This is a genomic window from Cognatundibacterium rivi, from assembly GCF_018139565.1.
Classification (GTDB): Bacteria; Pseudomonadota; Gammaproteobacteria; order Burkholderiales; family Burkholderiaceae_D; genus Undibacterium; species Undibacterium rivi.
This window is the reverse complement of the sequence record NZ_JAGSPK010000008.1, coordinates 1-57,671: the sequence shown is the minus strand read 5'-3', so window position 1 is coordinate 57,671 and position 57,671 is coordinate 1. Positions and strand designations below refer to the sequence as shown.

At 50.1% G+C, this 57,671-nt stretch carries 56 protein-coding genes and 1 tRNA gene (1 of these 57 running past the window's edge); 16 read left to right on the top strand and 41 right to left on the bottom strand.

Annotation, left to right across the window (positions count from 1 at the left end; genetic code table 11):
- The 5 genes from hemA to KDM87_RS17350 all read left to right on the top strand — a co-directional run.
- A protein-coding gene (hemA, locus tag KDM87_RS17370; protein WP_212680381.1) for a glutamyl-tRNA reductase crosses the window boundary here: on the top strand, window positions 1-973 show its 3' portion. Its footprint begins 314 nt before the window's first position; only the last 973 of its 1,287 coding nucleotides appear in the window; its start codon lies off the left edge, out of view; its stop codon occupies window positions 971-973.
- Between the two features lie 107 nt (window positions 974-1,080).
- The gene (gene prfA / locus KDM87_RS17365) at window positions 1,081-2,160 is read left to right on the top strand and encodes a peptide chain release factor 1 (protein WP_186897836.1); all 1,080 of its coding nucleotides are present in this window, start codon (window positions 1,081-1,083) and stop codon (window positions 2,158-2,160) included.
- 135 nt (window positions 2,161-2,295) lie between these two features.
- Window positions 2,296-2,796, top strand: coding sequence for a disulfide bond formation protein B (locus KDM87_RS17360; RefSeq protein WP_212680380.1), 501 nt, complete (start codon window positions 2,296-2,298; stop codon window positions 2,794-2,796).
- Window positions 2,796-3,623: a peptide chain release factor N(5)-glutamine methyltransferase gene (gene prmC / locus KDM87_RS17355; RefSeq protein WP_212680379.1), complete on the top strand. Its 828-nt coding sequence runs from the start codon at window positions 2,796-2,798 to the stop codon at window positions 3,621-3,623. Before KDM87_RS17360 ends, prmC begins: the two co-directional genes overlap by 1 nt.
- 17 nt (window positions 3,624-3,640) lie before the next feature.
- A complete protein-coding gene (locus KDM87_RS17350) occupies window positions 3,641-4,054 on the top strand; it encodes a GNAT family N-acetyltransferase (protein WP_212680378.1) in 414 nt (137 codons plus the stop codon).
- Between the two features lie 179 nt (window positions 4,055-4,233).
- On the opposite strand, the gene KDM87_RS17345 is transcribed toward KDM87_RS17350, so the two are convergent.
- From KDM87_RS17345 to KDM87_RS17325, 5 genes are all read right to left on the bottom strand, one after another.
- On the bottom strand, window positions 4,234-5,064 hold the full coding sequence (locus KDM87_RS17345) for a hypothetical protein (RefSeq protein ID WP_212680377.1): 831 nt from the start codon (window positions 5,062-5,064) through the stop codon (window positions 4,234-4,236).
- Between the two features lie 53 nt (window positions 5,065-5,117).
- Window positions 5,118-5,732: a penicillin-binding protein activator LpoB gene (gene lpoB, locus KDM87_RS17340; protein WP_186897780.1), complete on the bottom strand. Its 615-nt coding sequence runs from the start codon at window positions 5,730-5,732 to the stop codon at window positions 5,118-5,120.
- Window positions 5,733-5,777: 45 nt separating this feature from the next.
- Complete coding sequence (locus KDM87_RS17335; protein WP_186884536.1) at window positions 5,778-6,173, bottom strand: YcfL family putative periplasmic lipoprotein; 396 nt, start codon at window positions 6,171-6,173, stop codon at window positions 5,778-5,780.
- 70 nt (window positions 6,174-6,243) lie between these two features.
- A complete protein-coding gene (locus KDM87_RS17330) occupies window positions 6,244-7,734 on the bottom strand; it encodes a COG3014 family protein (protein ID WP_212680376.1) in 1,491 nt (496 codons plus the stop codon).
- A 251-nt stretch (window positions 7,735-7,985) separates the two neighbouring features.
- Window positions 7,986-9,086 carry a dienelactone hydrolase family protein gene (locus KDM87_RS17325; RefSeq protein ID WP_212680375.1) on the bottom strand — a complete coding sequence of 367 codons (1,101 nt, stop codon included), beginning with the start codon at window positions 9,084-9,086 and terminating at the stop codon, window positions 7,986-7,988.
- Between the two features lie 269 nt (window positions 9,087-9,355).
- Between KDM87_RS17325 and KDM87_RS17320 the strand changes: the two genes are divergently transcribed.
- The 7 genes from KDM87_RS17320 to KDM87_RS17290 all read left to right on the top strand — a co-directional run bounded on the left by KDM87_RS17320 (window position 9,356) and on the right by KDM87_RS17290 (window position 20,956).
- A complete protein-coding gene (locus KDM87_RS17320) occupies window positions 9,356-11,707 on the top strand; it encodes a Tex family protein (RefSeq protein WP_212680374.1) in 2,352 nt (783 codons plus the stop codon).
- 363 nt (window positions 11,708-12,070) lie between these two features.
- Complete coding sequence (locus tag KDM87_RS17315; protein ID WP_212680373.1) at window positions 12,071-13,435, top strand: hypothetical protein; 1,365 nt, start codon at window positions 12,071-12,073, stop codon at window positions 13,433-13,435.
- Between the two features lie 277 nt (window positions 13,436-13,712).
- Entirely contained in the window at window positions 13,713-14,216 is a 504-nt protein-coding gene (locus KDM87_RS17310) for a nuclear transport factor 2 family protein (protein WP_212680372.1), read from the top strand.
- 274 nt (window positions 14,217-14,490) lie between these two features.
- Window positions 14,491-14,802, top strand: a complete 312-nt coding sequence (gene grxD / locus KDM87_RS17305; RefSeq protein ID WP_186884528.1) for a Grx4 family monothiol glutaredoxin — start codon at window positions 14,491-14,493, stop codon at window positions 14,800-14,802.
- Between the two features lie 11 nt (window positions 14,803-14,813).
- Window positions 14,814-15,404 carry a UbiX family flavin prenyltransferase gene (locus KDM87_RS17300; protein ID WP_212680371.1) on the top strand — a complete coding sequence of 197 codons (591 nt, stop codon included), beginning with the start codon at window positions 14,814-14,816 and terminating at the stop codon, window positions 15,402-15,404.
- 229 nt (window positions 15,405-15,633) lie between these two features.
- Window positions 15,634-18,249, top strand: coding sequence for a BACON domain-containing protein (locus tag KDM87_RS17295; protein ID WP_212680370.1), 2,616 nt, complete (start codon window positions 15,634-15,636; stop codon window positions 18,247-18,249).
- Window positions 18,250-18,877: 628 nt separating this feature from the next.
- Window positions 18,878-20,956, top strand: a complete 2,079-nt coding sequence (locus KDM87_RS17290; RefSeq protein ID WP_212680369.1) for an esterase-like activity of phytase family protein — start codon at window positions 18,878-18,880, stop codon at window positions 20,954-20,956.
- Window positions 20,957-20,976: 20 nt separating this feature from the next.
- Here KDM87_RS17290 and KDM87_RS17285 read toward each other — a convergent pair whose 3' ends face one another.
- The 8 genes from KDM87_RS17285 to petA form a co-directional block, all read right to left on the bottom strand.
- A complete protein-coding gene (locus KDM87_RS17285; protein ID WP_212680368.1) occupies window positions 20,977-21,402 on the bottom strand; it encodes a hypothetical protein in 426 nt (141 codons plus the stop codon).
- Window positions 21,375-23,561 carry a S9 family peptidase gene (locus KDM87_RS17280; RefSeq protein WP_212680367.1) on the bottom strand — a complete coding sequence of 729 codons (2,187 nt, stop codon included), beginning with the start codon at window positions 23,559-23,561 and terminating at the stop codon, window positions 21,375-21,377. Before KDM87_RS17280 ends, KDM87_RS17285 begins: the two co-directional genes overlap by 28 nt.
- 197 nt (window positions 23,562-23,758) lie before the next feature.
- Window positions 23,759-23,834 (bottom strand) — tRNA-Thr (locus KDM87_RS17275).
- A 57-nt stretch (window positions 23,835-23,891) separates the two neighbouring features.
- Window positions 23,892-24,401, bottom strand: a complete 510-nt coding sequence (locus KDM87_RS17270) for a ClpXP protease specificity-enhancing factor (RefSeq protein WP_212680366.1) — start codon at window positions 24,399-24,401, stop codon at window positions 23,892-23,894.
- Window positions 24,402-24,525: 124 nt separating this feature from the next.
- Window positions 24,526-25,137, bottom strand: coding sequence for a glutathione S-transferase N-terminal domain-containing protein (locus tag KDM87_RS17265; protein ID WP_186884523.1), 612 nt, complete (start codon window positions 25,135-25,137; stop codon window positions 24,526-24,528).
- Between the two features lie 157 nt (window positions 25,138-25,294).
- Window positions 25,295-26,059, bottom strand: coding sequence for a cytochrome c1 (locus KDM87_RS17260; protein WP_212680365.1), 765 nt, complete (start codon window positions 26,057-26,059; stop codon window positions 25,295-25,297).
- 25 nt (window positions 26,060-26,084) lie between these two features.
- A complete protein-coding gene (locus tag KDM87_RS17255; RefSeq protein ID WP_212680426.1) occupies window positions 26,085-27,497 on the bottom strand; it encodes a cytochrome b in 1,413 nt (470 codons plus the stop codon).
- A complete protein-coding gene (petA, locus tag KDM87_RS17250; RefSeq protein WP_212680364.1) occupies window positions 27,497-28,111 on the bottom strand; it encodes a ubiquinol-cytochrome c reductase iron-sulfur subunit in 615 nt (204 codons plus the stop codon). The genes KDM87_RS17255 and petA overlap by 1 nt, the downstream gene beginning before the upstream one ends.
- Window positions 28,112-28,432: 321 nt before the next feature.
- On the opposite strand from petA, the gene mscL reads away from it, so the two are divergent.
- Entirely contained in the window at window positions 28,433-28,852 is a 420-nt protein-coding gene (mscL, locus tag KDM87_RS17245; protein WP_329604950.1) for a large conductance mechanosensitive channel protein MscL, read from the top strand.
- A gap of 54 nt (window positions 28,853-28,906) precedes the next feature.
- On the opposite strand, the gene KDM87_RS17240 is transcribed toward mscL, so the two are convergent.
- A complete protein-coding gene (locus KDM87_RS17240; protein WP_408058760.1) occupies window positions 28,907-29,659 on the bottom strand; it encodes a Nif3-like dinuclear metal center hexameric protein in 753 nt (250 codons plus the stop codon).
- Between the two features lie 25 nt (window positions 29,660-29,684).
- Here KDM87_RS17240 and KDM87_RS17235 point away from each other — a divergent pair, with 25 nt between their 5' ends.
- Together KDM87_RS17235 and KDM87_RS17230 are read left to right on the top strand one after the other, a co-directional pair.
- Complete coding sequence (locus KDM87_RS17235) at window positions 29,685-30,851, top strand: Do family serine endopeptidase (protein ID WP_212680363.1); 1,167 nt, start codon at window positions 29,685-29,687, stop codon at window positions 30,849-30,851.
- 21 nt (window positions 30,852-30,872) lie between these two features.
- Complete coding sequence (locus KDM87_RS17230; RefSeq protein WP_212680362.1) at window positions 30,873-31,541, top strand: DUF2461 domain-containing protein; 669 nt, start codon at window positions 30,873-30,875, stop codon at window positions 31,539-31,541.
- 30 nt (window positions 31,542-31,571) lie between these two features.
- Here the strand turns inward: KDM87_RS17230 and tatC are convergent, their stop codons facing one another.
- From tatC to KDM87_RS17095, 27 genes are all read right to left on the bottom strand, one after another.
- A complete protein-coding gene (tatC, locus tag KDM87_RS17225) occupies window positions 31,572-32,333 on the bottom strand; it encodes a twin-arginine translocase subunit TatC (RefSeq protein ID WP_212680361.1) in 762 nt (253 codons plus the stop codon).
- A 45-nt stretch (window positions 32,334-32,378) separates the two neighbouring features.
- Window positions 32,379-32,870, bottom strand: coding sequence for a Sec-independent protein translocase protein TatB (gene tatB / locus KDM87_RS17220; RefSeq protein WP_212680360.1), 492 nt, complete (start codon window positions 32,868-32,870; stop codon window positions 32,379-32,381).
- Between the two features lie 33 nt (window positions 32,871-32,903).
- Window positions 32,904-33,125 carry a Sec-independent protein translocase subunit TatA gene (tatA, locus tag KDM87_RS17215; RefSeq protein WP_212680359.1) on the bottom strand — a complete coding sequence of 74 codons (222 nt, stop codon included), beginning with the start codon at window positions 33,123-33,125 and terminating at the stop codon, window positions 32,904-32,906.
- Window positions 33,126-33,161: 36 nt separating this feature from the next.
- Window positions 33,162-33,533, bottom strand: a complete 372-nt coding sequence (locus KDM87_RS17210; protein WP_186884515.1) for a histidine triad nucleotide-binding protein — start codon at window positions 33,531-33,533, stop codon at window positions 33,162-33,164.
- 56 nt (window positions 33,534-33,589) lie between these two features.
- Window positions 33,590-33,937 carry a phosphoribosyl-ATP diphosphatase gene (locus KDM87_RS17205; protein WP_186884514.1) on the bottom strand — a complete coding sequence of 116 codons (348 nt, stop codon included), beginning with the start codon at window positions 33,935-33,937 and terminating at the stop codon, window positions 33,590-33,592.
- Window positions 33,934-34,335 (bottom strand): phosphoribosyl-AMP cyclohydrolase, encoded by a 402-nt coding sequence (hisI, locus tag KDM87_RS17200; RefSeq protein WP_186884513.1) that lies wholly within the window; start codon window positions 34,333-34,335, stop codon window positions 33,934-33,936. The genes KDM87_RS17205 and hisI overlap by 4 nt, the downstream gene beginning before the upstream one ends.
- On the bottom strand, window positions 34,332-35,096 hold the full coding sequence (gene hisF / locus KDM87_RS17195) for an imidazole glycerol phosphate synthase subunit HisF (protein WP_186884512.1): 765 nt from the start codon (window positions 35,094-35,096) through the stop codon (window positions 34,332-34,334). Before hisF ends, hisI begins: the two co-directional genes overlap by 4 nt.
- Window positions 35,093-35,887 (bottom strand): 1-(5-phosphoribosyl)-5-[(5-phosphoribosylamino)methylideneamino]imidazole-4-carboxamide isomerase, encoded by a 795-nt coding sequence (hisA, locus tag KDM87_RS17190; RefSeq protein ID WP_212680358.1) that lies wholly within the window; start codon window positions 35,885-35,887, stop codon window positions 35,093-35,095. Before hisA ends, hisF begins: the two co-directional genes overlap by 4 nt.
- A 125-nt stretch (window positions 35,888-36,012) precedes the next feature.
- Entirely contained in the window at window positions 36,013-36,651 is a 639-nt protein-coding gene (hisH, locus tag KDM87_RS17185) for an imidazole glycerol phosphate synthase subunit HisH (RefSeq protein ID WP_212680357.1), read from the bottom strand.
- A gap of 45 nt (window positions 36,652-36,696) precedes the next feature.
- Window positions 36,697-37,308, bottom strand: coding sequence for an imidazoleglycerol-phosphate dehydratase HisB (hisB, locus tag KDM87_RS17180; protein ID WP_212680356.1), 612 nt, complete (start codon window positions 37,306-37,308; stop codon window positions 36,697-36,699).
- A gap of 2 nt (window positions 37,309-37,310) precedes the next feature.
- Window positions 37,311-38,390 carry a histidinol-phosphate transaminase gene (hisC, locus tag KDM87_RS17175; RefSeq protein WP_212680423.1) on the bottom strand — a complete coding sequence of 360 codons (1,080 nt, stop codon included), beginning with the start codon at window positions 38,388-38,390 and terminating at the stop codon, window positions 37,311-37,313.
- A gap of 102 nt (window positions 38,391-38,492) precedes the next feature.
- On the bottom strand, window positions 38,493-39,257 hold the full coding sequence (locus KDM87_RS17170) for a DNA-methyltransferase (RefSeq protein ID WP_212680355.1): 765 nt from the start codon (window positions 39,255-39,257) through the stop codon (window positions 38,493-38,495).
- 21 nt (window positions 39,258-39,278) lie between these two features.
- A complete protein-coding gene (hisD, locus tag KDM87_RS17165) occupies window positions 39,279-40,601 on the bottom strand; it encodes a histidinol dehydrogenase (protein WP_408058758.1) in 1,323 nt (440 codons plus the stop codon).
- A 15-nt stretch (window positions 40,602-40,616) separates the two neighbouring features.
- Complete coding sequence (hisG, locus tag KDM87_RS17160) at window positions 40,617-41,270, bottom strand: ATP phosphoribosyltransferase (RefSeq protein WP_186884506.1); 654 nt, start codon at window positions 41,268-41,270, stop codon at window positions 40,617-40,619.
- On the bottom strand, window positions 41,270-42,520 hold the full coding sequence (murA, locus tag KDM87_RS17155; RefSeq protein WP_212680353.1) for a UDP-N-acetylglucosamine 1-carboxyvinyltransferase: 1,251 nt from the start codon (window positions 42,518-42,520) through the stop codon (window positions 41,270-41,272). The genes hisG and murA overlap by 1 nt, the downstream gene beginning before the upstream one ends.
- On the bottom strand, window positions 42,520-42,756 hold the full coding sequence (locus KDM87_RS17150) for a BolA family protein (RefSeq protein WP_186884504.1): 237 nt from the start codon (window positions 42,754-42,756) through the stop codon (window positions 42,520-42,522). The genes murA and KDM87_RS17150 overlap by 1 nt, the downstream gene beginning before the upstream one ends.
- A gap of 60 nt (window positions 42,757-42,816) precedes the next feature.
- Entirely contained in the window at window positions 42,817-43,572 is a 756-nt protein-coding gene (locus tag KDM87_RS17145; RefSeq protein WP_212680422.1) for an ABC transporter permease, read from the bottom strand.
- 5 nt (window positions 43,573-43,577) lie between these two features.
- Complete coding sequence (locus KDM87_RS17140; RefSeq protein WP_212680352.1) at window positions 43,578-44,498, bottom strand: ABC transporter ATP-binding protein; 921 nt, start codon at window positions 44,496-44,498, stop codon at window positions 43,578-43,580.
- A gap of 149 nt (window positions 44,499-44,647) precedes the next feature.
- The gene (locus KDM87_RS17135; protein WP_268977606.1) at window positions 44,648-44,995 is read right to left on the bottom strand and encodes an STAS domain-containing protein; all 348 of its coding nucleotides are present in this window, start codon (window positions 44,993-44,995) and stop codon (window positions 44,648-44,650) included.
- Window positions 44,943-45,593 carry an MlaC/ttg2D family ABC transporter substrate-binding protein gene (locus KDM87_RS17130; RefSeq protein ID WP_212680350.1) on the bottom strand — a complete coding sequence of 217 codons (651 nt, stop codon included), beginning with the start codon at window positions 45,591-45,593 and terminating at the stop codon, window positions 44,943-44,945. Before KDM87_RS17130 ends, KDM87_RS17135 begins: the two co-directional genes overlap by 53 nt.
- A 122-nt stretch (window positions 45,594-45,715) precedes the next feature.
- On the bottom strand, window positions 45,716-46,486 hold the full coding sequence (locus KDM87_RS17125) for an MlaA family lipoprotein (RefSeq protein ID WP_212680349.1): 771 nt from the start codon (window positions 46,484-46,486) through the stop codon (window positions 45,716-45,718).
- Window positions 46,483-46,959: an outer membrane lipid asymmetry maintenance protein MlaD gene (gene mlaD / locus KDM87_RS17120; RefSeq protein WP_212680421.1), complete on the bottom strand. Its 477-nt coding sequence runs from the start codon at window positions 46,957-46,959 to the stop codon at window positions 46,483-46,485. The genes KDM87_RS17125 and mlaD overlap by 4 nt, the downstream gene beginning before the upstream one ends.
- A 132-nt stretch (window positions 46,960-47,091) precedes the next feature.
- On the bottom strand, window positions 47,092-47,862 hold the full coding sequence (gene mlaE, locus KDM87_RS17115) for a lipid asymmetry maintenance ABC transporter permease subunit MlaE (protein WP_230407856.1): 771 nt from the start codon (window positions 47,860-47,862) through the stop codon (window positions 47,092-47,094).
- Window positions 47,859-48,662 (bottom strand): ABC transporter ATP-binding protein, encoded by an 804-nt coding sequence (locus KDM87_RS17110; RefSeq protein ID WP_212680348.1) that lies wholly within the window; start codon window positions 48,660-48,662, stop codon window positions 47,859-47,861. Before KDM87_RS17110 ends, mlaE begins: the two co-directional genes overlap by 4 nt.
- 285 nt (window positions 48,663-48,947) lie before the next feature.
- Window positions 48,948-50,411 (bottom strand): glutamate synthase subunit beta, encoded by a 1,464-nt coding sequence (locus tag KDM87_RS17105; RefSeq protein WP_212680347.1) that lies wholly within the window; start codon window positions 50,409-50,411, stop codon window positions 48,948-48,950.
- Window positions 50,412-50,501: 90 nt separating this feature from the next.
- Window positions 50,502-55,190, bottom strand: a complete 4,689-nt coding sequence (locus KDM87_RS17100) for a glutamate synthase-related protein (protein ID WP_212680346.1) — start codon at window positions 55,188-55,190, stop codon at window positions 50,502-50,504.
- Between the two features lie 184 nt (window positions 55,191-55,374).
- The gene (locus KDM87_RS17095; RefSeq protein ID WP_212680345.1) at window positions 55,375-56,079 is read right to left on the bottom strand and encodes a transposase; all 705 of its coding nucleotides are present in this window, start codon (window positions 56,077-56,079) and stop codon (window positions 55,375-55,377) included.
- A gap of 304 nt (window positions 56,080-56,383) precedes the next feature.
- Between KDM87_RS17095 and KDM87_RS17980 the strand changes: the two genes are divergently transcribed.
- The coding region (locus KDM87_RS17980; RefSeq protein WP_212680344.1) for a methyl-accepting chemotaxis protein at window positions 56,384-57,671 on the top strand (1,288 nt) is incomplete at its 3' end.

Here is a 57,671-nt window from a genome sequence, read left to right as displayed (position 1 = left end):
TGTCCGTCATGCGTTCCGCGTTGCTTCCGGCCTGGATTCCATGGTGCTCGGCGAGCCGCAGATTCTGGGGCAAATGAAAGATGCAGTGCGTCAGGCAGAAGCGGCCGGTGGTCTTGGCACCTATCTGCATCAGATGTTTCAACGCACTTTTGCGGTCGCCAAAGAAGTCCGCAGCAACACGGAAATCGGTGCACACAGCGTGTCTATGGCAGCCGCTGCGGTACGTTTATCGCAACGTATTTTCGACAAAATTTCTGATCAGCATGTGCTGTTTATCGGTGCCGGTGAAATGATAGAACTTTGTGCCACGCATTTTGCGGCGCAAAATCCAAAATCCCTGACCATTGCCAACCGTACACTCGAACGTGGCGAAGCACTGGCACATCGCTTCAATGGTAAGGCAATCCGTCTTGCCGATTTACCGCAACAGTTGGCACAGTTCGACATCATCGTCTCGTGTACTGCATCGTCATTGCCGATCATAGGATTGGGTCTGGTCGAGCGTGTCGTCAAAGCACGCAAACATCGTCCTGTCTTCATGGTTGATCTGGCGGTGCCACGCGATATTGAACCGGAAGTCGGCAAACTCGATGACGTGTTTTTATACACCGTAGATGATCTCGGCAGTGTGGTGCAGACCGGCATAGAAAGCCGCCAGGCAGCCGTTGCGCAGGCCGAGGCCATTATCGAAACCCGGGTGCAATCGTTTATGCACTGGATTGATGGTCGTGCCGTGGTTCCCGTTATTCAGGACTTGCATGAAAGCAGCGAACAACTCCGCCTGATGGAACTCGAACGTGCTCGTAAAATGCTGGCGCGCGGCGAAGATATCGACGCTGTGCTGGAAGCGCTTTCCAAAGGCATCACTGCCAAATTCCTGCATGGCCCGCAACAAGCATTGCATCAGGCCAGCGGCGATGAACGGGCACGTCTGGCGAGCCTGTTGCCGCAATTATTCCGCACCAAGCGTTAGCGAATTCTGCTTTTCTTTCTGATGCAGCGTCTCTGCGTCATCTTCTCGGTTACTGCGTTTCAAGCCTGACAGCAGTTCCCTCCGGATTCACCTACTATTCTTCCCGTATGAAACCATCAATGCTCTCCAAGCTGGATCAGCTGGCTGAACGCCTCGACGAAGTTGGTCACCTGCTGATGCAGGAAGGCGCCACCAATGACATGGACAATTACCGCAAACTCAACCGTGAGCATGCAGAATTAGATCCACTCGTCGCTCTCTACAAAAATTATCAGCAAGCGCAGGCCGATCTGGACGAAGCACAGGAAATGCTCAACGATCCCGACATGAAAGCCTTTGCACAGGATGAGATAGAAGCGGCAAAAGAAAAAATGCAAACATTAGAAGCCGATTTGCAAAAAATGCTGCTGCCCAAAGACCCCAACGACGAACGTAATATTCTGCTGGAAATCCGTGCCGGTACGGGCGGCGATGAAGCAGCCTTGTTTGCTGGCGATTTGTTGCGCATGTACACCCGCTTCGCTGAACGTAACCGCTGGCAGGTCGAAATGATGTCAGAGTCGGCTTCTGAGCTTGGCGGCTACAAAGAAGTGATCGTGCGGATTGCTGGCCTTGGCGCGTATTCCAAACTGAAATTCGAATCCGGCGGACATCGTGTGCAGCGGGTTCCGGCGACAGAAACACAAGGTCGCATCCATACTTCCGCCTGCACCGTCGCTGTGATGCCAGAAGCCGATGAACTCGCCGATGTGATCATCAACAATGCCGACCTGCGTATCGACACTTTCCGCGCCAGTGGTGCCGGTGGGCAGCATATTAATAAAACCGATTCCGCTGTGCGCCTGACGCATATTCCTACCGGCATCGTGGTCGAATGTCAGGATGGTCGCAGCCAGCATCAGAACAAGGCACAGGCAATGCGCGTGCTGGCCACCAGAATCATGGATGGTCAATTAAGAGAAAAGCAGGCGAAAGAAGCAGCAACCCGTAAGAGCCTGATCGGATCCGGTGATCGCAGTGAGCGCATACGCACTTACAACTATCCACAGGGCCGTATGACCGATCACCGTATCAATCTGACCTTGTATAAACTCGATTTCATCATGGATGGCGATCTGACCGAACTGAGTAATGCCCTGATCGCAGAACATCAGGCTGAACTCCTGGCGGAACTTGGCGACGATTAATCTATCCAAGCCACAGTACCAACAGCGCCAGCAATATCAGTAACACCGGTATTTCATACTATTTAGTTTCTTATAAACATGAGGCTTTAAATAGCGTGTAAGCTGGCATCCGCTTTCATTTTACGAATGACCTACATGCGTTCATCTAAATTCGTCTTACTCGGCATCTCTGCCACCTGCCTGTTACTGATAGCAGTTGCGCTCTATCTGCAGATCGTTGAACTGATGCTGCCTTGCCCCTTATGCGTCTTCCAGCGTTATGCATTTCTTGCCATCGCCCTGTTCAGCCTGATCGCTGCTTTGCTTCCTGCCGATGCGCGCCGTTACGGCATAGCCCTCGCAGGTTTATCCGCATTCGGCGGTATTGGCATTGCGGGCAAACACCTGTATGTGTTGTCAAATCCTACGCTCTCCTGTGGTATCGATCCGCTGGAAACCGGGCTCAATAAAATCTTCTTGTCGGAATGGTTTCCTATCCTGTTCCGTGCGGATGGCTTGTGTGAAACACCTTACCCACCAATCTTCGGTCTGACGATTCCGACCTGGGCCATGATCTGGTTTGTTATTTTCAGTCTCACGCTGATCGTGCTGTTTTTTCAAAAACAAAAAACCGGCATGTTCGGAAAGCGTCACTGATGACAGAAGGCCAGCCGCTCAGCATTGCCGATCATGAGCGCTTGTCGCCACTGGATAAGCTGGAAACACGCATGTTGCTGATGCATGTGACTGGCTTGAGTCGCATACAGTTGATTACACGTTCGGACTATCCGCTCAGCACATCGCAAACGCAGCAGTTTGTCGAATTGCAGCAACGGCGCTTAGCTGGCGAACCCATCGCCTATCTGACCGGTGAACGTGAATTTTTTGGCCTGCCTTTTTACACCTCTCCGGCGGTCTTGATTCCGCGCGCAGATACAGAATTACTGGTGGAACTCGGTTTGCAATTCGCCCCGCAAAACTCCACCTTACTCGACCTCGGTACAGGTTCCGGAGCGATTGCGATTGCGCTTGCTCACGAACGCCAGGATCTGGATGTCTGTGCTGTCGACATCAGCACAGAAGCACTCGCCATCGCAAAAAAGAATGCCGCACGTATACTGCCGCCAGATCACCTGCAACTATTGCACAGTGACTGGTACAGCGCACTGGCTGGCCGGGTATTTCAAACCATCGTCAGCAATCCGCCCTACATCGTCAAAGATGACCCACATCTGAGTCAGGGCGATCTGCGCTTTGAACCCATCAATGCCCTCACCGATCATGCCGATGGGCTCAGCGCTTACCGGCACATCATCCAAGGTGCGCATACGCATCTTGCGCAACAAGGCTGGCTGTTGATGGAACATGGTTATCATCAGGCGGAAGAAGTCCGTGCCTTGTTGATCGCAGCAGGCTACACGCAAGTACAAAGCTGGCGCGACCTCGCTGGTATAGAGCGCGTTTCAGGCGGACAACGCCGCTGATTGGCAAAGGATTTTTTATGCAGATTACGACAGACAAAGCCGCGCTCAACATCGCATTGATACACAATTTTTTATCCACGCTATCCCCCTGGGCACAAGGAATCTCCCTCGAAACGGTACAACGTTCAATTGAGCATTCGCTGTGCTTTGGCGGATTTATCGATGGTCAACAAATCGCCTTTGCGCGAGTAGTCACAGACCGTGCGACATTTGCGTATCTGATGGATGTGTTTGTCTTGCCGGATTATCGCGGCCAGGGATACAGCCGCCGTCTGCTGGAAGTGATACAAGATCATCCCGATCTGCAAAACATACGCCGCTTTATATTGGTCAGCAGCTCGGCTCGCGGTCTGTATGAAAAATTTGGTTTCCACTCACCGGCAAAACCAGAAACGTTCATGGAAATCCACCGTCCCGATCTATACCGCTGATAAACCAATTGATGCAGTTCAACGCATCAATTGTTTAGGGCTAAATCAGGCTATCCGGAATACCCAGCTCATTGTCATGCGAAGTGCAGCAGCAATCTCAGCAAAATATCTATGCATGAAAAATTAAAAAGCCAGCATGTCTGCTGGCTTTTTCAGTAGTGGAAGACAGTGATCAGCGATTAACGATACACCGTCACTGGTTCCGTATTTTGCACAGGTACTGCAGGTACCACGGGCTGACCATTCACATTCGAGTTCGCCGGACGATTCGCACCGCGTGGCAAACCAAACTGCACCATCAGTTCGTTATAGGCCGCATCTGCCAGACTGCGCGAGGTTTCCTGTATGACCTTGCCGCGATTGAAGACAACGCGATCACCGGCACGGCTGATGATCTTGGTATCAACACCGGAACCACTCGCGCTGAATGCCGCTTTGACTTCATAGGTTTTGGTGTTGATCAGACTGAAATCGGCGACCAGATCAAGTGACAAACTGGCTGTCATCGAATTCCCGTATTGCAGTTGATTACTTTCCTGACGGAACTGGATATTGCTGACTGTGCCGAACAATACATAATCCGCGCCGGGATACATGCCTTGTTTGATGCGACCGATGATGTCGTAAATTTTTTCCATCGGCTTGCCAACATACGGACGCGCCTGAATCAGATGCACACCACCGCCTTTGATCATCGCGCCTTTCAAATCGGCCGTGTAGGTTTTTAATTCACCACGGTCGATATAGGTGTAAAAACCTTCCGCTTCGTAGTAATTGCTTTCGCTCTTGGCGTCAATTTTGCCGCGTTGTGAGTAGCTGCGATCGGTTTCGCGTTCGCTGTAGCTGCCTTTCACACTGCTTTTACTGCTGGCAGAAACGACATGGAAATACTCGCTGACTTTTTCTTCGTAAGTCAGATCAGTCACGGCAATTTTCGGTTCTGCTGCCAGCGCGCTGCATGCTGCTGCGGAGCAGAAAACGCCTGCCAGAATTTTTTTCATATTCAACATCTTACGTCCTTCAGGAGCCGGTTAAAAACCGGTTAAAGATTGATCAGGGCTGATTATTTTTTAGATGTTTTACGGATTTCTTTTTCATCCTGCCATTCGATAGAACCATCTTCGATGTCATACAGTTTCAATGTCATCTTGTAGAACACATCTTTGGTCGTGGAATTTTGTTTGACGATAGAAACGATTTCACCTTCGAGGGAATATTTCGCTGCCGTCATGTTGCCGACCTTCGCTTTACCCTGAGATTTATACAAACCGCTTTGATTCTGACGTTGCAACTCGTCCACGCCTTGCTGCATTTCATCAGCGCTACGTGTGAATTTTACTTTTTTACTTTTCACCAACGCAGTCTGAATACTGTTCATGATCGATTTAGTGTCGATGTATTCGCTGGTTTTATTGCGCACACCAGCCAGTGTCAGTGTCGGGCGATTTGCCAGTGCCGGATCTTCGAGCAAAGAGCCAACCATTTTTTCTGCAATCATCTGCAAATCAGTCGAACCGAATTCATTCGTCACTGTTTCTACCGCTTTGTTGTCGCCATAATTCACCTGACGTGCGAGGCTGACTGTTGGCTGCGATAATTTTGTCTGGCAGGCAGACAGCGAAGTCACGGCCAGAATCATCAGGCACAAAGTGGTGGATAAAGAGGAAATGCGTTTCATAATAACTCCGTAGTTCTGTACAATTTTTTTTAAACAAATCTGTGATTAACGTGGTTCAGCGCTCATTTCGATTTTGAAATCTGTCGCTTGCGGGCCATAGGCTGTGCCTTTGACGAGCTGGCTTTGCTTACCCAGTATCATCAATGGTTTCCAGACTTCGCCATCGCCGACCTGCATACCGGCTGCATCTGTCCAGCGGAAACGGTAATAGACGCGTACATCTTTCGCTGTGGTGTTATACATTTCGGCCTGCACAACCAGCACATCGTTACGACGCTGACCGCGCAGATCAGTCACCTGCACACCTTCGAGCGTGCCACGCACCATTAATTTCGCCGCAATGCCAGGAGAAACTGCATTTGGCACATCTTCGGCCATGACCGGTGCGGCAAAGCAAGCTGCGATGACAGCCGCACAAACGGCAATTTTTTTAGACATCATGGATGATTCTTCCTTAATAACTTTGTACATCAATTAAATCGACTGGTTTTTGTCGTCTTGCCAGTTTTACTTAGTTCGCACCTGCCGCTGCAGCCGCAGCTGGTTTCTGCTTCTGCGCCGCTTTTCTCGCTGGCTTTGTCGGCGCTGCTTTTACCGCAGGCGTTTCTGCCGCGATCTGCGCTGCCGGTGTCACAGTACCGAATTTTGCCAGATCGCCGACATAAGTTTTGTTCGGATACAAACGCACTGGCACCACCATGTAGCGACCGTCAATATTGAGCTTGGTGCTTTCGCCGGGACGACCCGAAAAATTCACATCATATTCGCCCGGTGGTAAAAACGCACGCGCAATAAAGACGCGCTCTGGCAGGCTACGCCACATACGATCATCTGCCGGGCCTTCCGTCGCGACCACGGCAATATTAGCAGCCAGACCAGCAAGTGCGCCGAAGTTTTTATTGACCTGATCCTGCACCACGCCTTTAGTAATCGCACGGATCGCAGCGCGGGTGTAAATACCTGGCATTTCATCTTTCAATGCACGACGCGCCATCACGTTGAAATCAGTGATCAATGCGGTTGGCAAAGATTGATTCGCGATATTCACCGAGCGGATCACCGCCGCTTCTTTATCCGGCTGGATCACAGGGAAAGTCAGCGACACAGTCACCAGACCGCGTGAGGTTGGCAATGGCAGCGCAAATTTCTGTGACTGGCGGGCTGGTGCATTGCCGGTTTCGACCACGAACAGAACATCTGTCACGCCTTTTTTGCGGCGGAAACTGGTGCGTTGATCGAGGCCTTTCAAGCCATCTTCCAGCACCGGTAAATCAGGACGCAATTCGATCGCCTTGCGATAACCTGGCGCCGCCAGACCTGGCTCATTCAGCGCTTCATACACAAAACCGGCAAGGTAATGACTCAATGCATTCTGATAACCGTTTTTCAGCTTCAGCACTTCCGGGTCATTCAGGGTTTCAACCGGATAGCCGTTAATTTCCTTGTTACTGCTTGTTACACCTTTTTCTTTCGCTTCCTTTTCGGCGGCCTCGGTTTCCTTGGAACGGAATTCAGCAATCACCGCTTCACGCTCATGCGTACGTTTGATATCGACGCGGGCAGTATCCAGATCACCCAGATTGATACGATCCATCGCCATACGCACAGTCAGCATCACTTTTTCGTAATCCTGGCCTTCGTAATCGCGGCTGGCATCGCCCATGATGGTGGCGCCGATCTGGCTCATCAATTTCTGTGGATTGCTTTTAGCGTTTTCTTCCCACTCTTTCACCTTGGTGTCGGCAATCGTCAACGCATTCAAGCTGTCCTGATAACGCTTACCAATACGCATCAGTTCGCCTTTTTCCAGATTCAGCAATAAATCATTCTGATTGGCACCTTTAGTCTGTTCTTCAACCTGACGGATCGCATCCTCGATCTGCCCGGTTTTAACAACTGCCAGTGAGTTAGAGACTTTGCTGTCGTGGGTTTGCGTCGTAACGCAACCAGTGAGAACCAGAGCAGCAACCAGAGGGGTGAGCGAGAAGGAAGAGAGGCGCATTTAGCTTATATATTTGAGTGTTGAAAAAGGCGACCGGACTAGCAACATCATTTTTGTAACGATCAGGTACACATCGTACAAAGTGATAAATACTGCCCTGAAAAATAAGGTATTACCGGCGTTGAACGGGAAATTATAAAGAGCACCTTTGTTTTTGTAATGCTTAAAATTGTTAGCAAAACATACAAAACAACACTTTTTCGAAATTATTATTTTTGCAGCAAATAAACTTTGCTTTTCATCAAACTTCATCACCGGAAGCTGGGCTCCGGAACGCAATCCTCCAGCAACCACTGATCCAGTTGCCACATAAAATCCGGCAAATAATTTTTATCAGGGCTACGCAAACCATGATCTGCAGCGGGATAAATGCGCAATTGAAAATCGCTGCGCCCAGCGTCGCTGAATGCTTTTCTCAAGGCGTTGGCCGCGCCCGGCGGGATTAAAGTATCCGCCTCTCCGATCCCTGCAAAAACCGGCAAGCGCGCTGCGAGCAGATTGCGTGTCTGATCTATCGCGATTTCCGACCAGTAGCGCCAGCCGCGCCCGTGTATGCGCGCCTGCTCAGGGTCGGCCGGGGAACTTGCCAGTGCGCGGGATAAAACATCCCAGCCTTGCTGCATGTGCGGATAAATTGCTGCCAGCGCGCGGTAAGTCGGAATCGCGCTGTTTCCTGCATTCGCCAGCAAGGCCAGATGCGTGATTTGCGGCAGATCGCGCGCCAGCAAAGGCACCAGTTCAGCACCCTCGGAAATGCCCAACAAAATCACGCGGCGTGGTTGCATGCCTTGTTGTTTGAATTGGCGCAACTGGGCTTGTATGAATGCCAGTTGATCTGCGCGCCATTGGCTCAGATGATCGGCGCGGATAAATGCCTCGCTACAGGTTTCACCGTTTGCCTGCGCGCTGATATGGCGTTTGAGCAAAACACGGATACGGGTCAGCCCAGATTCGCCTTCCCATCCGGTGAAATATTGCGGCAAATATCGCCCCATGCTGCCGCAACCGGCACCGGCCACCACGAACAGCAGATTCACCGGGGAAGCCATTGCGGCAGTATCGCTCTGCCACGGCTGTTTATCCCATTGATAAAACAGGGCGTTGCCACCGTCGGCAAAAGTGAACGTGGCGGGCTGTAATTTCATATTCGCATTTACTGCCGGAGTCACAGCATCGGCTGATGCAGGTCCCGCAGTTTCAGCAGTGGCAGCAGCAGTAGCAATTGCAGGTGCCGCCAGCGCGAAGCACATCAGGAACGGCAGCAATACTGCCGCAGCCAGCCGCGCCGCGGCGTGTCTGCTCTGCCTGCAGAGATAACCACGGCTGCGAAGGCTGCAATACTCGAATTTCATCCTAAAAATACTCCCCCCAGTATATGTAAACACCCTTTATTTCATTGAGAGAATAAGCGTAAATCGCCACATACTCCCCATTTTTTCCTTTTTTGAGCGGGATTTCTGCACCGCTGCAGGCCTGTATTTTCTACAGATCGCCGTCATTACACCGCGCCACCCGGCCGACTATTAACCGCAGTCAGAAAGACTGTCAAGACTGGCGCAACGCTGCAAATTGCGTATCATCTGCGCCTTCATTGCTTTTTTAATGTCTGGATTCTGGATTTATGCTGCCTTCGATTGAACAAAGACTCGCCGTAGAACTCGCCGCCAAACCGATACAGGTAGCGGCTGCTGTTGCCTTGCTGGATGAAGGCGCGACCGTACCGTTTATCGCCCGTTACCGTAAAGAAGTTACCGGCGGCCTCGATGATACGCAATTGCGTCTGCTCGAAGAACGTCTGCGTTATCTGCGTGAACTCGAAGACCGCCGCGCCGCGATCATCGCCTCGATTGATGAACAAGGCAAGATGACGCCGGCCTTGCTTGATGCGATTACCCACGCCGAAGACAAAACCCGGCTCGAAGATTTATATCTGCCGTATAAACCGAAACGCCGCACCAAAGCGCAGATCGCCGTCGAAGCAGGTTTGCTGCCGCTGGCCGATGCCTTGCTGGCCGACCCGATGCTGACGCCAGAAACCGAAGCCGCCAATTATCTGAAACCCGCGTTCAGCACCGACAACGGCGACAACCCAGGCGTGCCTGACACCAAAGCGGCACTCGATGGCGCACGTCAGATTCTGATGGAACGCTTTGCCGAAGATGCGAGCCTGTTGCAAGCGCTGCGCGAATATCTGAACGACCACGGCATCGTCGAATCCAAAGTCGTGGCAGGCAAAGAAGATGCCGGCGAAAAATTTGCCGATTATTTCGATTACTCAGAAACCCTGGGCACCATTCCATCGCACCGCGCACTGGCCTTGTTCCGTGGTCGCCGCGAAGAAATGCTGACCGTCACTTTGCGGCTCGACAGCGAAGAAGAAAAACCAAAATGGGATGCGCCGCTGAACCCATGTGAAAGCCGCATTGCCGCACGTTTCGGCGTCAGCCAAAAAGATCGCCCAGCCGATAAATGGCTGGCCGATACCGTGCGCTGGGCATGGCGCGTCAAAGTCTTCATGCATCTGGAAACCGAGCTGATGGGCAAGCTGCGCGAGAGTGCAGAAATCGAAGCCATCAACGTGTTTGCACGCAACCTCAAAGATTTATTGCTGGCAGCACCAGCCGGGCCACGGGCCACGATGGGCCTCGATCCTGGCTTGCGTACCGGCGTGAAAGTCGCGATTGTCGATGCGACCGGCAAGGTAATGGAACACGCGACGATTTACCCGCATCAGCCGCGTAACGACTGGGATGGTTCGCTGCATACGCTGGCGAAACTCGCAGAAAAATATCAGGTGTCATTAATTTCGATTGGTAACGGCACCGCCTCACGCGAAACCGACAAACTGGCGCAGGATTTAATCAAACTCAAACCAGAACTCAAGCTGACCAAAATCGTCGTCTCTGAAGCCGGTGCATCGGTGTATTCCGCTTCAGAATTCGCCTCGAAAGAATTGCCGGATCTGGATGTGTCCATCCGTGGTGCGGTCTCGATTGCACGTCGTCTGCAAGACCCGCTGGCCGAGCTGGTGAAGATCGATCCAAAATCCATCGGCGTTGGTCAGTATCAGCATGATGTCAGCCAGACCCAGCTGGCACGCTCGCTCGATGCGGTGGTCGAAGACTGCGTGAATGCGGTTGGTGTTGATGTGAATACCGCCTCTGCGCCTTTGCTGGCGCGGGTGTCCGGCTTATCGGCCAGCGTCGCGCAAAGCATCGTTAATTTCCGCGATGCCAAAGGCATGTTCAGTTCACGCGCCGATCTGCGCGCAGTACCGCGCCTCGGTGACAAAACATTTGAACAAGCCGCCGGATTTTTGCGCGTGATGAATGGCAGCAATCCACTCGATGCATCCGCAGTTCACCCGGAATCGTATCCGCTGGTCGAAAAAATTCTGGCCGATATCAAGAAAGATGTAAAAGGCGTCATCGGCGACAGCGGGCTATTGAAATCGCTGAACGCGGCCAAATACGCCGATGAAAAATTCGGTGTGCCGACCATCACCGACATCATCAAAGAGCTGGAAAAACCGGGCCGCGATCCGCGCCCTGAATTCACCACCGCCACCTTTAAAGACGGCGTGGAAGACATCAAAGATTTGCAGCCCGATATGATTCTAGAAGGCGTCGTCACCAACGTCGCCGCGTTCGGCGCGTTTGTCGATATCGGCGTGCATCAGGATGGCCTGGTACACATTTCCGCACTGTCGAACACCTTTGTCAAAGACCCGCACACCGTCGTCAAAGCCGGTCAGGTGGTGAAAGTCAAAGTGATGGAAGTTGACGTCAAACGCCAGCGCATCGCCCTCACCATGCGCCTCACCGACAGCGCACCGCAACCCGGCAGCAAACCGGAACAACGCGGCGACCGCAACGACGCCAAACGCCTGAACCAGCACCAGCAACAACGCAAACAAGAAGCCGCCCCCGCAGGCAACGCGATGGCAGCAGCGTTTGCGAAATTACGTGGTTGAGATTAACAATTCTGCGAAAAAAACACCGAAGTAAAATAATTAAGCGCCCCGGTTTTTACCGGGGTGTTTTTTTGCGCCATGCTGTGTGCGATTACACATCGCTGAATCGTGACTGCCTGAACTTATAACGCAAACCTTCCTGCACCTGATTCAATCAACGCGGTTTTGATGATGTCGAGGAAGTGATGTTTGTGTCTGTTTGGTTAAACTCATTTTACGTTCAGCAGAACCAGATACAACAAGACTCCATGAGGTTTTCAAGGCATTTGAATAAAATTGTCTTTTTAACATTACAAGTTAAGCTACATTTTTGCAAATTAAATAGAAGTCAGACCGTTTAAACCTACAACGAAAGAAATCACATTGGCACATCTTACTGATATGGAAGAGATACTATCCAGGATTCCTGGAACCGACATCCGCGACTACATGCGTGAAGCAATGGGTTGTTATATGGCCGGAGCCTACCGTGGTACCTTAGTTCTTAGTTATATCGCTTTATTCGACGACTTACTTGCAAAACTGGATGAGTTGGGAAACGTAAATACGGCAGCGAAGTCAATATTTACCGAAGCCACAAAGAAGAAATCTGACCAAGATGTTTACGAAAGCTACCTTATAGATCAACTAACATCCAAAAGTTTTATTTCCGGTCTCGACTCATCATTTCTAACAACCCTCCGAACCCTACGTAACAAGTCTGCGCACCCATCAGGTCACAAGCCATCACCTGAGGAAGCAAGATTTGTCTTCTTCGAAACCATTGATCGTTTTCTTTCAAAACCCATACTCTCCACCACTCAGTTGGTCGATGAACTCGTAACAAGGTTAAAGAACAGCAATTTCTTTCCAAGCACGTCTATCGTAGATATCAGAAATGTAGTCAGAGACGAGCTGACTAACCTTCATGATGAAGCGATGCCTCAGCTCGTGACAAAAATGGCTGCAGCAATCACATCACCTGATGGTTCAATAAAGAAAAATTCGAGCTATTTTTTGATCGGTCTATCTAAGCTCGACAAGCTACCAGCTAATGTCGCACTGCAAACCAAGTTGATTGCATCAAAGGCAGATAACTCCGATTACGAGGACGTGATCATTCAAGCACTATCAGCCAATGGAAAGTTAATTTCTGGCCTGAGCGGTACTCCCGTCGAACGCGTACGAGCAATTCTGGCAAAAAAGATATCTGAGATTACAAGTACTCTCAGTGAAACAAATTTGATTCATCCAACATCCGCGCTCATATCTCTTGCGGAGGCCATTTCAGAGTCTGAATTCCTGGAAATGTTCAAGCCAGAAGTCGAAGCACTATTTAAGAAAAGAGCCCACTCTGAGTTTGTTGTAAAACTCGTCAAGGACAAACCAAGCCTCCTCCCCATCTACCTGCCGATACTTATCTCGAAGGCTGGATCTTCCGACTTCGCTACGGCCAACTCTTTCTCAAACTCTGTTGAGGCGCTAGATGGTGCTCTCGGGGAAATACTCACTAGCGAGCAGTCATTGCAACTGATCGTCGCAATGATAAGAGCCGCGAACTCTGGGGCTTGGTCAGCAAAGGCCGAGGTCAGCGCCAAATTTGCAAACGTTCCTACCTTGAGGTCGAAAGCCATCGAGTTCACCACCGCGAACGAAATGGCGGCAGCAACACTCATTAAAGATAAACTGGATGAATCCAAGTCCGTAAACGAGTTCGTTGCAGCCACCCTTACTGACGAAACCGTCTAACTGATCACTTAATCGTGCAATCATGGCCAGCATCGTTCTCGACTAGCTCTGGCGTTATGTTTCTGCGACTTCTAACGGCAACAGCAAAAGATACTAGAGCATTTTAATGCAAACGCAGAGTACGTTTCATGCACCATTTTTTCTGTCAGCGCACCTTGCGAATGCATTTAACATATCCGTGCAGCGAGTCGTCGTTGTGGCGCACCATCTTGCTCATCGCCGCTGCCCCATCCACGGAAGTTGGCGTTATAACCCTGATTTCCGGATGCATACATAAATGAAAAAAGTATTATTCCTTGTGCTGATTGTGGCTGGCGGCTGGTGGTATTTCATCGGTGGGCGCAAGCTGTCGGACGGACATGTCAACGGTTTTTATCGCGATCTTGAAATCGCGACGTTACAGCGTCAGCCTGAGGCGATATGCGCGCTGCTGGCGCCGGATTTTCACTCTACCGGCAGCGTCAACACAGCCGGAAACACACAAACGGTGAACCAGAACAAGCAGCAAGCCTGCGACGCCTATCATGACTTGTATGCGACCTGGGAAAAGCTGGGCGAGAAGATGGGCGGCATGCTGCAACTGGATTCTCAATACACGATACACAGCATCGCGCTGTCGCCGGATGGCAAAACTGCCACGGTGGATGTCAGCAGTTCGCTGGACGTTGCCGGAACACTCATGCACATACGCTCGCGCAGCACGGATACGCTGGTCCGTCGCAACGGAAAAGTATTATTACTGCACAGCGCTGGCGTTGGTTCTGTCGGCGCGGGGTCTTAGCGCCGCTTCAAACGCCCCCCGCTCAGTCGGTATTGTGCGAGCCGGATTAGAAATCCTTGAGTTAGGTCAATCCCGGTTAAAACCATATACTCCCCCCATATTTTTACAAAAACATACTAATCTCCTTATATTCATTGGGTGTTAAACATATACTCCGGGGGAGTATATTTATTCCTCTAGTACAAAACAGCGCCTGCAGTCACGCTGTTGGCGCGCGGGAGCGCTGCCGGAGTTTCCTTTATAATGGCGGCACATTATTAACCAAGGAAAAGCCATGAGCGACGTTCAAAGCTGGATCAAAGAAACCGTTACCCAAAACCCTGTCGTGTTGTTCATGAAAGGGACTGCCCAATTCCCGCAATGCGGATTTTCCGGTCGTGCGGTGCAGGTATTGAAAGCCTGCGGCGTGCAGAATCTGGTGACTGTGAATGTGCTGGAAGACCCGGAAGTGCGTCAGGGCATCAAAGATTTTTCTAACTGGCCAACCGTACCGCAGCTGTACATCAAAGGCGAATTCATCGGCGGCTCTGACATCATGAATGAGATGTTTGAAAACGGCGAACTGCAAACCTTGTTGAAAGACTGAGCACCGTCGTGATGAGCACCAGCGCACCGCCGAAACAACGTCTGATCATCGCCATCACCGGCGCGACCGGCGCTGTGTATGGTGTGCGCTTGCTGCAGGTATTACAGGCAAACCCGGACGTCGAAACGCATCTGCTGATTTCTGAAGCCGGAGTCTTGAATCTGCATCAGGAACTCGACATGAAGCGCAAGGATGTCGAGGCCTTCGCGGATGTCGTGCATCATGTACGCGATGTCGGTGCCAGCATTGCCAGCGGCTCGTTTCAATCTGACGGCATGGTGGTTGCACCGTGCTCGATGAAAACACTGGCCTCGGTGGCGCATGGCATGTCAGATAATCTGATCACGCGCGCTGCCGATGTCGTGCTGAAAGAACGCCGTCGTCTGATATTAATGGTGCGGGAAACACCGTTCAATCTCGCCCATCTGCGCAATATGACGGCCGTGACTGAAATGGGCGGCATCATCTTCCCCCCGCTCCCCGGTTTCTACCACCGTCCGCAATCGATACAGGAAATGGTCGACCACACAGTCGGCCGCGTACTCGATATGTTCGCCCTACCGCACGAGCTGACACCGCGCTGGCAAGGTTTAAAAGAGTAATTTCAAACTTTTTCTGAAACTGAGAATGACCAACTACGCCTAGTATTATCGGCTCACACGTTCGTTCATTCATGCGAGCACGCAAACATTTCTAGTCTTTGAGTTACATAAAATTGACTCGATTAAAAATGTACATAACTTTATTTAAAACAATAAACAGGACAAATATTTATTATTCACAAATCAAGTGAAATATAATTGTAACAACTTGATTGTTTGGAGATACATTTTGTTACGGCAGATTTTATTGACTTTTGCACTACTTCTATTAAATGGTTGTGGTGGTGGCGGTAGTAGCAGTTCCACCTCTTCGACACCGGCGAATAATGTAACGCCTACCGCACCAATTACCTTTTCACAAAAGGTTCTTAACGCGAATGTTCAGAGCGGGACTTCCGGAACTGTATCAATACAGGCAGACGTCAACGACAGAAATATCTTTGCGGGTGCCAGCGCCATATATGTTTTGGTAGCAGATACCAACAAAGTACTTAATGGAGCGGTTAATCTGACGGCATTGAGTAACACGCAGTTCTCAGTAACTTTTATAACGTCATCTAAGTTGGCGCCAGGAAAATACAGCGGGAATTTTGAAGTTCACATCTGCAAAAATACCAATTGCACAAGTGAGTTTGTGCCTCCATTGATTTTGCCGTATGAGTTTAATATTTCACCGACTCCGCTGACTGTTTCAACGAAAGATGCAACTCAAATCACGATTCGTTATGGCTCACCTAAACCGGTCACAGTGCAAGCAAACGTTACATCCAATACTGTCGACTGGTCAGCGAGTAGTGACGCTCCTTGGCTAGAACTATCTAACATCAAAGGTACGGGCCCGGGCTCATTTGAAATTTCCATCTCTGCAAAAGGACTGCCAGTCAATACATACAACGGGAAAGTGACGATATCAACGCCAGATGGACAAACCTTCCCACTTAACTACGTGCTAAATGTCTTACCTGCATTCTTTTCAATCACAAGCGGCCTACCCAGTTTTAATGCTATCAATGGTGAAACCGTTCCGCCTCAGGTAATCAGTTTCGAACGACGCCAGGAGTTTGACAGCCTGGTGACAAACTGGACGGCGACCAGCTCCGCTGACTGGCTTATTGCTTCCGCACTTTCCGGCAAGACACCATCGTCGGTTTCTTTATATCCAAACCCATCCATAGGCAATCTTGCTACTGGAAAATATTCCGCACAATTTACGGTGCGAGCGCCAAATATGCAGGATTTCAACGTCCCGGTAGCGCTCACGTTAACAACACCGTCCCTAACGTCAGCGCAGACTTATATCAATTTTGGTGGCGCCAATGGCCGTGATTGGAGTCCACAGTCGCTGACTTTTCAACTAAATACAGGTACTAACTCTTGGCCTTGGAAATTCACCGTCCTCCCACCATGGCTAAAAAGCGAAGTTAGCGGTGGTAAAGTGAATGCCAGTGGAACAAGTGCCAAACTTCTGCCCGACCCTCTTGATTTACAAAAAGGAACAATATCTGCTGCCGTCAGCATTTCTGCAACTATTAACGGCGACACTGTTACATTGCCGGTAACCGCAAATATCAATATTGATCAAAGAAAATTACTTGTATCAGAATATGGTGTCAGCTTCAGTAGCACACCTCTGGGTAAGGCATTGAGTCGCACAATTGCTGTCAGCGACAATTTTGGAAGAACCCTGAACTGGAAAGCAATGACGGAAAGCAATTGGTTGAGTGTTACCACTTCAGGAAGCACTCCGTCCGACAAGCTGATGCTCACTGCTAATCCAGAAAAAATGGCTGACGGGCTACAAGAAGCAATCGTTACAATATCTTCGCCAACACCCGGAGTCGAACCAGTCATGGTCAGAGTCGGCGCCTGGAAATCTAATACGCCAGTTCCTTCTTTGCTCAAATTATCAGCAGATTATCGAAATATAGTTGCAGATAAAACTCGTCCATATATCTATGCCAACAACGGGGGCAGAGATATTGATGTTTTTAATGTTTACACCGGAACCAAAGTCGCAACACTCACTTCAATTTATGGCAACTTAAGCAATATGGCGGTATCGCCTGACGGGACGACTTTGTATGCAATCAATTCCTCGCAAAAGCTTGTTGACGTGTTTAACCTGATGACGATGCGCTATCAAAAGAGCTTGGAGACAGACAACGGGTATTACTCTGGCTGGGATTCCAAGGAATTTTCACTTAGTCTGCCATTGATCGCCATCAGACCTAATAACGTGAATGTGTTAGTCCTCGGCCATGGTCGCGCATATGTAGGCGAAAACCTTAATTTTAAAATTAACCAAAGCCTGAGTGCGACTTTTGCCCAGATTGGGGCGATGGAAGCCTCTTCTGATGGGCGGATCTTGTTTACCCAGAATATCGGCATCAATCCTGGAACAACAACCTCAATAGATGTCGACTATACGACACTTTTCTTCGGAAATTTGTTGCTAACAAAATTTACGGAAGGGACTACTCGTGGCAGCATTAGTGATGCGAAAATTGCAACCAATATTGATGGTTCAAAACTATATACAGCGGCCGATGCAACAAATAACTGCTCCGTAGTTAACCCCAAAACGATGATGGTTATTGGCAATTTATCGACGAACAACATGTATCCCAATGTTGTCAACACTTTAAATGATGGCCGTGTTATTTGTGGAAGATCCGATTCAGAGAATGGTTTTAATTTCTGGCTCTACGATAGTAACGGAACGCCAAAGAAAAGCTATCAAATGGACGCATTGAAGGCCAGGCGATTTGTCGTGATGCCAGACAGCCTTATGGCTGCAGGCTTAACAACAAATCCTTCAATCACATTCATTAACGTTGCACCGTGAGCGCCTTAAAATGAAAGAGGAGTCCTTTGCAATTTAATTTTTCTAACAAATGATGAGTACCGATCACAATCTGGTACTCATCTATTAAGTCTGCTAACGCATTGTATGCGTTAGCAGTACAAGGTTTCCATGGCAATTCCATAGGCCACAAGGGGAGTAACGTCTGCGTAACGCATCTTTCTCCCCTCCTATTTATCACCTCCGTCACATCTAGTTTCAGGCTAGTTGCATCCAATATAGGCCAACGTCCTTTTGTAGAGATTGTTTAGCGAAGTACCATCATCTAACCAGTTCTACTGGCTTTTTTGATAAAGCTGAACAGCTTGAAAGGGCAGCCAATAAATCCACGCAGCTGACTATGCCAGCTGGCTGACGCTGGTCTCCGCGGCCACACAGAATGGCGCGTATCGCCGCGTCTTCTCTCTCGTCACCCGCATAAGTTGTTCCACTTCTCTGTGCTGTTGTTATCTGCCATCGCTGTAATCACAGGGTCATATCTGGCCGCTACATTTTGTTACTTGCGATCACATCATCGCCCTGCACCCGGTAACGGCGTGCTTGCCAGCATCTCGTCAAACAACAGCGATTGCTGCAAAGCAGTTAACCTCGACAAGCACAGGATCAACACGTGAATCACAACAAAAATGTATCGCTGCTGGCCGCGCTGACGGCAAGCGCTCTGGTGGCCGCCTGCGGTGGCTCCGACACGACATCCACAGCCACCCCGGCACCAGTCGCACAAGCAGGCGTGTTTCTGGATGCCGCAGTGGAAGGTCTCGATTACACCAGCGGCACAGCAAAAGGGACAACACAAGCCGACGGCGGCTTTAGCTGCAATACTGGCGACAATATGAGTTTTTCTGTCGGCGGCGTCAGCCTGGGCTCGGCGCCATGTGCCACAGTGATCACGCCACTGAGCCTGGCGAATCAGAGCAACAGCAACGACGATAAAGTCGTCAATCGCCTGATGGCCTTGCAATTGCTGGATGAAGATAATGATCCATCGAATGGCATACGTTTATCCGCTGCAGTCAAAACGGCGCTGGCAGGTCAGGCGCTGGATTTTAACGCGAATGCGGCGACATTCAATACGGCGATGACGAATCTGCTGAGCAAGCTGCCAGCCAGCTATCAAAGCCGCAGCGTGGATGCTGATCGTCGCGCATTGGTCCGCGAACATTTTGAAGACACGCTCGCGTCCAAAATGGACAAGCCTGTCGTTGATGCGGTCACGCAAACTAATGCACTCGGCACGGTGGTGGCGAATGTGACGCGTTATCAGATCAAAGCGGCAGATGCGTTTTATGTTCCGTATGAAGGCACGAATGCAGCCGTGAAAGCGGACTTCCCGAAAGGCTTTTTGCCATCGTATGGTTCTGGTCTGACGTTTAAAGGCAAAGCGGCCGATGGTTCTCTGGAGTTCTACGGCATTACCGACCGCGGCCCAAATGGCGACGGCCCGAAAGTACCTAATTCAGTTGTGACCACGGGTGCAACTGGAACCAGCGACGCCAAATTTTTCCCTTCGCCGAGTTTCACGCCATCGATCGGTCTTATCTCCGTCGGTAAAAACGGCGCGACATTAAAATCATCGATGCCGATTAAATTCAGCAGCACCATCAATGCGTCCGGCTTATCGATCGCCGCTGGCAAAGTCGGCTCTTCCGGCGAGGTACCGCTGAACGATGCGATGAAATACGATGCCACCAGCAAAACCACCTTCAGCGATTATGGTCTGGATACCGAATCCGTCGTGCTCGACACGGCACGCGGTGTGTTCTGGGTGTCGGATGAATATGGTCCGTTCATTCTGAAGATCGATATGAATACCGGCATCATTCTGAAAAAATATCAGCCTGGTACCGGTACTGCCGATCTGCCTGCTGTGCTGCTGAAACGCCGCGCGAATCGTGGCATGGAAGGTCTGTCACTCGATGCAGGCACAGGTAAATTGCAGGGCTTTATTCAAAGCCCGCTGGATGACGGCAAAGCGTCGTATAAAGTGCCGGGCGCGACCGTTGCGACGAATGAAAGCATCAAGGATTACGCCAAATTCAACCGCTGGGTTGAGTTCGACCCAACGACCGAAAAAACCAAATTGTATGCATATCCGCTCGACAGCACGATGTATGCATCCGGCAAAACCGGCGGCGCGAAACTCGGCGATCTGGTCGCGCTCGGTGGCGGTAAATTCATCGTGATTGAGCAGGGTGCTGGTGTTGACGGCAAGATCTTCAATCGTCTGATGCTGGTGCAGATTACTACGGACGCGACTGATATTGCAGCGATGGGCACGGACCTCGAAAAAAGCAGCATGACAGGTGCAGCGGTCAATGGTGTGAATTATGCGAACGTGGTCACGCTCAAAAAGACCGTGTTGTTTGATCTGAACGGCGCTGGCTGGCTGGCAGAAAAAGCCGAAGGTCTGGCACTGGTCGATGACTACACGCTGGCATTGGTGAATGATGATGACTTCGGTCTGAAAACCCTGATTACCGATGCGAATGGTAAGACGGTCGAAGGTGCTGACATCACCAAATGCACGGTGGACGCGAATGGCGCATTGACCACCACAGCCGGTGCAACTGGCTGCGTTGCCGGTAACTCGGTACGCGTGGCTCGCGGTGCCGACAGCGAACGTCCGAATCGTTTGTGGCTGTTTAAATTTAATAAAAAGCTTGCTGACTTCGCTGTGCCTGCGCAGTAATGCACTCGGGCATAGCGCCGTTACTGTGACGTATTTTGATGTGACTTCAACGGCGTTGCGATAGCGTTACGCGGCACCTGATCTGAGACGAGCCGCCACCTGCGTGTGGCGGCTTTTTTATCCGCTATAAGCTGATCACGGCAGCGGCTAAGACCACCAGGAAATCGACCGGAGATCAGCAGCAAGCAGGTGCCGCTGGATGTCCGCAAAGCGCAAACGGCCTGCAAGCAAACATAAACAGAGCCAAAACGGGGGGCAAATCTAGCCGAAAACGGCTTAAATATACTCCCCCCAGTATTTTTTAAGCCCCTTGTTTTATGTTGAGAATAAGCGTTTTTTTGCGGATACTCCCCTGTTTTTTCATTTCTACGTAAAAAAAAGGACGCCGCAGCGTCCTTTTTTGCATCGTCATTCCGGCTTACAGTTTCTTTTGCAGAAATTCCCATTTCGCTTTTTGCAAAGACCAGATCGTCCAGTCTCCGCGCGGGCCGTGTCCGGCACCGGGATACAGTTGCAAGCTGTAATCTTTGCCATCTTTGATCAGCTCGTCGATCAGCATCACGGTATTTTGCGGATGCACATTGTCGTCCATCGTGCCATGCATGATCAGGATTTCACCATGCAAATCTTTCGCCGCTTTCAGCACGCTGCCCCGATCGTAACCGCTCGTATTTTCTTGCGGCAAGCCCATGTAACGCTCGGTATATACGCTGTCATACAAGCGCCAGTCGGTTACCGGAGCACCGACAAAACCGATCTTCCAGGCTTTGCTGTGCGTCATCGCATACGAGGTGAAATAGCCGCCGAAACTCCAGCCGTTCAGCGCGATTCTGTCCATGTCCGCCCAGCCTTGCGCACGCAACCACGCGAGGCCATCAAGCTGATCCTGCAATTCGAGTTGCCCCAGTTTTTTATGAATTGGCCAGGCGCTTGCCACGCCTTTATTACTCGCACTGCGATTATCCAGCACCCAGACAACATAGCCTTGCTGCGCGAGGAAGTGATGGTACAAATCATTCGACCAGCGGTCATTCACCTGGGGTGCCATCGGCCCCGCATACAGGTGCTGATACACCGGATATTTTTTTGCCGGATCAAAATCCGGCGGCAGGTACAACAGGCTTTCCAGTAAAAATCCATCGCGTGCGCGGATCTGCTGCTGAGTGACTTTGGCCAGACGCAGGCCACGCATTTTCTCTGGCATGCCAACGTCGTCGATCAGTCGGAGTTGTTTTCCTTCGTCGTTAAACAAAGCCTGCTTCGGCGTTTGCTTCAGGCTGCTCCAGCTATCAAGAAAATGGCTAAAAGTTTTGTTCCAGCGCACGTTGTGCGTACCCTTTTCCTGCGTCAGACGCTGCAAGCCTTCACCATTCAGACCCACGCTGTAGACATCGTTACCGATAGGGTTGCGCTGATTCGCAGAAAACAGGATGCGCTGACGTGCTTCGTCCACACCATACACGCTGCGCACATCCCAGTCGCCGCTGGTGATCACTTTTTGCAGCTGATAATGCTGATCATAACGATACAAATGACGATGCCCGCTGCGATCCGATTCCCAGATAAAGCCGCCGTCTTTCAGAAACACCGGAAACGGCAAACGTTCTGTCCATGCCGGGCTGGTCTCGCGCACGATCACTTTACTCTGCTGCATGTTCGCATCATACAAACGCAAATCGAGCCAGGTCTGCACTCGATCCTGCCAACCGGCCAGCAACTTGCCATCCGGCGTCCAGCCGACCTGCACGATCAGAGTTTCTTTTTCGGGATACGGGTTTTCTGTCCAGCTCAGTTTGCCATCTTTATCAACGATGCCTAATTTGACTGTGGGATTCGGGTCACCCGCTTTCGGATAACGGGTCAGATTCGTTTTTAATGGCTGCGCATGATCACCGCTGAGCGTGTAGACCGGCACTTTGCTTTCATCGAAATTCAGGAAGGCGAGTTTCTGTGAATCCGGCGCCCACCAGAATGCCCGCAATTTGCCGCGACCATATATTTCTTCCATATAGACCCAGTCGAGACGGCCATTCAAATTCGTCTCGCTGCCACCGGTGGTCAGACGTTTCTCTGTCGCGCTGGCGATATCGGTAAGATACAGGTCATTCCCTTTCAGATACGCGACCGATTTAGCATCCGGCGAAAGTATCGCTTCATCTTCGGCCTGATCCGGCGTATGCGTCAGTTCGCGCGCGCGTGCATTTTGCAGATCCAGCAGCCACAAATCATTTTTGTAGCTGAACAAATACGACTTCACCTCAGGCTGTACCTGCTGCCCCAGCTTTTCCGCCAGACTCTGCGCCGATTTATCATCGATTCCTGCGGCTTTCAAATAGCGCAGAATATTTCCATCGACCGTCAGCACCTGTTTTTCCCAGGTATTGGTATTCACAACCGAAAGCTTGACGACACCGTCTTTCATTTCCGACTCGATCAGACGATTTTGCTGATCCCACGACAAACGGGTCAGCGGACGAGGTTCGAATTTCTCTTTCTTCAGCGGGTGATACAGCATCTCCAGACTCAGCTTGCCGTCATCTGCTGCAGCCATCGCTGTGCTGGCGGACAGCAATGCCAACAAACCGCTTTTGATTATTTTTTTCATGGAACTCCTCTGTGTTTTTTATTCCGTGCTGCCAACACGGGCTCGTCAGCACGCGCTTGCGCTGTATGACCACATACAGCATTGCACAGTTCACCATTTCTGCTGAAAGACCGAGAATTATTCAGAACAATACCGTGATAAGAAAATACGACGAAAAAGAAAAAACCCACCGTTATTGCTAACGATGGGTTTTTAATTGGTGCCGGCTGCCGGAATCGAACTGGCTACCTGATGATTACAAGTCAACTGCTCTACCAAGTGAGCTAAGCCGGCGAAAATCTTACGCGTTTGCTTCGTTTCCGTTGCATTCCCGAAGACCAAGATTATAGGCTACTTTATTATTTTTAGCGAGGGCTTTTCTGATTTTTTTTCAGATTTTTTTTGTTCAGTGGACAAATCCACTTTTTCTTCGCCATCCGGTTTGGAACTGACTGCGGCCAGACCTAGCTTTCTTGGCGGCGCTTCGCTTTCAGGCGCTTCATTTTCTTCTGCGGATAACATTGCTTCCTGCGATTCTTCCAGCTCGGCAAAATCCAGCTCAAACGCCATTCCCTGACCATTCTCGCTTGCATAAATGGCCATCACATTCGCCACAGGAACGTAAATCTCGCGGGAAACGCCGCCGAATCGGGCTTTGAATGTCACGGCTTCGTTATCCATTTTCAGGCCACTGGTCGCGCCAAAGCTGATGTTCAGTACGATCTCGCCATTCCGGACAAATTCCATAGGCACCCGCGCACCGCCCTGCACTTTCACTGCCATATAAGGTGTATAGCCATTATCAGTACACCATTCGTAAATGGCACGCATGAAATAAGGTTTCGTCGATGTTTCTTGCATGATGCTTACTCAACAGATCAAAGTTTAAGAATAGATGGGGCCGATAAAAACAACAAGGCTGACTTGATGGAATAAGTCAGCCTTGTTGAAATACCGTTGATACAGAAGACGTATCAATCAGAGCTTAGCGACGCATCACTTTCTCGGAAGGTGTCAACGCTTCAATGTAGGCTGGACGGGAGAAAATGCGTTCAGCATATTTCATGATAGGCGCAGCGGTTTTCGACAACTCGATACCGTAGTGATCCAGACGCCACAACAAAGGTGCAATCGCGACGTCAAGCATAGAAAACTCATCGCCCAGCATGTATTTATTTTTGATAAATAAAGGTGCCAGTTGCGTCAGGCGATCACGAATTTCAGCGCGTGCTTTGTCTTGAATTTTAGCGGAACTGCTGCTCTTGTCGTTTTCCAGCGTATGCACGTGAACGAACAATTCTTTTTCAAAGTTAAACAGCATCAGACGTGCGCGTGCGCGTTGCAGCGGGTCTGCCGGCATCAGTTGCGGATGCGGGAAGCGTTCATCAATGTATTCGTTAATGATATTGGATTCATACAGAATCAGTTCACGTTCCACCAGAATCGGTACCTGACCATAAGGATTCATGGTCGAAATATCTTCCGGTTTATTAAACAGATCAACATCACGGATTTCAAAATCCATGCCTTTTTCAAACAGCACTAAACGGCAACGTTGAGAAAATGGGCAGGTTGTACCCGAATAGAGAACCATCATTTTTATAGTTCCTTAGAAACAATCAGGGCGAGGAGCCAATTTTGCGCGCCTCACCCCAAGGATTACTCGTCCGTTTACGACGGATAGAAACGGACGATCTTAGAAATTCCTGTCTTACGATAGTATGAATCGCAGACGCAAAACAGGAAACAATATCTTATTTTACTTCTTTCCAGTAAGAAGCATTCAAACGCCATGCAAGTGTTGCCAGCAATGCCATGAAAATCAGCACCACAACACCAAGGCGTTTGCGCGTATTTTGCGCCGGTTCGCCCATCCATTGCAAGTAGGCGACCAGATCGCCAACCTGATTATCGTAAGCAGCCTGATCGAGTGTGCCATCGGTTACTTTTTCGAAGCCAACAAATTTGTGTACGGTTTTAGATGCATCATGCGGATCTTTTTCTTCCACAAATTTAGCATCGCGAACGCCTTGCAACTCCCACAAGACGTGGGGCATACCAACATTCGGGAATACCATGTTATTCCAGCCTGTAGGGCGAGAATCGTCTTTGTAGTAAGTACGCAGATAGGTGTACAACCAATCTGCACCGGAACCAGCTTCCGAAGCACGGGCGCGGGCAATTACCGATAAATCCGGTGGCACCGCACCAAACCAGGTTTTAGCATCCTTGGCTGACATCGTGTTCTTCATCAGATCGCCCACTTTCTCGCCGGTAAACAGCAAGTTTTGTTTGATCTGATCATCCGTCAAACCGATATCTTTCAGGCGGTTATAACGCATTGCTGAGGCCGAGTGACAGTTCAGGCAGTAATTCACGAACAGCTTCGCACCATTCTGTAATGCCGCCATATCTGTGGAACGGTCAGGCGCACGATCCAGAGGGAATGTTGCACCAGCAGCCATCGCTAATGCAGGAACAAACGCCAGGACAGCGATTATTTTTTTAAGTAATTTCATGCTTATTCTTCCTCGCTTAGTTCGCTCAGTGTGCCGAAAATGTAACGCGCTTCGGCACTGGCTTAAATGTACCCATTGCGCTCCACCAAGGCATCAGCAGGAAGAAGCCGAAATAGATCACAGCACAAACCTGAGAGACACGCTCGCCAGTTGGGGATGGTGGCTGTACCCCGAGATAACCGAGGACAACAAACGCAATACCAAACACGATATACACATACTTATGCCAGTGAGGACGGTAGCGTATCGATTTCACAGGTGATACATCCAGCCATGGCAGGAAACCCAGAATCACAACGGAACCACCAAACAATACAACACCCCAGAATTTCGCATCCAGACCAAATGGCAGCATGCCGATAATTGCCAGCAATGCGACACCGGCAATCGCCATTTTGACGATCTGCGGCAACTTGGTTGTCAGCCAGATCAATGCGACATAAGCAGCAACACCAGCCTGAACTACGTATAAGAATTCAGATGTTGTGGCACGCAAGATCGAATAAAACGGTGTGAAATACCAGGTCGGCGCGATATGCAACGGCGTTTTCAGAGAATCGGCAGGAATGAAGTTGTTATATTCAAGGAAATAACCACCCATTTCAGGCGCAAAGAACACCACTGCGCTGAAGATCGTCAGGAACACTGTCACGCCGAAAATATCGTGGAAAGTGTAATAAGGGTGTGAAGGAACACCGTCAACAGGGTGTCCATCAGGTCCCAGATTTTCTTTGATTTCAATGCCATCCGGATTGTTAGAACCCACTTCGTGCAAAGCAATCAGATGTGCAGCTACCAGACCCAGTAACACCAAAGGAATCGCGATCACGTGGAAAGAGAAGAAACGATTCAATGTCGCATCTGATACCACATAGTCACCACGGATCCACAAAGAGAGATCAGGGCCGATGAAAGGAATCGCACCAAACAGATTCACAATAACCTGCGCACCCCAGTAAGACATTTGTCCCCATGGCAGCAGGTAACCGAAGAAAGCTTCCGCCATCAGGCACAGGAAAATGGCAAAACCAAACAACCAGATCAGCTCACGTGGCTTGCGATAGGATCCGTACAAGAAAGCACGGGTCATGTGCAGATACACAATGATGAAGAATGCAGAAGCGCCAGTTGAGTGCATGTAGCGCACCAGCCAGCCCCACGGCACATCGCGCATGATGTATTCCACGGAAGCAAACGCCAGATTCGCATCTGGTTTGTAGTGCATTACCAGGAAAATACCAGTCACGATCTGGATCACCAGCACCAGCATCGCCAGCGAGCCGAAGATGTACCAGAAGTTAAAATTCTTAGGAGCATAGTATTTGCCCCACTGATCATTCCACAGCTTCGATAACGGGAAGCGCGAATCGACCCAGTTCAAGGCTTTATCCACGACAGGAGCGTCCGCCGGGAGTTTTTTCTCAACAAATGCCATGATTAAGCCTCGCCTTTCTCATCTTTACCGATGACAATTTTGGTATCTGACAAAAACATGTGACGCGGCACATCCAGATTTTGAGGGGCTGGTTTATTTTTATAAACACGACCAGCCAGATCGAAAGTAGAACCGTGGCATGGGCATAGAAAACCACCTTGCCAGTCATCCGGCAACGACGGTTGCGCACCAGCCTGGAATTTGGAGCTTGGAGAACACCCCAGATGTGAACAGATACCGACAGTGATCAACAGCTCAGGATGTTCTTTACGTGAGCGGCTTTGTTTGTCGCAGTACTCAGGCATCTCCATCGTGTAAGGCTTTTTGGAGGTAGGATCCGCCACCTTATCTTCGGTTTTTGCCAGACTCGCCAGCATTTCCGGAGTACGCTTCAGAATCCAGACTGGCTTACCGCGCCACTCGACTGTCGTCATCTCACCCGGTTTCAAAGCTGAAATATCAACTTCCACCGGAGCACCAGCTGCTTTGGCTCGCTCAGATGGCTGGAAAGTGCTCACCAGTGCTCCTGCTGTTGCCAAACCTGCCACACCACCCGCCGCGCAAGTGGCGACGAGCAAACCGCGACGGCCAGAATCGACCTGCTTTTCGTTACTCATACCAACCCCAATCTGTCAAAAATCAAAACCCGATGAAGCTCAATCCAACTTCTAGCAACATTAAATTATAAAGTAGCTGGATATGCTTTTAAAGCAAAAGATACCCGAAACGCCCGTTTCAAGGCTTTTTTTCAACAACTTACACACTTTTTGATTTACTTCAGATCTTTTCCTGTACTTTGTGATTAAAGCAAAAGATTTGCGAAAAGATAATTGACAAAGCATCCTGATTATTCAGGCTACTTTCGGCCTTAAAATACAATCTAACTATCTTGGCAGCATTTGCCAATATATTCATCAATATATTTACGGAGAAAAATAATGAGCATGATGCAAGAATTTAAAGCTTTCGCAAGCAAGGGCAACGTGGTTGATCTGGCGGTCGGTGTCATTATCGGTGGCGCTTTCGGCAAAATCGTTGACTCTCTGGTGGGAGACGTTGTCATGCCTATCATCGGGCGCATCTTCGGCGGTCTGGATTTTTCCAACTATTATCTGCCGCTGAATGGTCAGGGAACAGCCATGACACTGATTGAGGCAAAAAAAGCTGGTGGCGTGCTCGCCTACGGCAGCTTCATTACAGTTGCGGTCAATTTCCTGATTCTGGCCTTTATCATTTTTCAAATGGTGCGCCTGTTTAATAAAATGAAAAAGGCAGAACCTGCGCCCGCCCCAGCACCGGTCGTAACGCCGGAAGATGTGTTATTGCTCAGAGAAATTCGCGACTCACTGAAAAAATAATAACAACGCAGCGTCAAAGGGATTGCCCGACGACTCCGGCAATCCCAACGGTTATCAGACCGGATTATCAATATCCACAAATATGTGTTCGATTCCAAACTTTTCCGCAAGCAAGCCGCCCAAGGCCTGAATACCATAACGTTCGGTCGCGTGATGACCACATGCCAGGTAAGCGACATCTGACTCCCTCGCTAAATGTACCGTGGGCTCAGAAATCTCACCGCTCAGATAGACACTTGCTCCTGCAGAGATCGCCGCATCCAACATTCCTTGCGCGGCACCGGTACACCATGCAATTTTTCCCAGAGGTGCCGCCGGCTCACCGATCAACAATGGCGAGCGCCCGAGACAAGCTTCAATATGCAAGGCAAATTGTCCTACAGTCGCAATCTCCGGCATTACTGAATGCCCGATCCAACCAAGCTCATCATCACCAAATCTCCCCTCAGCCTGCAAACCGAGTTCATGCGCCAGACGTGCGTTATTGCCGATCAGCGGATGCATGTCCAGCGGTAAGTGATAGGCAAATAAAGAGATATCATGTTGCAGCAAAAGTTTTAAGCGTTTATGTTTCTGCCCGATGACGCGCATATCCTCACCGCGCCAGAAATAACCGTGATGTACGAACACGGCATCAGCCTGAAGACGAACGGCTTCATTCAACAGTGCCAGACTGGCCGTCACCCCGGTAACAATGCGCTTAATTTCATTTCGTCCTTCCACCTGTACGCCATTTGGGCAATAATCACGAACACGGGCAAGCTGCAATTCTGCCTCTAGAAATTGGGCAAGTTCATCCCTACTTATTGAATTTACTTTCATCATTCACCTTATGCGACGTCTTTGGTTATTGTTTGCCCAGACTGTAACAGTTGGTCTGGCGGTTTGGTTTATTGTAACCACCTTAAAACCAGGCTGGGTAAATCAGCCATTCAACGCAACGCAGGGCGGCCCGATGGGGGCGGCACTCAGCCTGAAAGAAGCACCGGCAAACAGTGTCGGCGCGCAAAGTTCTTATCGTGGTGCGGCGCAGAAAGCCATGCCTTCGGTGGTCAATATCTACACCTCGAAAGAAATCCAACGTGCGCGCAATCCATTATTAAACGACCCGTTTTTGCGTCGTTTCTTTGGCGAGCAATCGAATCAGGGAACGGAACGACAATCCAGCCTGGGCTCAGGTGTTATTGTCAGTGCTGAAGGTTATATTCTGACTAATAATCACGTGGTAGAGTCCGCAGATGAAATTGATGTTGCCCTCGCCGACGGTCGCACTGCTGCAGCAAAAGTCGTCGGTACCGATCCGGAAACCGATCTGGCAGTCATCAAAATTAATCTGCCGAATATTCCTGCCATCACACTCGGACAACCCGACGATACTAAGGTCGGCGACGTTGTGCTGGCAATTGGCAATCCTTTTGGTGTCGGACAAACGGTGACGATGGGGATTATTTCTGCACTGGGTCGCAATAATCTGACCGACAATGCATTCCAGAATTTCATACAAACCGATGCAGCGATTAATCCGGGCAATTCTGGCGGCGCACTGGTTGATATCAATGGCAACCTGCTGGGGATCAATACAGCAATCTACTCTCAGAGCGGCGGCTCGGTCGGCATTGGCTTTGCGACACCGGTCTCGACGGTTAAAGCGGTCATGGAGCAAATTATCAGCCAGGGACAAGTGGTCCGTGGCTGGATTGGTGTTGAGCCTCAAGACATCACACCAGAGCTGGCAGAAAGCTTTGGACTGAAACAGAAATCGGGAGCAATTATTGCCGGTGTGATCCGTGGCGGGCCAGCAGACAAAGCCGGGATGAAGCCGGGTGATATTCTGGTCTCCATTGCAGGCAAGCCCGTCAGAGATACGACTGAAATGCTGAATCTGGTTGCACAACTGAAGCCCGGGAATACCGCAAAAATTACCGTGGTGAGAAATAAACAGGAACCCACTTTAGAAGTCACCGTTGGCAAGCGTCCGCCAAGTCGACGCGAAGAATAGACTGAGAATAGGCTGATATATATGCACCTGATTGATCTGCAAGCTTTTTTATCTGAGTTATCAGAAAACAATAATCGCGCGTGGTTCGTCATGAACAAGCCACGTTATGATATTTTGCGTACTGAGTTTTTACAAATGGTGACGGAGCTCATACTAGGCATACAAAAATTCGACCCCGCAATCGCCGGTTGCGAACCGAAGAAAGCCCTGTTCCGGATTAATCGCGACGTCCGTTTTGCTAAAGATAAATCGCCATACAAAACGACGTTTTCTTCGTCCATTTTACCGAGCGGACGCAAAAAACCCAGCGAAGGCGGCGGGCCAGCTTATTATTTTCAAATGGATGCTACAGGCAGATTATTTTTTGCCGTGGGCGAATATATGCCGCCATCTGACAGGTTGCGGGCAATCCGTCAGCACATCGTTGATGACGCAGCAGGATTTGAAAAAGTACTGAAAGATAAAAAGCTTAAACAGGCTTTCGGGGCACTGCAAGAAGAAGGAAAACTGAGTCGTCCACCGAAAGGGTTTGATGCAGATATGAAGCACATCGAGTACATCAAACTCAAAAATTTCATGGTGTGGACAGAATGTCCGCTGAAAGGTATGGACAGTGACGAGGTCAAGCACACCTTGTTACAAGGCTTCCAAAGTGCATTGCCATTGGTTCAATGGCTGCGCGCAGCATAATTCTGCGGGACGCTTTCTGTCCCGCAGCATCTACTCGGTTGTATCAGGCGACTGCGTTACGCGAACAAACAGTGGTGCAATAAGCAAACCCAGCTCATACAAAAACCACATTGGCAAGGCCAGCGAAAACTGGCTGACAATGTCCGGTGGCGTCACAATAGCCGCAATCACAAACGCGCCAACCACGACATAGGGTCGTATCGCTTTGAGTTTCTCAACCGTGACCAACCCCATGCGTACCAAAACAACGACAACAACCGGCACTTCGAAGGTCACGCCGAAGGCAAGGCACATCGACATAATAAAATCTAAATAATTTTCGATATCCGGTGCGATGCTGATCGACGCTGGCGAAAATTCGTTGATGAATTTAAATACCCGGCCGAACACCAGAAAATAACAAAACGCGACACCGCCCAGAAACAGCAGCGATGAGGAAATGACCAGTGGTGCTACCAATCGCTTTTCATGGGTGTACAAGCCAGGCGCGACAAATGCCCAGACCTGATACAGTATCCACGGTAACGCCAGCATAAATGCCAGCAGCAAGGTCACCTTCATCGGTACCAGAAATGGCGAGATCACACCGGTTGCGATCATTTTCGATCCGGCGGGCAATGACGCCAGCATAGGCTGTGCGAGAAAATCATAAATAGCCGCAGGCCCCGGCCACAGCATTAAGGCAATACATGCGGCAGCAAGGCCGTAAACCGCTTTCACCAGACGGTCGCGCAACTCAACCAGATGAGAAATGAAGGTTTCCTCAGCGCCGTGTTCAATCTTATCGCTCATGCGAATACCACCCAAAATAAAGAGCGCAGGGACATAAAAGAGGAATCAAAAAAAACTGACAGGTGGACGGGCTTTTGCCCTGTGTCTTGCCATCCGGGCAGAACCGGACACGATATGATTGCGCTGGCCATGACGGCTTTTGTACCAGCCAGGAACTGCCGATGTTTTCGCAAGACGCTTGCGACGGAAATCTTTTGCTTTCTCGCTGACCTGTGCTTGCGTAACGGAAAATGGCGTCGGCAAATCAGCTTGGGCATCACGCTCAATCGATCGCAGCTCGTTCTCTGCGTCCTGCAGTGACGCGCTGACAGATTGCTCTATATTCTGAGCTGCCTCCTGCACGTCTTTCTGCATTTTACGTAATTCTTCGAGTTCAATTTCTTTACTGACTTCGGCCTTCACATCGCTGATGTAACGCTGGGCACGCCCAAGCAAAGTGCCCGCCATGCGGGCAACTTTCGGTAACTTTTCCGGACCGATGACGATCAAGGCAACAACACCGATCAATGCCAGTTTGCTGATACCAAGATCAATCATGGCCGTATCTCACAGAAGTCAGCACCACTTGCTTCACTGTTTCGATTTTTCTTTAGCGTCAACATCAATCGTGCTTTTATCTGCCACTTGCTGAGTCGCAGCGGATGATTTTTCTTCTTCACCTTTAACGCCGTCTTTAAACCCTTTGACAGCCTTACCAAGATCAGCACCAACGTTACCAAGTTTTTTGGTGCCGAAAACTAAAATAACCACGACTAAAACGATTAGCCAGTGCCAGATACTGAATGAACCCATGTTTGACTCCCAGGAGAGCGATGCTCTCTAAAAAAATTAGCGTTGTCCGCGCCAAGGCTGCGGACCACCGATCAGATGCGTGTGCAGATGATACACTTCCTGCCCGCCATCCGGCCCTGTGTTAATCAGGGTTTTATAGCCACCCGATAAACTTCCATCTGCCATCACCGTTGGTGCACAACCATGCTCAGTCGCAAGCTTGGGCACCAGCGCCAGCATTTTCCCCAGCAATTCCGTATGCTCTGACTGTGCGGAAGACAAGGTATCTATGTGCTTTTTTGGAATAATCAATAAGTGCACCGGTGCAGCAGGATGAATATCCTTAAACGCCAGTAAGCTCTCATCTTCATACACTATCGTTGATGGAATTTGCTTGGCAACAATTTTACAGAAGATACAATTATCCACGTTTATCCGATCAAATTAAACAAGGGAAATAATTCTCAGAACCAAAGCTGCACGTCTTACTCCTGACGTGCCGCCTTTTCTTCGATACCGGAGATGCCCTCGCGCCTTGCCAGCTCATCTAATACTTGCTGAGGGCGCAAATCATACTGGGCCAACATGACAAGCGAATGAAACCATAAGTCAGCACATTCGTATAACACTTTGCTGGCATCACCTGAGACACGCGCATCTTTGGCAGCCATCACAGTTTCAGTCGCTTCTTCGCCGATTTTTTTCAAAATCGCATCGTCGCCTTTGGAAAACAAACGCGCGACATACGATTTATCAGGGTCGCCGCCATTGGCCAGTTTACGACTTTCAATAATCTCTGCCAGGCGTTCCAGCACTTGTACTTGTGTACTCATTTATAAATACTCTCAGGGTCTTTCAATACCGGATCCACTGCCTGCCAGTCACCTTCATTCAGGCTGCCTTCAAATTTCTGAAAGAAACAAGAATGACGCCCGGTATGACAAGCAATGCTATCTGCCTGCTCGACTTTAATCAGCACCACGTCCTGATCGCAATCGAGGCGGATTTCTTTTACTTTCTGCACGTGACCAGATTCCTCGCCCTTATGCCATAACTTTTTACGTGAACGGCTCCAGTAAACGGCTTCACCGATTTCAACTGTTTTGCTTAACGCATCACGGTTCATCCAGGCGAACATCAATACATCATTGCTGCTCGCCTCTTGTGCGATCACGGGCACCAGTCCCTGATCATCCCACTTCACTTTGTTTAACCACGTCGCGGCACTCATACCAACCTCATAGGAATATTTTGCGCTGCCATGAATTGCTTCGCTTCTCCGACCGTGTGATGGCCGTAATGGAAAATACTTGCGGCCAGCACTGCATCTGCACCACCGACTTTGATACCGTCAGCAAGATCCTGCAAACCGCCGACACCACCGGAAGCAATCACCGGAATGGACACCGCGTCAGACACTGCGCGGGTCAGACCGAGATCAAAACCGGAACGGGTGCCGTCTTTATCCATGCTGGTCAGCAGAATTTCACCAGCACCAAGGCGCGCCATGTTTTGCGCCCATTCCACCGCATCCAGGCCGGTTGCATTGCGACCACCGTGGGTGAAAACTTCCCACTTTCCGGGCGCAACATTTTTCGCATCAATCGCGACCACAATACATTGCGAGCCGTATTTATGCGCGGCATCTGCCACCAATTGCGGATTAGTTACTGCCGACGTATTGATGCCAACCTTATCGGCACCCGCATTCAGCAAGCGCCGCACATCGGCAACCGTACGCACGCCACCGCCAACGGTCAGGGGAATGAACACCTGCGAGGCCACGGCTTCGATAATCGGCAAGATCAGATCACGTCCATCAGAGGATGCGGTGATATCGAGGAAAGTAATTTCATCGGCGCCCTGAGCATCGTAACGGCGCGCGATTTCCACCGGATCACCGGCATCGCGCAGCTCTTGAAAATTAATGCCTTTGACGACGCGACCTGCGGTCACATCCAGACAAGGAATAATGCGTTTAGCTAATGTCATTCAGCGTCTTCTTCATCCAAAAGCGGCTCACCACTGAGTTCGTCAGCGCGATCCTGTGCCGAGGCGAGATCCAGCGTTCCTTCGTAAATTGAGCGGCCGCAAATAACACCTTCAATGCCTTCGTCCTGCACCGCGCACAAGGCTTCCACGTCGGCAAGATTATGCACACCACCAGAAGCAATGACCGGAATACTGACTGCCTGCGCCAGTCTGACCGTCGCTTCGATATTGACGCCGCCCATCATGCCATCGCGACCGATGTCGGTATAGATGATGGATTCCACGCCGTAATCTTCAAATTTTTTCGCCAGATCGATCACTTCGTGACCGGATAATTTACTCCAGCCATCGGTTGCCACCTTACCGTCTTTGGCATCAATACCGACGATAATCTGACCTGGAAACGCGCTGCAGGCATCGGCCAGAAAGCCGGGATTGCGCACCGCTGCCGTGCCGATGATGATGTAAGACAGGCCGCCATCAAGATAGCGCTCGATGGTATCGAGATCGCGAATGCCGCCGCCGAGCTGCACCGGAATTTCTTCGGTGCCAGTTTCTTCAGCATATTCACGTACAGCTTTCAGAATGGCTTTCACCGCGCCTTCATTTTTTGGCTTACCGGCAAAAGCACCATTCAGATCGACCAGATGCAAGCGGCGAGCTCCTTGTTTCAGCCAGTGACGGGCAGTTTCAGCCGGGTCTTCAGAGAACACGGTGGCTTGTTCCATATCACCTTGTTTCAGGCGTACACAGTGACCATCTTTCAGGTCGATAGCAGGGATGAGCAACATGATGTTAAAGAAATTAAGGTGTCGGTATCAGACAAAAAAGACAATAAGAGAAACGAAAGTACAACAGAAAATCAGACTATCCGGTGCAGCCGCACAACACGGCGATCACACTGGTTCCGCTGGACTCAAGGATTCCAGTGGACAAAGTTTTTGTACAACTGCAAACCGGCATGCGCACTCTTTTCAGGGTGAAATTGCGTCGCAAAAATATTGTCGCGGGCAACCGCACAAGCGAAAAGCTGACCATAATCTGTCATGCCCACAATATGCTCCGCATTGTCAGGCTGAGCATAATAACTGTGCACAAAATAAAAATATTCCTGATCGGGTATATCTTGCCACAAAGCGTGAGGACGGGATTGCTGCACACGGTTCCAGCCCATCTGCGGCACTTTAAAACGCGAACCGTCTGCTTGCAGTTGGCCATCCAGATCAAAACGGACAACTTTGCCCGGTAATAATCCGAGGCCAGGCGTATTGCCCTCTTCACTCAGATCAAACAACATTTGTTCACCGACGCACACGCCGAACAAGGGCTTACTGCGGCTGGCAGCCAGCACGGCTTCCTTCACGCCGGAATCACGCAGACTGCTCATGCAGTCAGGCATCGCGCCTTGCCCGGGCAACACAATGCGGTCAGCACTCTGAATATCAGCAACCTCACCCGAAATCAATACGTTCGCTTCAGGAGCAACGGCACGCAGGGCTTGCGCAACGGAGCGCAGATTTCCCATACCGTAATCAACAACAACAATTTTATTCATAATGATCGCCCGGCTGACGCCGGGACCGGGATACAGCTCATAAGATTAAAGACAACCCTTGGTTGACGGGATGATACCTGCAGCACGTGGGTCCAGCTCAACGGCCATCCGTAATGCGCGGCCAAATGCCTTGAACACGGTTTCGCATTGATGATGCGAATTATCGCCACGCAAATTATCGATATGCAGTGTGACCAGCGCGTGATTCACGAAACCCTGAAAAAATTCACGCGTCAGATCAACGTCGAACTGACCTATCATCGCGCGGGTGAAAGGAATGTGATATTCCAGTCCGGGACGACCGGAAAAATCGACCACCACGCGTGATAAGGCCTCATCGAGCGGCACATAAGCATGACCATAGCGGCGGATACCTTTTTTGTCGCCGACCGCCTGCGCAAATGCCTGACCCAGCGTAATACCGACGTCTTCGACAGTATGGTGCGCATCGATGTGCAGATCGCCGACCGCTTCTATCTCAAGATCGATCAATCCGTGACGGGCGATCTGATCGAGCATGTGATCCAGAAACGGCACGCCGGTATTGAGCTTTTGCTGACCGGTACCATCCAGATTAATCGCGACGCGGATTTGCGTTTCGTTGGTATTGCGGGATACCGTCGCAATGCGCGGCTGGTATTCATTTTGCGTTGGCATATTCATTTTGATGTCAGAGATGCTGCAAGCGCAGCCATAAAAAGTGCATTTTCTTCCGGAGTACTGACGGTGATACGCAGACAGTTCTCAAGCAGAGAGTGCATTTTACCTACATTTTTAACTAAAATTTTGTGATCCAACAATTTAGCAAAGACTTGTTCAGCATTCGCCACACGGATCAGCAGGAAATTTGCAGCGGAGGGGAAAACCTGCACGCCGGGCAAGGCACTTAATGCCATTGCCAATTGGCTACGCTGCGCACGTAATTCGGCTGCCTGTGCATCCAGCACTTCAACCCTTTGCAACACAAATTCTGCCGCCGCCTGCGTCAGCACATTGATGTTATAGGGTGGGCGCACCTTTTCAAACTCATGCATCAGCGCATTATTGCCAGCCATGTAGCCGAGCCGGATGCCAGCCAGGCCTAATTTCGATACGGTGCGCATGACCACCAGATTATCGAATTCCGCCAGACGCGGCATGAAACTCGTCGGGGCAAAAGGCTGATACGCTTCATCCACCACCACCACACCGCTGTCGCCAACGGCGTGCGCAATGGCAACGATATCGTCAGCGTCATACAAAGTGCCGGTAGGATTATTCGGATACGCAAGATACGTTATCGCCGGGCGGTGCGTGCGGATGGCAGCCAGCATTGCTGCCGTATCCAGTGTCAGATCGGCCTGTAGCGGCACACCGATGAATTCCAGTCCGGCAAATTTCGCTGACATCGCATACATCACAAATCCGGGTACCGGTGCCAGCACTTTTGCGCCCGGCCTGGCGCATGCCACTGAGATCATCGCAATCAATTCATCGGAACCATTGCCGAGCACAATCTCGCGATCCGCGGGCACGCCCAGCTTGTCAGCGATCAGTTGTTTCAGACCGGAATAGGACGGCACCGGATAGCGATTCAGCGCCACTTGTGCCAGATGCTGCGCCAGCGCCTGCTGCATTTCCGCTGGCAACAGATAAGGATTTTCCATCGCATCGAGTTTCAGCAAACCTGCCGCATCAGGCACGTGGTAAGCCGCTAAACTGCTGATTTCCGGGCGGATAATATCCGTGATACTCACTATATACTCCAGGCAGTATGCTCGATTAACACCGAAACATCCGCTATTTAATTACGTTATACGAGATGTTGTTCATATACTCCCCCAAAACTGCATGCCGGAGAGCTATACGGGATGCGCCTGAGCGAGGCGTTTTTGTATCATCTCGCAATAATCAGGATTCAGTTCAAAACCAACGAAATCGCGCCCGCAACGTTGTGCGGCGACAGCGGTGGTGCCGCTGCCCATGAATGGATCAAGGACAACGCCGCCGGGTGGGCAGGACGCCTTGATCATGCGTTCGATAATTTCTAAGGGCTTTTGTGTCGGGTGCTCTTCACGCTCGGCGTGCTCACGATGCAGACGCGAAACACTCCACACATCTTTGGGGTTAAAGCCCAGCTCCAGCCATTTGGCGCCTTCAAAAATCTTGCGGCTGCGGGCCTTTTTGGTGGCCGCATCATACGGAATGCGGATTGCATCCAGATCAAAATAGTAATCCCGCGCTTTGACAAAGAAACCTATCGTGTCGTGCACAGAAGAATATTTACGTACCGTTCCGCCCATCGATGGCACACGCCGGTCCCAGATAATTTCATTCATCATGCTCATGCGCTGTTTCAGCATCACAAACACTTCCGGCGAATAGCGCCAGGTCAGAAAAATATACAGGCTGCCATTCGCTTTGAGCTTGGGTAAGGCCAGATCGACCCATTCCGTCATCCATTCAAGATAGGCAGCGGCCTCCATTTTGTCGGAATCGTTGCCGTAATCCTTGCCCAGACCATACGGCGGGTCGGCCAGCAACAGATCAACGCTGGCATCGGGCAGACGCGCCAGCCCTTGCAGCGCGTCCTCACAAAATATCTGATTTCGCCAATCGGCTGCCATGCTAGGAATTCATATTGAAAATCACTTCAGGCGGAATTCAGCACTACGCGCGTGGGCTTGCAAACCTTCGCCATAAGCGAGTTCGGCAGCCACTTTACCCAGCGTCTGCGCACCTTGCTCACTGACATGGATCATGGAAGAACGCTTCTGGAAATCATACACACCCAGCGGCGATGAAAAGCGCGCCGTGCGGGACGTCGGCAACACATGATTCGGGCCCGCGCAGTAATCGCCTAAGGCTTCCGACGAATAACGACCGAGGAACATCGCGCCAGCGTGGCGGATTTTATCTGCCCATTGCTGTGGTTGTTCAGCCGAGATTTCCAGGTGTTCGGCAGCGATGCTGTTGGCAATCGCACAGGCCTCGTCCATATCACGCACTTTAATCAGCGCACCGCGATTCGCCAGCGAAGTGCGGATGACTTCGTGACGTGGCATTTCCGGCAGCAAGCGGGCGATGCTGGCCTGTACTGCTTCGATATACGCGGCATCGGGGCACAATAAAATCGACTGTGCAAGCTCGTCATGTTCTGCCTGCGAAAATAAATCCATCGCAACCCAGTCCGGATTCGTCGTGCCATCGCACAAGACCAGAATTTCTGATGGGCCAGCAATCATGTCGATACCGACTGTGCCGAACACACGGCGTTTTGCCGCCGCGACATAAGCATTACCCGGCCCGACTATCTTATCGACTTGCGGAATCGTCGCAGTGCCATACGCCAGCGCACCGACTGCCTGCGCGCCGCCGATGGTGAATACTCTGTCGACACCGGCAATCGCCGCGGCCGCCAGCACCAGCGGATTTTTGACGCCATCAGGCGTCGGCACCACCATGATGATTTCCTGCACACCGGCGACCTTGGCCGGAATCGCATTCATCAGCACCGATGAAGGATAAGCGGCCTTACCGCCCGGTACATAAATACCGACGCGATCGAGTGGCGTGACCTTCTGACCGAGCACAGTCCCATCGGCTTCGGTATAGCTGAAGCCTTCCGAGCCGCATTCTTTCTTTTGTATTTCGTGATACGCACGCACCCGCTGCGCCGCCGTTTCCAGCGCATGGCGACGTTCAGCGCTGAGTGAATTCAGCGCTGCCTGCATCTCTTGCTGCGACAACTCCAGCGCCGCGACACTGTCGGCACTGAGGCGATCAAAACGATTTGTCGCTTCCAGGACGGCACTATCGCCATGCGTTTTCACGCTGACTAAAATTTGTGCAGCAGCACGATCTATCGCTTCGTCTTCACTCGCTTCAAAAGCCAGCAAGGCAGAAAGCTTTGCGGAAAAATCAGCCTCGGTGGAGTCCAGCCGGGTAATCAGGGATGCGGGGGATGCCATGCTCATTCTCTTTAATTATGCTTTTAAACTGGTGGCGCGCTCGAAAGCTTCAAGTATCGGTTGCAAACGTTCACGCTTCAATTTCAATGCCGCCTGATTCACCACCAGACGCGAAGAAATATCCATGATGTGTTCGACTTCAACCAGATTATTCGCGCGCAGAGTGCTGCCGGTGCTGACCAGATCGACAATCGCATCCGACAAACCAACCAGCGGCGCGAGCTCCATAGAACCATACAGTTTGATCAGATCAACGTGCACACCCTTGCTGGCAAAATGCTCGCGCGCAGTTTCGGTGTACTTGGTTGCCACGCGCAAACGCGCACCCTGATGTACAGCGCTTTGATAATCAAATCCGGCCGAGACCGCCACCGACATGCGGCATTTGGCAATGTTCAGATCAATCGGCTGATACAAACCTTCGCCACCATGTTCGTGCAACACGTCTTTACCGGCCACGCCGAAATCAGCAGCGCCATACTGGACATACGTTGGCACATCTGAAGCACGGACGATGATGACGCGCACACCCGGATCATTCGTTGCCAGGATCAGCTTACGGGATTTTTCCGGGTCTTCAGTCACGCGAATGCCGGCCGCTTCCAGCAGCGGCAGGGTTTCTTCAAAAATCCGCCCTTTGGATAAAGCCAGAGTGAGTTGTGCAGTCATTACTTGAGCCTTTGTATTTGTGCGCCGACCGCCGACAGTTTCACTTCCATGCGGTCGTAACCACGGTCGAGGTGATAAATCCGGTCTATCAGTGTTTCGCCTTCGGCTGCCATCCCGGCAATCACCAGCGATGCGGAAGCACGTAAATCGGTCGCCATGACTGGCGCGCCGACCAGTTTATCGACGCCATTGATGATTGCAGTATGCCCATCGATTTCAATTTTCGCGCCGAGACGATTCATCTCCTGCACATGCATGAAACGATTTTCAAAAATCGTTTCGGTGACACGACTGCTGCCGGATGCGACACAATCGAGCGCCATGAATTGCGCCTGCATATCAGTAGGGAAACCTGGGTATTCAGTCGTACGGAAACTGACCGCTTTCGGACGGCTGCTCATTTGCGCACGTATCCAGTCGGGGCCGGTTGTCAGAACAACGCCTGCTTCACGTAACTTATCGAGAGCCACATCCAGAATATCGCTGCGGGTATTTTTTAAGGTGATATCGCCACCGGTTGCCGCTACTGCGCACAGGAAAGTCGCGGTTTCAATACGATCTGCGATCACGGTATGTTCCGCGCCATGCAGGCTATCGCAGCCCTGTATCACCAGTCTATCAGTGCCTATGCCTTCGATCTTCGCTCCCATTGCCACCAGCAGATTCGCCAGATCGGTGACCTCCGGTTCGCGTGCCGCGTTTTCCAGCACAGTCTCACCTTCCGCCAGCGTTGCTGCCATCAGCAGATTTTCGGTACCGGTGACGGTAATCATATCGGTCACGATACGCGCACCTTTGAGTCGCTTGGCTTTGGCATGGATATAACCCGCCTCGATCGTGATCTCGGCGCCCATCGCGCGCAGGCCTTTGATATGCTGATCCACCGGGCGCGAACCAATTGCACAACCTCCCGGCAACGAGACTTTCGCTTCACCAAAACGCGCCAGCAAAGGGCCGAGTACCAGAATCGAGGCACGCATAGTTTTCACCATGTCGTAAGGCGCTTCGAGTTTATCGATACCCTGTCCATTGAGCGTGGTAATGCCGTTTTCCTGCGTGACGCGTAGGCCCATCTGGCGCAGCAATTTCAGCATGGTGTTGACATCCTGCAGCGACGGAACATTGCTCAGCACGACATCATCGGCACTCAGCAACCCTGCGCACAGAATCGGTAACGCGGCATTTTTTGCGCCGGAGATGACGATATCTCCGTTCAGGCGATGACCGCCGGTAATCAGTAATTTATCCATTATGCCTGGTACTCTTCTGGTGTCAGTGTTTTCATCGATAGAGCGTGAATTTCTTCACGCATACGATCACCCAGAACCGCGTAGACGATCTGGTGACGTTGTATCGGACGTTTGCCAGCAAAGGCGGTGGAAACGATGACGGCATTAAAGTGCTGACCATCACCTTCAACTTCCAGATGGCTGCATTCAAGACCGGCAGCAATGTAGTTTTTAATTTGTTCAGGGGTAGGAAACACGGCGTATATCTCTTTCAAACTCAATTAGTAACACGCTGAAGGACTGAGGCCTGGCATCAATCAATCACGCAACTTATAACCACGCTTCAGCATCTGCACCGCAATCGCTGACAGCAACACAAAGAAAACAGAAACAATCGCTAAACTATACAACGGTGCCACGTCTGATTTACCAAAGAAGCCAAACCGGAAGCCATCTATCATGTAAAAGAATGGATTAAAGTGCGACACGGTTTGCCAGAATGGCGGTAAGGAATGAATCGAATAAAACACACCCGATAAAAACGTCGCAGGCATGATTAAAAAATTCTGGAAGGCGGCCAGCTGATCGAATTTCTCTGCCCAGATGCCAGCGATCAGCCCCATCGTCCCCAGCATCGCCGCGCCCAGTAAAGCAAACAGAGCAATCCACAACGGTGCTTCAAAATGCAGGTCAGTGAACCAGACAGTCACGACGAAAACACCCGCACCGACTGTGACGCCGCGTAATATCGCCGCGAGTACATAACCACCGAACAGCTCCCAGTGCGATAAAGGCGGCAACAGCACAAACACCAGATTGCCGGTGATCTTCGACTGTATCAGTGAAGAAGATGAATTCGCAAAAGCATTTTGCAACACACTCATCATCACCAATCCTGGCACCAGAAACGCGGTGTAACGCACTCCCGGATACACCTGCACATGCGCATCCAGCACATGGCCGAAAATCAGCAAATACAACAACGCGGTCATGATAGGTGCCGTGATCGTTTGCGTTGCGACTTTCCAGAAGCGCAATACTTCTTTGTAAAACAGGGTGTTAAAACCGGTCATATTACTCATTGCTTGCCCTCCATAATTTGCAGGAAGACATCTTCCAGATCGGCTTGCAGCAATTGCATATCCTCAATCACACATCCGCCCATACGGAGCTCACCTAAGATTCCTTCAACCTGACCATAGTCGGTGACACGTAAAGCAAACTGACGTGGATCGGCGAGGGTTTCATGACTGATAATCTTGTCGCGTAACGTTACAGGTAAAGTCGTATTACCGGATGCGGCCAGTGTTACCCGCAGTTGTGATCCTGAGATACGCTTAATCAGCGCGGCGGTGCTGTCGAGGGCAACAACCTTCCCCAATTTCAGCATTGCAATACGATTACAAAGAGCCTGCGCTTCTTCAAGGTAATGTGTGGTCAAGACGATTGTGTGACCTTCGCGGTTCAGACGCGCAATGAATTGCCACAAGGTCTGACGCAATTCAACGTCAACGCCTGCGGTTGGCTCATCAAGCACAATCACTGGCGGCTTGTGCACAAGCGCCTGCGCAACCAGCACGCGGCGCTTCATCCCACCCGACAAAGCGCGCATATTCGTATCGGCCTTATTGGTCAGATCGAGATTTTCCATGACCTCGTCTATCCATTTATCATTATTCTTGAGTCCAAAATAACCGGACTGCATACGCAAGGTTTCGCGTACAGTAAAAAATGGATCAAAGACTAATTCTTGCGGTACGACGCCCAGATTTCTGCGCGCATTTCTGTAATCGCTGACAACGTCATGCCCTTGCACCGTAACATTCCCGGCATCGGCGCGGTTCAGACCAGCGATGATAGAAATCAATGTCGTTTTACCCGCACCATTTGGCCCGAGCAGGCCGAAAAACTCACCCTCTTCGATAGAAAGTGATACGCCACCCAGCGCTTGCAAAGACTGGTAGCGTTTTTGAATATTACTAATTTGTATGGCGGCCATCGGGCATGCTTGCACTTACGTGCGTAAGAGAAATCGGATACGGAGAAAATCTAAGAGTTCACCCGCTGGGCGAACCCTTGATTATAGGGGATTTTCAGCGTGGAGGCTGAAACTGCGTGCAGGAAACCGACGCATTCCCGGGGTGAGCGTCAATGTCGCTCGGAGGATGGGGTAATAAACTGCTCACTCAGACCATAAAGTCTGATCAGACTGATCAGACTGGCTGGCAACGCATGAAATTGCAGCGTTTGTTTTTTTTCCAGCGCCTGCCGTTGCCATTCAATCATGACGGCAACAGCAGCAGAATCTATCCGCTCCAGACCGGACAAGTCGAAGTCAGACTGCCCTTGCGATATAGCAGCATTCCCCGCTGCCAGCGCGGTACGGGCATTCTGTTGAGAAAGTTCGCCAGCTAGTTTGTACACAATAAATCCTTTATCAGACTTATTTGGAGGCCGCTTTAATCGGTGCTGACGCGAGTTTTTTGTTTTTTTCAGTCAGAGTTTTGATCAGACCATCAATCCCGGACTTACTAATTTCAGCAGAAAAACTGCCTTTATAAGTTTCTACCAGCCATGCACCCAGCACGTTGATGTCATAAATTTTCCAGCCTGCCGGCAATTTTTCAAGACGGTAATTTAACTGGATAGGCTCGCCACGGGTCTGAATGATCTGCGAACGGACTTCGACTTCCGTATCTTCCGGTGCTGCACGAAGCGGCTTGAATTCTACGCGTTGGTCTTTAATCTGAGCGATAGCGCCAGAGTAAGTAAATACCAACAAGGTGCGAAATTCGTTAATCAGTTGCTTTTGCTGTTCCGGAGTCGCATCTCTCCAGCTTTTACCAGCCGCCAGCGAAGTCATGCGCTGAAAATCGATGTAAGGCAAAATTTTGCTGTCGACCAGGTCATAAACACGCTTTTGATTGCCTGCCTGAATTTCTTTGTCCGCTTTCGCCAGATCAATAATTTCAAGACTGATGCGTTTGACCAACTGATCAGGCGCTTCCTGTGCAGCAGCGGCGGCAAAACCGCTGTTGGCAAATGCCAGAGTGGCAAACATCGTTAATAAAAATCGGGTCATGATTGTTTTCATTTCTTTATCCTTCATATCCATCAGATGGCGACGTCTGTGTCGCCAGTTAACTCATCGGGGTGTTGATGGGTTGACTGTTGTTATATTGTTTTACAAATCCCTGCGGTATTAAGCTGCACTATTTAATCCTCTTCCGGAGCGATCTGACTGGCGCGACGCTGCAAATAAGCATCGCGGATAAACACATATTTATCCAGAGCAGCTTCCTCTATCAGCGAACCGGCGTCCAGCACAGATGCGCGGGCATCGACCAGACGCACACCAGTACCGATATTGCGAATATAAACAGGCTCTTTATACGACCACAAATTACCTTTCATATCGACCGGTGTTGCCAACGCATCACGCACGGTAGACGAACCCAATAGTGGCAAAACCAGATAAGGCCCCGAACGGACACCCCAGCGACCCAGTGTCTGACCAAAATCTTCGCGATGCTTAGGCAGACCTGCCGGCGAAGCGATATCAAGTAAACCAGCCAGACCAAATGTTGAGTTAAACGCAAAACGCATTACGTCGGAGCTACCTTCAGCAACCTTACCTTGCAACAGATTGTTGACCGCATTCCAGACATCGCCGATATTGCTGAAAAAGTTACCGACACCGGTCTGAACAAACGATGGCGTCACATCGCGATACGTTTGCGCAACCGGTTTCAATACCGCCTGATCAACAGAATCATTGAAATTGAACATTGCGCGATTAAACCCTTCCAGCGGGTCGCGTGGGTTTTTGCCGATATTAGTTTTTGTACTGATCACGTCCAGAGTACGATCAGCTTTATCTTTGATTTTATCAACTGAGACGGTGCTGCAACCTGTCAGCAACACAGTCAGGCCCAGTACCAGTACGGCACAAAAGCGCGCGTTTAACTGCTTAAATGTATTTTTCATTTTTTCTCTTCCGCACTGCTGTCTGCGGCTTTACTGAAAAGAAACTGACTGATCAGATTTTCCAGTACGACCGCCGACTGCGTCATTTTTATCCTGTCACCGGCAACCAGATTCGCGGTATCACCACCGGCTTCCAGGCCAATATATTGCTCACCCAACAATCCTGCCGTCAGAATCTTGGCAGATGTATCTTTTGGAAACTTATAGCGTGTTTCTAATTGCAGTATCACCGTTGCCTGAAAGGTTTTGTCGTCAAATCTGACTTCCGAAACCCGCCCAACGACAACACCTGCGCTTTTTACTGCAGCGCGCGGTTTAAGTCCGCCGATATTGTCAAAACGCGTTACCACTTCATACGTTTTCTCTAGTGAAAGCGAACTCATATTGCCAGCTTTCAATGCCAGAAATAGTAAAGCGGCTGCACCAAGTAAAACAAAAAGTCCAACCCAGAAGTCCAGAGATTTTTTTTGCATCATCAATCCTTACCTATTTCAAACTCCCGTTTTTAAGGGAGTATCTGCATTTATTCTTAATTTGTCGTTTATTTAAAAAGACTTTCGCCGCACAGATCTACATACTCCCCTGGAGTATGTGAAAGGCCACGCTTATTGAAACATCCAGGCTGTCATCAGGAAATCCAGCCACAACACCAGCAAAGAGGAAATCACCACGGTACGGGTTGTTGCTCTGGCCACCCCTTCCGGTGTTGGCTGCGCTTCATAGCCCTGAAATAAAGCGACAAACGTCACAGCAAAACCAAAGACGATACTTTTCAAGACACCATTACCAATATCCTGACCGATTTCCACACCAGCCTGCATCTGCGACCAGAACGCGCCGTTATCCACGCCGATCAGCTGGACGCCAACGACATATCCGCCAATCACCCCCATGGCATTGAAAATGGCAGTCAGAATCGGCAGGGAAATCAAACCAGCGATAAAACGTGGCGCTAATACCCTTTGTATCGGATTAACTGCCATCATTTCCATGGCAGCCAGTTGCTCACCCGCCTTCATCAAACCGATTTCTGCTGTCAGAGAAGTACCGGCCCGACCAGCAAATAACAAGGCAGCGACGACCGGACCAAGCTCACGCACCAGAGAAATTGTCACCAGCAAACCAAGTGACTCACCTGAGCCGAAGCGGTTTAAGGTGTAATAGCCTTGATAACCGAGCACAAATCCGACAAACAAACCGGATACGGCAATAATGACCAGCGAATAATTACCGATGAAATGAATCTGATCGGTAATCAGGCGCGGCCGCCGCCACAAACCAAAGCCGCTGAACAAAATTGAGAAAAAGCTACGCGTGGCATAACCCAGATCACTGGACATTCCGCGCGTCCACTTGCCGACAGATTCAATGATCATAATGCCCCTTTCAAACCCAGATCATCCAGCAGCGTTTTGCCGGGGTAATGGAAAGGTACGGGGCCATCGGCCTCGGCATGTACAAACTGTCTGACATACGGATCTTCCGACGCCATCATCTGCTCAGGCGTGCCATCAGCCACGATTTTCCCCTGTGACAGGAAGTAAATATAGTCTGCAATCGCAAATGACTCATGCACATCGTGTGAAACCAGTATGGATGTAGACCCTAAGGCATCATTCAAGTTCCGGATCAGATTCGCGGTTACGCCCATAGAAATCGGATCAAGACCTGCAAACGGCTCGTCATACATCATGAGTTGAGGGTCCAGAGCAACCGCCCGCGCAAGAGCAACCCGGCGCGCCATACCGCCGGAAATTTCTGCCGGCATCAGATATGCCGCATTTCTTAATCCGACTGCTTCGAGTTTGAGCATCACCAGGTCGCGTATCATCGTTTCGCTCAGATCCGTATGCTCGCGCATAGGGAAAGCGACATTATCAAAGACGCTCAGATCGGTGAATAATGCGCCGTGCTGAAACAACATACCCATTTTGCGCCGCATCGCATATAAATCATCACTGGCAAGATCCTGCACGTGCTGGCCATTGACGCTGACACTGCCGCGCTGCGGACGAATTTGCCCGCCTATCAAACGCAGGATAGTGGTTTTACCGGAGCCGGAGCCGCCCATGACGGCAATCACTTTACCGCGCGGGAAGTCCATATGAAGTCCGGATAAAATTGTCCGTTCTCCATATCCGAAATGAACATCGCGAATTTCAACGAGATTTGACACAACGAGGGATTAAGTTTTGCAAAGGCTAGATTGTAATGCAGAACTGGAAATGAAGTTGTATCGACAAGTATAAGCAAAAAAATAACAAACTAATTATTATTTTAAATAACAATAAATTTAAAAATTAAATTCCACAATAAAATTAAAAACGATATTTAATTCAAAATTAAGAATAAATTAATACAAAAATTAATGAATTTTGAGTCATTAATTTTAAAAATTTGACTGGCTTCATCAAAAAAACTGACTGATTTCTCCGTTTTCGAGAGAAATCAGTCGTTTTTATCAGCGTGGAAGGACGGACTCGCCCATCAGAAACGCATCGACTTCACGCGCGCATTGACGCCCTTCGCGGATAGCCCAAACCACTAATGACTGTCCGCGACGCATATCGCCTGCGGCATACACTTTCGGTACATTGGTTTTGTAGCAGGCGTCGCCCTCGGTGGTCGCTTTAGCATTACCGCGCGCATCTTTATCAACGCCAAACGCATCCAGCACTTGCTGCACTGGCGAGACAAAGCCCATTGCCAGCAACACCAGATCGGCTTTCATTTCAAACTCGGAATCGGCCACTTCCTGCATTTTGCCGTCTTTCCATTCAACGCGGCAGGCAATCAGTTTTTCAACTTTGCCACCTTTGCCTTCAAGGCGTTTAGTCGCCACCGCCCAATCACGTTCGCAGCCTTCTTCATGTGAGGAGGATGTACGCAATTTCGTTGGCCAGTAAGGCCACACCAACGGTTTGTTTTCCTGCTCCGGCGGTTGTGGCATTAATTCAAATTGCGCCACAGATTTGGCGCCATGACGATTCGAGGTGCCAACGCAGTCCGAGCCTGTATCGCCACCACCGATGACCACCACATGCTTACCTGTCGCCAGAATCTGATCTTTGACTTTATCACCGGCATTGACCTTGTTTTGCACTGGCAAAAAGTCCATCGCAAAATGCACACCTTTGAGCTCACGCCCTGGTACCGGCAGATCACGCGGCGTTTCTGCACCACCGGCAATAATCACCGCATCGAAATCTTTTTGCAGCTGTTCCGGCGAAATTGTTTCTTTCGACCAGTTGGTCACTGTAGCCGGAAAATCTTTTCCGACGAATACACCGGTGCGGAAAGTAACGCCTTCCGCTTTCATTTGTTCGACGCGACGATCAATATGGGATTTTTCCATTTTGAAGTCAGGAATACCGTAGCGCAACAAGCCACCGACACGGTCATTTTTTTCAAACACGGTCACGTCGTGGCCGACACGCGCGAGTTGTTGTGCGGCCGCCAGCCCGGCAGGACCAGAGCCGACAACAGCAATTTTCTTACCGGTTTTGACGCTGGAAATCTGTGGTACGACCCAGTTATTTTCCCAGCCTTTATCGATGATGAAATGCTCGATAGATTTGATACCAACGGCATCATTATTGATACCCAAAGTACACGCCGCTTCGCAAGGCGCCGGGCAGATGCGTCCGGTAAATTCCGGGAAATTATTGGTCGAATGCAGTACTTCCAGAGCTTGTTGGTAATTTCCGTGATACACCAGATCATTCCAGTCAGGGATGATGTTATTCACAGGACAACCGTTATTGCAAAACGGAATACCGCAATCCATGCAACGTGCCGCTTGCGTCTTTGCCTGAGCATCACCCAGATGAACTAAAAATTCTTTGTAGTGTTTTTTACGTGATTGTGGTGCTTCGCTTGCTTCCTGCAAGCGCTGATATTCCATGAAGCCGGTGACTTTACCCATTTTTTAACCTCAATATCGTTACGGGCTGTTGCCCTATCTATCGTGAATCGCACAGGAGCAGGTACCCCCGCAAGGGGCACCTCATCTCAACTAGGCGACGACTTTGTCTTTTGCATTCTCGGCACTTTTGGCAGCATACATTTCAGCCAGCGCGCGTTTGTACTCGGTCGGGAATACTTTGACGAACTTAGCGCGGCTGCTTGCCCAGTTATCCAGCAAGTTACGGGCACGGGTACTACCAGTGTGTTTGAAATGACGCTCAATCAGCTGACGCAAAATCGCCTCATCTGTATCACCTTCACCGCCACGCAACATACTGTGCCAGATCGATTTATCGATTGAAGTCGCCTGAATATCGCCTGCGAGCACAGGTTCCAGGGTCACCATAGACATATTGCATTTACTTTCAAACGTGCCTTCCGGATCGTAGACATACGCAATACCACCAGACATACCGGCAGCAAAGTTACGTCCGGTGTTGCCCAACACGACAACCGTACCGCCCGTCATGTATTCACAACCATGATCGCCGGTTCCTTCCACCACCGTCACCGCGCCTGAATTACGTACAGCGAAACGCTCACCGGCCACACCATTAATAAACGCCTCACCAGAAATCGCGCCGTACAACACGGTATTACCGCAAATGATGTTATCAACGGCCCAGCCACGGAATTCGGTATTCGGACGAATGATGATGCGGCCACCGGATAAACCTTTACCGACATAGTCATTACCTTCACCGACCAGATCCAGCGTCACGCCATGCGCGAGGAATGCACCTGCGGATTGTCCTGCTGTTCCTTGCAACTGAATATGAATGGTGTCGTCAGGCAAGCCCGTGTGACCATATTTCTTCGCCACTTCACCGGACAGCATCGCACCGACAGTACGATTCAGATTCTTCACCGGAGAAATGAAGGAAACTTTTTCGCCAGTTTCCAGCGCATGTTTTGCCTGCGCAATCAGTTTGTTATCAAGTGCTTTTTCGAGACCATGATCCTGCACATCAACATGACGGACAGCTGCGCCGTCTGCCAGTTCTGGCTGATGGAAGATGCGGCTGAAATCCAGGCCTTTGGCTTTCCAGTGTGCGACTGCCTTGGATTTATCCAGCAGATCAACCCGCCCGATCAGCTCGTCGTAAGTACGCACGCCCAGTTGTGCCATGATCTGACGTAATTCTTCAGCAACAAAGAAGAAATAGTTCACGACATATTCAGGCTTACCTGAGAATTTCGCCCGCAATACCGGATCTTGTGTTGCCACACCGACCGGACAGGTATTGAGGTGACACTTACGCATCATGATGCAACCTTCAACGACCAACGGCGCAGTCGCGAATCCGATTTCATCGGCACCCAGCATCGCAGCGATAGCAACGTCACGCCCGGTTTTCATCTGGCCATCTGCCTGTACGCGAACACGTCCACGCAAGCCATTGAGTACCAGTGTTTGCTGGGTTTCGGACAAGCCGAGCTCCCATGGCGTACCTGCATGTTTAATCGAGGACAACGGTGACGCCCCAGTACCTCCGTCATGCCCAGCGATCACCAAATGATCTGCCTTCGCTTTCGAAACACCCGCTGCGATCGTACCGACACCCACTTCCGAAACCAACTTGACGGAAATCGATGCATGCGGATTGACGTTTTTCAGATCATGAATCAACTGCGCCAGATCTTCAATGGAGTAAATATCATGGTGCGGCGGTGGAGAAATCAAGCCCACACCCGGCACGGAGAAGCGCAACTTCGCAATGTACTCAGATACTTTATGGCCAGGTAACTGCCCGCCTTCACCCGGCTTTGCACCTTGCGCCATCTTGATCTGTATCTGATCAGCCGATGTCAGGTATTCCGCAGTCACACCGAAACGACCAGACGCGACCTGTTTAATTTTGGAACGCAGCGAATCGCCTTCATTAAGTGGAATATCCACTTCGATCTGTTCTTTGCCGATCACAGACGCGAGCGTTTCCCCTTGCTTGATAGGAATGCCTTTGAGTTCTTGCTGATAACGTGCTGGATCTTCACCGCCCTCGCCGGTATTTGATTTACCGCCGATACGGTTCATCGCCACCGCCAGTGTTGCATGCGCCTCGGTACTGATAGAACCTAGAGACATCGCCCCAGTCGCGAAACGCTTCACGATTTCTTTTGCGGGCTCAACCTGCTCCACAGGAATCGCTTTAGATGGGTCGATTTTGAATTCGAACAGACCACGTAAAGTCATATGGCGTTTCGACTGATCGTTGATGATCTGTGCGTACTCTTTGTACGAATTGTAGTTATTCGCACGGGTCGAGTGCTGTAGTTTGGCAATTGCATCGGGCGTCCACATATGGTCTTCACCGCGAACGCGGTATGCATATTCACCACCGGCATCCAATGCATTGGCTAATACCGGATCTTTACCAAACGCCAGTTTGTGCAGGCGCAGCGCTTCTTCTGCAACCTCGAAAACACCGATACCTTCGACATTCGACGCTGTACCTTTGAAGTATTTGTCCACCAGAGATTTATTCAGGCCGATCGCTTCAAAAATCTGCGCACCGCAGTAAGACATATAGGTAGAGATGCCCATTTTGGACATCACTTTCATCAAGCCTTTACCAATCGCTTTGGTGTAGTTGTAAATCGCTTTTTCTGCCGACAAATCACCAGACAAATCTTTCGCCATATCGGCCAGCGTCTGCATCGCCAGATACGGATGTACGGCTTCTGCACCATATCCCGCAAGCAGTGCAAAGTGGTGTGTTTCGCGTGCTGAGCCGGTTTCGACAACCAGACCGGTCGTTGTGCGCAAGCCCTTACTGACCAGGTGCTGATGAACGGTCGAAGTTGCCAGCAATGCTGGAATCGCCACAAAATCAGCATTCATTTTTCGATCGGTGATGATCATGATGTTATGACCGGATTTCACCGCATCGACCACTTCCGCGCAGATAGAAGCGAGACGTGCTTCGATACCATCTTTACCCCAAGCGATCGGATAGCAGATATCCAGTTCATACGATTTAAACTTACCACCAGTGTTTGCGCTGATATTGCGCAATTTCGCGATGTCGGCGAAATCCAATACCGGCTGCGAAACCTCTAAACGCATCGGTGGGTTGATGTTATTGGTATCGAGCAAGTTTGGTTTAGGTCCGATAAACGATACCAGCGACATCACCATCGCTTCGCGAATAGGATCGATAGGCGGATTCGTTACCTGAGCAAACAGCTGTTTGAAATAGTTATAAAGCGGCTTGAGCTTGTTCGACATCACGGCCAATGAGGAATCATTCCCCATAGAACCAATCGCCTCTTCACCATTGCTCGCCATCGGTGCCATGAGGAATTTAATATCTTCTTGCGTATAACCAAAAGCTTGCTGGCGATCCAGCAAAGTCGCCGCTTCCGGCGCGACGTCGAGCTCGGCGTTCAGGCTGCTGAGTTTAATGCGGACAGATTGTATCCACTGCTTATACGGTTTCGCGTTGGCGTAGGTATCTTTGATTTCTTTGTCATCGATAATACGACCCACTTCCAGATCAATCAGGAACATTTTTCCCGGCTGTAAGCGCCACTTCTGAATAATTTTTGATTCAGGAATCGGCAATACGCCAGATTCCGAGGCCATCACCACCAGATCATCATCGGTAACGATGTAACGCGCAGGGCGCAGACCATTACGATCGAGCGTACCGCCGATCTGACGACCGTCGGTGAACGCCATCGCGGCCGGGCCGTCCCATGGTTCCATCATCGCAGCGTGGTATTCGTAAAATGCGCGGCGATTGTCGTCCATCAGCGTATGATTTTCCCATGCTTCTGGAATCATCATCATCATTGCCTGAGCAATCGGATAACCTGCCATGACCAGCAATTCCAGCGCGTTATCAAAGCTGGCAGTATCGGATTGACCTTCAAAAATCAGCGGGTAGAGCTTTTGCAAATCATCGCCCAGTACCGCAGATTTCATCACACCTTCGCGTGCGCGCATCCAGTTGAAGTTACCTTTCACAGTATTAATCTCACCGTTGTGCGCAATCATGCGATATGGGTGAGCCAGTGGCCATTCAGGGAAAGTATTGGTGGAGAAACGCTGATGCACCAAAGCCAATGCCGACACGCAGCGTTCATCCTGCAAGTCTTTGTAGTAGACGCCAACCTGATCTGCCAGCAACAGACCTTTGTACACAATCGTACGTGCTGACATCGACGGTACGAAATACTCTTTACCATGCAGCAGATGCAAGGCTTCGATCGCATGAACGGCAGACTTGCGGATCACATACAGCTTACGCTCCAGCGCATCTGTGACCATGATGTCCGCACCGCGGCCAATGAAAATCTGGCGAATCACCGGTTCTTTATCGCGCACCGTTGGCGACATCGGCATCTCGCGATCAACCGGAACATCGCGCCAGCCCAGAACAACCTGGCCTTCAGCTCTGACTGCGCGCTCGATTTCCTGCTCACAGGCCAGACGGGACGCATGCTCTTTCGGCAAAAAAATCATGCCCACACCATACTCGCCCGGTGGCGGTAACTGGATGTTCTGTTTTGCCATCTCTTCGCGATAATACTGATCGGGTATCTGAATCAGAATACCGGCACCATCACCCATCAAAGGATCGGCACCGACAGCACCGCGGTGATCGAGATTTTTCAGGATCAGCAAACCCTGTTCGACGATAGCGTGATTTTTCTTGCCTTTAATGTGTGCAATAAAACCGACGCCACAGGCATCATGTTCATTGGATGGGTCGTATAAACCTTGGGCATGCATAGCGATCTCCAGATGGAAAGATTGAAAGTCTGGTGATGAGAATAGTGCAGCGCAAAAGAAAGTTCAATCTAAATAATTAGGGTCAGAGACAAATAAAATAAGAATTAAATTAAGTTATTTTTTATTAGGGTCAGAGTAATTTAATTTAAAATTTCACCTGGATTCGCATCGATTTTATGTAACGTCAGTCTATCGGGGCATTTGGCATTTTTCTTGGCCGTCCACGCTTCGCAGGAGCAACGCGCCGCTCGGTCAACTTGCTGATTTCAGCCTGAAATGATGCTGATCCCAGCAACCATCCTTTTGTAACAGCATTGTCCAACTGTGCCATATCAGCGACAGATAAGGATTGGCTCATCATTTCCTTGTAGTTTGCTTCACGTTGAAATGGCGTATTACCGAGAGCCCAAAAAATAGGATGATCAGAGACCAGAGGATCTGTCCTTTGTCCGATATGATGCTGGTAACTTGACCACGGGTACTCACTCGCATCAGTCACCAAACCACTACGCAGAGGGCTGCCCTCCACATACAAACTGCATTGCAGAAAATGCCGCTCTGCCTCCAACACGGTCGCTTTATATCGTCCTTGCCACAAACTCCCGGATCGCTGATATTTACGGTTGAAGTAAGGTACGTAGTAGCGCCCTATCCATTGCATAAATTTACTCAAACCCTGTTCGTCTGAGGGAGTCAGTAAAAGGTGAAAATGATCCGGCATCAAAATATAAGCATGGATCGCAACTTGAAACTGCTTTGCCGCCTGCGCAAGCCAATTCAGGAAAGTCGTGTAATCCTCGTTATCCCTGAATAACAGTATCCCTTCATGGCTTCGCTGCAATACGTGATGCAAAGTCTGAGGGATTACTAAACGGGGAAGCCTTGCCATAACAATTATCTGTGCTCAAAAAACTCATTGTAAAACAAGGCCGCATAAATCTTATGACTGATTTGAATTGAAGAAGTCAGCGAAGACTACGCAGACAAATAGAGACAAAATTTCAATTATCTAAGCTGGAATTGCGCCGAAACAAAAAATCAGTACCTTCACGTAAGTAGTTCCCCCATATAATTTGATCTCGTATGACGCTGCAGTGCTCATATCGCTGCTTTTTTCATATCCGATTTTCATCGTACTCAAATAAAAGAATCCTCAATCAATGCGTCTCTTGCATTAGAAAAATGGAATACAAATGAACTCACTACTCAAACAGCTCTCCGTCGGAAAACGACTAGGCCTGGGCTTCGCCCTTATCCTCGTCTTTTCTATTTTCGCTACCTTGGTTGGCTTAACACAATTGCACAAAGTCGCGACCTCAACGAAGACCTTACTGGATGAGCCGCTTGCTGCCGAACGTATGATCAGCGACTGGTACCGTAATATCCACTCCGGCATACGTCGTGCAACCGCGATCGCGAAAAGCAGCGATCCTTCTTTAGCCGCTTTTTTTGCAGAAGAGCAAGCAGAGTCCACTAAGAACTCGTCGGCACTACTTAAGGGGATTACAGAAAAATTCCAAAGCGAGCAAGAGAAAAAAATGCTGAAAGAAGTTGAGCAATTGCGCGCTGGCTATTTATCGTCACGGGATCAGATAAGTGCATTAAAAAAAGCAGGTAATGCAGAAGAAGCAAGCAAAGTTCTGGAAAAAGTGTTTATACCTGCGTCGGCCACCTTCATTAAAAAAGTAGAAGAAATGCAGGCGCTACAACGCTCGCAGATCGATGCCATGGCCGCTGAAATTCAGGCCAATTACGAACGCAGTCGCACTTTACTCATCGTTCTGATTCTTCTCACCACCACTCTGGCTATCGTGACCGGCTGGCTGCTCACCCGTTCGATTACAGAACCCTTGATTCAGGCAACGAATGTCGCTCAGAAAATGGCGATGGGCGATCTGACTGAGGTCGTTGACGTTCATCGTAATGATGAAATCGGCACCTTGATCACCGCCATTAACGGTGTCAGTAGCGGTCTGAGTCATGTGATTGCCGATGTGCGTAATGGTACTGACGCGATTAATGTAGCGGCGGCTGAAATCGCTTCCGGTAATGCGGACTTATCGTCCAGAACAGAATCTCAGGCCAGTTCGCTTGAAGAAACCGCGTCTTCGATGGAAGAGCTGACGTCAACAGTGAAACAAAATGCGGACAATGCGCGTCAGGCAAATCAACTGGTGGTAACGGCAACGGGTGTGGCGATTAAAGGGGGGGAAGTCGTTGATCAGGTCGTTGAAACGATGGGTTCAATCAAGGCCAGCTCGAATAAGATTGTCGATATTATCGCGGTGATTGACGGGATTGCCTTTCAGACGAATATTCTGGCGTTGAATGCTGCAGTCGAGGCTGCCCGTGCGGGTGAACAGGGTCGCGGTTTCGCGGTGGTTGCATCGGAAGTGCGTAATCTGGCGCAGCGTAGTGCTTCGGCGGCAAAAGAGATTAAGCAGTTGATTGATGACTCTGTCAGTAAGGTGGAGCACGGTA

What these genes read in the sequence shown, in the direction of transcription:
- hisA (WP_212680358.1), bottom strand. Translation starts at nt 35,887, where the DNA reads ATGTTGCTCATCCCTGCTATCGACCTGAAAGATGGTCACTGTGTACGC.
- KDM87_RS17130 (WP_212680350.1), bottom strand. Translation starts at nt 45,593, where the DNA reads ATGAAAACAATCATGACCCGATTTTTATTAACGATGTTTGCCACTCTG.
- hisH (WP_212680357.1), bottom strand. Translation starts at nt 36,651, where the DNA reads ATGAATAAAATTGTTGTTGTTGATTACGGTATGGGAAATCTGCGCTCC.
- lpoB (WP_186897780.1), bottom strand. Translation starts at nt 5,732, where the DNA reads ATGAAACGCATTTCCTCTTTATCCACCACTTTGTGCCTGATGATTCTG.
- KDM87_RS17360 (WP_212680380.1), top strand. Translation starts at nt 2,296, where the DNA reads ATGCGTTCATCTAAATTCGTCTTACTCGGCATCTCTGCCACCTGCCTG.
- mlaE (WP_230407856.1), bottom strand. Translation starts at nt 47,862, where the DNA reads ATGATCATTGAATCTGTCGGCAAGTGGACGCGCGGAATGTCCAGTGAT.
- prmC (WP_212680379.1), top strand. Translation starts at nt 2,796, where the DNA reads ATGACAGAAGGCCAGCCGCTCAGCATTGCCGATCATGAGCGCTTGTCG.
- KDM87_RS17265 (WP_186884523.1), bottom strand. Translation starts at nt 25,137, where the DNA reads ATGATGGTTCTCTATTCGGGTACAACCTGCCCATTTTCTCAACGTTGC.
- tatA (WP_212680359.1), bottom strand. Translation starts at nt 33,125, where the DNA reads ATGGGTTCATTCAGTATCTGGCACTGGCTAATCGTTTTAGTCGTGGTT.
- tatC (WP_212680361.1), bottom strand. Translation starts at nt 32,333, where the DNA reads ATGAGCGATAAGATTGAACACGGCGCTGAGGAAACCTTCATTTCTCAT.
- KDM87_RS17335 (WP_186884536.1), bottom strand. Translation starts at nt 6,173, where the DNA reads ATGATGTCTAAAAAAATTGCCGTTTGTGCGGCTGTCATCGCAGCTTGC.
- KDM87_RS17145 (WP_212680422.1), bottom strand. Translation starts at nt 43,572, where the DNA reads ATGACCGGTTTTAACACCCTGTTTTACAAAGAAGTATTGCGCTTCTGG.
- KDM87_RS17230 (WP_212680362.1), top strand. Translation starts at nt 30,873, where the DNA reads ATGCACCTGATTGATCTGCAAGCTTTTTTATCTGAGTTATCAGAAAAC.
- hisF (WP_186884512.1), bottom strand. Translation starts at nt 35,096, where the DNA reads ATGACATTAGCTAAACGCATTATTCCTTGTCTGGATGTGACCGCAGGT.
- mlaD (WP_212680421.1), bottom strand. Translation starts at nt 46,959, where the DNA reads ATGCAAAAAAAATCTCTGGACTTCTGGGTTGGACTTTTTGTTTTACTT.
- KDM87_RS17105 (WP_212680347.1), bottom strand. Translation starts at nt 50,411, where the DNA reads ATGGGTAAAGTCACCGGCTTCATGGAATATCAGCGCTTGCAGGAAGCA.
- tatB (WP_212680360.1), bottom strand. Translation starts at nt 32,870, where the DNA reads ATGATTGATCTTGGTATCAGCAAACTGGCATTGATCGGTGTTGTTGCC.
- prfA (WP_186897836.1), top strand. Translation starts at nt 1,081, where the DNA reads ATGAAACCATCAATGCTCTCCAAGCTGGATCAGCTGGCTGAACGCCTC.
- mscL (WP_329604950.1), top strand. Translation starts at nt 28,433, where the DNA reads ATGAGCATGATGCAAGAATTTAAAGCTTTCGCAAGCAAGGGCAACGTG.
- KDM87_RS17280 (WP_212680367.1), bottom strand. Translation starts at nt 23,561, where the DNA reads ATGAAAAAAATAATCAAAAGCGGTTTGTTGGCATTGCTGTCCGCCAGC.
- hisD (WP_408058758.1), bottom strand. Translation starts at nt 40,601, where the DNA reads ATGGCATCCCCCGCATCCCTGATTACCCGGCTGGACTCCACCGAGGCT.
- KDM87_RS17330 (WP_212680376.1), bottom strand. Translation starts at nt 7,734, where the DNA reads ATGCGCCTCTCTTCCTTCTCGCTCACCCCTCTGGTTGCTGCTCTGGTT.
- KDM87_RS17350 (WP_212680378.1), top strand. Translation starts at nt 3,641, where the DNA reads ATGCAGATTACGACAGACAAAGCCGCGCTCAACATCGCATTGATACAC.
- KDM87_RS17260 (WP_212680365.1), bottom strand. Translation starts at nt 26,059, where the DNA reads ATGAAATTACTTAAAAAAATAATCGCTGTCCTGGCGTTTGTTCCTGCA.
- hisG (WP_186884506.1), bottom strand. Translation starts at nt 41,270, where the DNA reads ATGACTGCACAACTCACTCTGGCTTTATCCAAAGGGCGGATTTTTGAA.
- KDM87_RS17140 (WP_212680352.1), bottom strand. Translation starts at nt 44,498, where the DNA reads ATGGCCGCCATACAAATTAGTAATATTCAAAAACGCTACCAGTCTTTG.
- KDM87_RS17100 (WP_212680346.1), bottom strand. Translation starts at nt 55,190, where the DNA reads ATGCATGCCCAAGGTTTATACGACCCATCCAATGAACATGATGCCTGT.
- murA (WP_212680353.1), bottom strand. Translation starts at nt 42,520, where the DNA reads ATGGATAAATTACTGATTACCGGCGGTCATCGCCTGAACGGAGATATC.
- KDM87_RS17270 (WP_212680366.1), bottom strand. Translation starts at nt 24,401, where the DNA reads ATGCAAGAAACATCGACGAAACCTTATTTCATGCGTGCCATTTACGAA.
- KDM87_RS17285 (WP_212680368.1), bottom strand. Translation starts at nt 21,402, where the DNA reads ATGGGAATTTCTGCAAAAGAAACTGTAAGCCGGAATGACGATGCAAAA.
- KDM87_RS17095 (WP_212680345.1), bottom strand. Translation starts at nt 56,079, where the DNA reads ATGGCAAGGCTTCCCCGTTTAGTAATCCCTCAGACTTTGCATCACGTA.
- KDM87_RS17170 (WP_212680355.1), bottom strand. Translation starts at nt 39,257, where the DNA reads ATGGCAGCCGATTGGCGAAATCAGATATTTTGTGAGGACGCGCTGCAA.
- KDM87_RS17310 (WP_212680372.1), top strand. Translation starts at nt 13,713, where the DNA reads ATGAAAAAAGTATTATTCCTTGTGCTGATTGTGGCTGGCGGCTGGTGG.
- petA (WP_212680364.1), bottom strand. Translation starts at nt 28,111, where the DNA reads ATGAGTAACGAAAAGCAGGTCGATTCTGGCCGTCGCGGTTTGCTCGTC.
- hisI (WP_186884513.1), bottom strand. Translation starts at nt 34,335, where the DNA reads ATGAGTGCCGCGACGTGGTTAAACAAAGTGAAGTGGGATGATCAGGGA.
- grxD (WP_186884528.1), top strand. Translation starts at nt 14,491, where the DNA reads ATGAGCGACGTTCAAAGCTGGATCAAAGAAACCGTTACCCAAAACCCT.
- KDM87_RS17300 (WP_212680371.1), top strand. Translation starts at nt 14,814, where the DNA reads ATGAGCACCAGCGCACCGCCGAAACAACGTCTGATCATCGCCATCACC.
- hisB (WP_212680356.1), bottom strand. Translation starts at nt 37,308, where the DNA reads ATGCCAACGCAAAATGAATACCAGCCGCGCATTGCGACGGTATCCCGC.
- KDM87_RS17235 (WP_212680363.1), top strand. Translation starts at nt 29,685, where the DNA reads ATGCGACGTCTTTGGTTATTGTTTGCCCAGACTGTAACAGTTGGTCTG.
- KDM87_RS17125 (WP_212680349.1), bottom strand. Translation starts at nt 46,486, where the DNA reads ATGAAAAATACATTTAAGCAGTTAAACGCGCGCTTTTGTGCCGTACTG.
- KDM87_RS17325 (WP_212680375.1), bottom strand. Translation starts at nt 9,086, where the DNA reads ATGAAATTCGAGTATTGCAGCCTTCGCAGCCGTGGTTATCTCTGCAGG.
- KDM87_RS17320 (WP_212680374.1), top strand. Translation starts at nt 9,356, where the DNA reads ATGCTGCCTTCGATTGAACAAAGACTCGCCGTAGAACTCGCCGCCAAA.
- KDM87_RS17205 (WP_186884514.1), bottom strand. Translation starts at nt 33,937, where the DNA reads ATGAGTACACAAGTACAAGTGCTGGAACGCCTGGCAGAGATTATTGAA.
- KDM87_RS17345 (WP_212680377.1), bottom strand. Translation starts at nt 5,064, where the DNA reads ATGTTGAATATGAAAAAAATTCTGGCAGGCGTTTTCTGCTCCGCAGCA.